At 45.8% G+C, this 45,654-nt stretch carries 36 protein-coding genes (1 of these 36 running past the window's edge); 24 read left to right on the forward strand and 12 right to left on the reverse strand.

Annotated elements, in window-relative coordinates; translation table 11 throughout:
* Both argH and AC4BAP_RS10590 read left to right on the forward strand, forming a co-directional pair.
* Positions 1-763: the 3' portion of an argininosuccinate lyase gene (gene argH, locus AC4BAP_RS10585; RefSeq protein ID WP_490582615.1), read on the forward strand. 569 nt of this gene lie to the left of the window's left edge; the window shows 763 of its 1,332 coding nt (coding positions 570-1,332); the start codon falls outside the window, past its left edge; the stop codon is at positions 761-763.
* A 207-nt stretch (positions 764-970) separates the two neighbouring features.
* Positions 971-1,504 (forward strand): hypothetical protein, encoded by a 534-nt coding sequence (locus tag AC4BAP_RS10590; RefSeq protein ID WP_490582616.1) that lies wholly within the window; start codon positions 971-973, stop codon positions 1,502-1,504.
* A gap of 84 nt (positions 1,505-1,588) precedes the next feature.
* Here AC4BAP_RS10590 and AC4BAP_RS10595 read toward each other — a convergent pair whose 3' ends face one another.
* On the reverse strand, positions 1,589-1,945 hold the full coding sequence (locus AC4BAP_RS10595; protein WP_490582617.1) for a hypothetical protein: 357 nt from the start codon (positions 1,943-1,945) through the stop codon (positions 1,589-1,591).
* A 329-nt stretch (positions 1,946-2,274) separates the two neighbouring features.
* Between AC4BAP_RS10595 and ispG the strand changes: the two genes are divergently transcribed.
* The 5 genes from ispG to AC4BAP_RS10620 all read left to right on the forward strand — a co-directional run bounded on the left by ispG (position 2,275) and on the right by AC4BAP_RS10620 (position 6,486).
* Positions 2,275-4,251 (forward strand): (E)-4-hydroxy-3-methylbut-2-enyl-diphosphate synthase, encoded by a 1,977-nt coding sequence (gene ispG, locus AC4BAP_RS10600; RefSeq protein ID WP_490582618.1) that lies wholly within the window; start codon positions 2,275-2,277, stop codon positions 4,249-4,251.
* A gap of 97 nt (positions 4,252-4,348) precedes the next feature.
* The gene (locus tag AC4BAP_RS10605) at positions 4,349-4,513 is read left to right on the forward strand and encodes a DUF6728 family protein (protein ID WP_490582619.1); all 165 of its coding nucleotides are present in this window, start codon (positions 4,349-4,351) and stop codon (positions 4,511-4,513) included.
* Positions 4,514-4,617: 104 nt separating this feature from the next.
* Positions 4,618-5,118, forward strand: a complete 501-nt coding sequence (locus AC4BAP_RS10610) for a hypothetical protein (protein WP_490582620.1) — start codon at positions 4,618-4,620, stop codon at positions 5,116-5,118.
* A gap of 9 nt (positions 5,119-5,127) precedes the next feature.
* Positions 5,128-5,487: an MmcQ/YjbR family DNA-binding protein gene (locus AC4BAP_RS10615; protein ID WP_490582621.1), complete on the forward strand. Its 360-nt coding sequence runs from the start codon at positions 5,128-5,130 to the stop codon at positions 5,485-5,487.
* Between the two features lie 495 nt (positions 5,488-5,982).
* Positions 5,983-6,486, forward strand: coding sequence for a MarR family winged helix-turn-helix transcriptional regulator (locus AC4BAP_RS10620; RefSeq protein WP_490582622.1), 504 nt, complete (start codon positions 5,983-5,985; stop codon positions 6,484-6,486).
* A gap of 80 nt (positions 6,487-6,566) precedes the next feature.
* Here AC4BAP_RS10620 and AC4BAP_RS10625 read toward each other — a convergent pair whose 3' ends face one another.
* The 3 genes from AC4BAP_RS10625 to leuS all read right to left on the reverse strand — a co-directional run bounded on the left by AC4BAP_RS10625 (position 6,567) and on the right by leuS (position 11,975).
* Positions 6,567-8,222 (reverse strand): cation:proton antiporter, encoded by a 1,656-nt coding sequence (locus AC4BAP_RS10625; RefSeq protein WP_490582623.1) that lies wholly within the window; start codon positions 8,220-8,222, stop codon positions 6,567-6,569.
* 3 nt (positions 8,223-8,225) lie between these two features.
* Entirely contained in the window at positions 8,226-9,080 is an 855-nt protein-coding gene (locus AC4BAP_RS10630) for a universal stress protein (protein WP_490582624.1), read from the reverse strand.
* A 129-nt stretch (positions 9,081-9,209) separates the two neighbouring features.
* Complete coding sequence (gene leuS, locus AC4BAP_RS10635; protein ID WP_490582625.1) at positions 9,210-11,975, reverse strand: leucine--tRNA ligase; 2,766 nt, start codon at positions 11,973-11,975, stop codon at positions 9,210-9,212.
* Between the two features lie 814 nt (positions 11,976-12,789).
* Between leuS and AC4BAP_RS10640 the strand changes: the two genes are divergently transcribed.
* From AC4BAP_RS10640 to AC4BAP_RS10650, 3 genes are all read left to right on the forward strand, one after another.
* Positions 12,790-13,464 carry a DsbA family protein gene (locus tag AC4BAP_RS10640; RefSeq protein ID WP_490582626.1) on the forward strand — a complete coding sequence of 225 codons (675 nt, stop codon included), beginning with the start codon at positions 12,790-12,792 and terminating at the stop codon, positions 13,462-13,464.
* A gap of 110 nt (positions 13,465-13,574) precedes the next feature.
* On the forward strand, positions 13,575-14,282 hold the full coding sequence (locus AC4BAP_RS10645) for a DUF1003 domain-containing protein (RefSeq protein WP_490582627.1): 708 nt from the start codon (positions 13,575-13,577) through the stop codon (positions 14,280-14,282).
* Positions 14,283-14,345: 63 nt separating this feature from the next.
* Positions 14,346-14,957: a LysE family translocator gene (locus AC4BAP_RS10650; RefSeq protein WP_490582628.1), complete on the forward strand. Its 612-nt coding sequence runs from the start codon at positions 14,346-14,348 to the stop codon at positions 14,955-14,957.
* Positions 14,958-15,149: 192 nt separating this feature from the next.
* Here the strand turns inward: AC4BAP_RS10650 and AC4BAP_RS10655 are convergent, their stop codons facing one another.
* Positions 15,150-15,887 (reverse strand): DUF3291 domain-containing protein, encoded by a 738-nt coding sequence (locus tag AC4BAP_RS10655; RefSeq protein WP_490582629.1) that lies wholly within the window; start codon positions 15,885-15,887, stop codon positions 15,150-15,152.
* Positions 15,888-15,999: 112 nt separating this feature from the next.
* Positions 16,000-16,503 (reverse strand): pyridoxamine 5'-phosphate oxidase family protein, encoded by a 504-nt coding sequence (locus tag AC4BAP_RS10660; protein WP_490582630.1) that lies wholly within the window; start codon positions 16,501-16,503, stop codon positions 16,000-16,002.
* A gap of 138 nt (positions 16,504-16,641) precedes the next feature.
* Here AC4BAP_RS10660 and AC4BAP_RS10665 point away from each other — a divergent pair, with 138 nt between their 5' ends.
* From AC4BAP_RS10665 to AC4BAP_RS10685, 5 genes are all read left to right on the forward strand, one after another.
* The gene (locus AC4BAP_RS10665; RefSeq protein WP_490582631.1) at positions 16,642-17,226 is read left to right on the forward strand and encodes an acyl carrier protein phosphodiesterase; all 585 of its coding nucleotides are present in this window, start codon (positions 16,642-16,644) and stop codon (positions 17,224-17,226) included.
* A gap of 262 nt (positions 17,227-17,488) precedes the next feature.
* Complete coding sequence (locus tag AC4BAP_RS10670) at positions 17,489-17,851, forward strand: hypothetical protein (protein WP_490582632.1); 363 nt, start codon at positions 17,489-17,491, stop codon at positions 17,849-17,851.
* 159 nt (positions 17,852-18,010) lie between these two features.
* The gene (locus AC4BAP_RS10675; protein ID WP_490582633.1) at positions 18,011-19,099 is read left to right on the forward strand and encodes an efflux RND transporter periplasmic adaptor subunit; all 1,089 of its coding nucleotides are present in this window, start codon (positions 18,011-18,013) and stop codon (positions 19,097-19,099) included.
* A gap of 23 nt (positions 19,100-19,122) precedes the next feature.
* Positions 19,123-22,287, forward strand: coding sequence for an efflux RND transporter permease subunit (locus tag AC4BAP_RS10680; protein ID WP_490582634.1), 3,165 nt, complete (start codon positions 19,123-19,125; stop codon positions 22,285-22,287).
* Positions 22,280-23,719 (forward strand): TolC family protein, encoded by a 1,440-nt coding sequence (locus AC4BAP_RS10685; protein WP_490582635.1) that lies wholly within the window; start codon positions 22,280-22,282, stop codon positions 23,717-23,719. Before AC4BAP_RS10680 ends, AC4BAP_RS10685 begins: the two co-directional genes overlap by 8 nt.
* A 98-nt stretch (positions 23,720-23,817) precedes the next feature.
* On the opposite strand, the gene AC4BAP_RS10690 is transcribed toward AC4BAP_RS10685, so the two are convergent.
* The 5 genes from AC4BAP_RS10690 to AC4BAP_RS10710 all read right to left on the reverse strand — a co-directional run bounded on the left by AC4BAP_RS10690 (position 23,818) and on the right by AC4BAP_RS10710 (position 30,605).
* Positions 23,818-24,777 (reverse strand): quinone oxidoreductase family protein, encoded by a 960-nt coding sequence (locus tag AC4BAP_RS10690; protein WP_490582636.1) that lies wholly within the window; start codon positions 24,775-24,777, stop codon positions 23,818-23,820.
* 229 nt (positions 24,778-25,006) lie between these two features.
* On the reverse strand, positions 25,007-25,519 hold the full coding sequence (locus AC4BAP_RS10695) for an FKBP-type peptidyl-prolyl cis-trans isomerase (RefSeq protein ID WP_490582637.1): 513 nt from the start codon (positions 25,517-25,519) through the stop codon (positions 25,007-25,009).
* Between the two features lie 90 nt (positions 25,520-25,609).
* Complete coding sequence (locus AC4BAP_RS10700; RefSeq protein ID WP_490582638.1) at positions 25,610-27,553, reverse strand: AAA domain-containing protein; 1,944 nt, start codon at positions 27,551-27,553, stop codon at positions 25,610-25,612.
* A 131-nt stretch (positions 27,554-27,684) separates the two neighbouring features.
* Positions 27,685-28,287, reverse strand: a complete 603-nt coding sequence (locus tag AC4BAP_RS10705) for a hypothetical protein (RefSeq protein ID WP_490582639.1) — start codon at positions 28,285-28,287, stop codon at positions 27,685-27,687.
* Between the two features lie 53 nt (positions 28,288-28,340).
* The gene (locus AC4BAP_RS10710; protein ID WP_490582640.1) at positions 28,341-30,605 is read right to left on the reverse strand and encodes an efflux RND transporter permease subunit; all 2,265 of its coding nucleotides are present in this window, start codon (positions 30,603-30,605) and stop codon (positions 28,341-28,343) included.
* Between the two features lie 61 nt (positions 30,606-30,666).
* On the opposite strand from AC4BAP_RS10710, the gene AC4BAP_RS10715 reads away from it, so the two are divergent.
* The 8 genes from AC4BAP_RS10715 to AC4BAP_RS10750 all read left to right on the forward strand — a co-directional run bounded on the left by AC4BAP_RS10715 (position 30,667) and on the right by AC4BAP_RS10750 (position 38,566).
* The gene (locus AC4BAP_RS10715; protein ID WP_490582641.1) at positions 30,667-30,984 is read left to right on the forward strand and encodes a hypothetical protein; all 318 of its coding nucleotides are present in this window, start codon (positions 30,667-30,669) and stop codon (positions 30,982-30,984) included.
* A 592-nt stretch (positions 30,985-31,576) separates the two neighbouring features.
* Positions 31,577-32,371 (forward strand): thymidylate synthase, encoded by a 795-nt coding sequence (locus AC4BAP_RS10720; protein WP_490582642.1) that lies wholly within the window; start codon positions 31,577-31,579, stop codon positions 32,369-32,371.
* A gap of 276 nt (positions 32,372-32,647) precedes the next feature.
* Positions 32,648-32,902, forward strand: a complete 255-nt coding sequence (locus tag AC4BAP_RS10725; protein ID WP_490582643.1) for a hypothetical protein — start codon at positions 32,648-32,650, stop codon at positions 32,900-32,902.
* A gap of 89 nt (positions 32,903-32,991) precedes the next feature.
* Positions 32,992-34,047 (forward strand): hypothetical protein, encoded by a 1,056-nt coding sequence (locus AC4BAP_RS10730; protein WP_490582644.1) that lies wholly within the window; start codon positions 32,992-32,994, stop codon positions 34,045-34,047.
* Positions 34,048-34,129: 82 nt separating this feature from the next.
* Positions 34,130-34,630, forward strand: a complete 501-nt coding sequence (locus AC4BAP_RS10735; protein ID WP_490582645.1) for a tetratricopeptide repeat protein — start codon at positions 34,130-34,132, stop codon at positions 34,628-34,630.
* A 127-nt stretch (positions 34,631-34,757) separates the two neighbouring features.
* Positions 34,758-35,543, forward strand: a complete 786-nt coding sequence (locus tag AC4BAP_RS10740; RefSeq protein WP_490582646.1) for an MBL fold metallo-hydrolase — start codon at positions 34,758-34,760, stop codon at positions 35,541-35,543.
* A 127-nt stretch (positions 35,544-35,670) separates the two neighbouring features.
* Entirely contained in the window at positions 35,671-37,266 is a 1,596-nt protein-coding gene (locus AC4BAP_RS10745) for an ArnT family glycosyltransferase (RefSeq protein ID WP_490582647.1), read from the forward strand.
* The gene (locus AC4BAP_RS10750; RefSeq protein WP_490582648.1) at positions 37,253-38,566 is read left to right on the forward strand and encodes an ArnT family glycosyltransferase; all 1,314 of its coding nucleotides are present in this window, start codon (positions 37,253-37,255) and stop codon (positions 38,564-38,566) included. Before AC4BAP_RS10745 ends, AC4BAP_RS10750 begins: the two co-directional genes overlap by 14 nt.
* Before the next feature lie 337 nt (positions 38,567-38,903).
* Here the strand turns inward: AC4BAP_RS10750 and AC4BAP_RS10755 are convergent, their stop codons facing one another.
* On the reverse strand, positions 38,904-42,008 hold the full coding sequence (locus tag AC4BAP_RS10755; protein ID WP_490582649.1) for a M4 family metallopeptidase: 3,105 nt from the start codon (positions 42,006-42,008) through the stop codon (positions 38,904-38,906).
* Between the two features lie 779 nt (positions 42,009-42,787).
* Here AC4BAP_RS10755 and AC4BAP_RS10760 point away from each other — a divergent pair.
* Positions 42,788-45,379 carry a SusC/RagA family TonB-linked outer membrane protein gene (locus AC4BAP_RS10760; RefSeq protein WP_490582654.1) on the forward strand — a complete coding sequence of 864 codons (2,592 nt, stop codon included), beginning with the start codon at positions 42,788-42,790 and terminating at the stop codon, positions 45,377-45,379.
* Positions 45,380-45,654 lie beyond the last annotated feature (275 nt).

Genomic DNA, 45,654 nt, shown 5'->3' on the forward strand with positions numbered 1-45,654 from the left:
CAAAAACCCACTTGGCTCTGCTGCAGGCTATGGCTCGTCTTTCCCGCTTAACCGCCAGATGACGACCGAATTGCTTGGCTTTGAAAGTATGAACTATAATGTGGTATATGCCCAGATGGGGCGTGGCAAGTCGGAGAAGATTGTGGCTACGGCTATGGCCTCGGTAGCGGCTACGCTTGCCAAAATGAGCATGGACCTGTGCCTGTACATGAGCCAGAACTTCGGGTTTATAACGCTACCAGCCCACCTCACGACTGGCTCCAGCATTATGCCGCATAAAAAGAACCCCGATGTGTTTGAGTTGCTGCGTGGCAAATGTAACAAACTGCAGGCGCTGCCAACGGAGATCTCCATGCTGCTCATCAACCTGCCATCTGGTTACCACCGCGACCTGCAGTTGCTGAAGGAAAACCTCTTCCCGGCATTTTCTGAGCTGAAAAGCTGTCTGCAGATGATGGCCTATATGATGCAGGATGTACAAGTAAAAGATGACATTCTTACCGACGACAAGTATAAATACCTGTTCAGCGTGGATGCCGTTAATGCCCTGGTTCTGGAAGGAATGCCTTTCCGGGATGCTTACAAAGTGGTTGGCGAAAGTATAGAAGCCGGCAATTTCTCAGCCCCGGCAGCCGTAACCCATACACATGAAGGTAGCATCGGTAACCTGTGCAACGCCGAAATAGCTAAGGAAATGCAGCTCATTTTGCAGCAGTTTAATTTCGGAAAAGTAAAGCAGGCTTACGACGAACTGTTGAAGTAAGTGTTTTACTGAAATAAGCTAAAGGGAGGAAGCAATTTCTCCCTTTTTTCTTTATTGGCAATTAGGAGAAAAGAAGTACATTAGCTAAGTGCTATGGTAGTATTGGATGGTAGTAGGGTATTTTTCTCTATAATCAGTTCAACTCCATACATAGTGCAGATAGTAGGAGTAGGTACTCCTGCTAGCGGATAGTTACCAGTAACTGAAATGAAAAAAGTCTTTGCCCTTATAGTTATCTTCACCTTATGTCATACTGCTTTCTCACAATCAGTAGTAGAGGCAATGAAGCGGAAAAAGGGTTTAAAAAAAGACAAAGAGCTAATACTTGAAGCACAAGAGCTATTCAAAGCTATAAATGACAGCTTAGGAATAGATTTAAGTGTGGCAGACACTCTTTATTATATCAGGGGAGTAGACGTGCAAGACAGAATAGGCTACGGAATCGTCTGGAATGATGATATAGCTATTTCTTATAGTGATAGTAGAATTTGGGAAAACAACAGGATTGTGGGGTCAAATCCCAAATTCATCATTGAACCTGATGTAGACTCTATTCAGGACTTCGGTCCAATTATTAGTGCAATAGAAGAAGGTGACAAAGGCAATGTTTTGAAATATGTAGAAGAAAGCTCTAAAGTATTTAGTGGCATCGGATACTGGAACATTATGACCTTCATCAAAAAGTCAGGGAGATATACAGTAGAACACTTTACGGTTAGAGACTTTGCCAGACTTAAATAGTAAAACATCTTCTGGTAACCCTGCACAGGCTCTATACTTCGGCTGCGCCTCGTCCACAGCCTGTACTAACCGTTAACCTAAACCCTACTTCTTCACACTCCTCATTGCCTCGCCAGCCACAGTGGCCAGTATAAGCGGCACCAGCACAATGGCTATCCCGACGGCAATAAAGCGCCGCAGGCCCAGGCGCATCATGAGTGTAGTCACTACTTTTCCGCGAAGTTCGTTGTAAAAAAACTTTCCGGCCTTGGTCATGGGTTTGCCTTTGAGCACGTCCAGCACTTCTTTCCAGTGGCCTTTCTCCAGTTGCCGCTTCAGAAAACCCAACACGCAGTCTTTGGTAATTTTAATTGCTTCGGCCAACTGTTCCTGTTGCAGGTTAGAGCAGCGTTTTAGCTGTTGCAGTTTTAACGGAGAAAGCGAAGGAAAGAAATTGCGCATAGGAATCATATGTGCCCGATAATAAGTTACAGTTCAAAAAACATCATATGGAAGTCCCGATAAAAGTACGGTGCCCGGAAAAGAAAGTAATGCTATTGTTTACGATTTCCTCAAAATTTAGGGTATAAGTAGTACCCGATTGTTAGAAAATTGCAACTACCCAAGTATAACTGGCGCAAACTATACTTTCAAAATCCTAAAAATTTATAATGCACAGCCTTATACTTGTGCCGGTTTAAAATATTGATGCTAATTTTACGTAATGTACCCGTTGAACAAAGCCAGCGGAACTTTAGTTATCCATTCGAGCAGAAGACGCATAACATACCATGAATAAATCGTATTGCCCTAGCCTTACATCCTACAAGCGCAGAAAAACACGTGTCGTAAACATTGGCGGCGTCCCCATGGGAGGGGATAACCCGATCAGGGTGCAGTCCATGACCACCGTTGACACCATGGACACGATGGGCTCTGTGGAGCAGTGCATCCGTATGATCGAGGCCGGTTGTGAGTATATTCGCATTACAGCGCCAAGTATAAAAGAGGCCGAAAACCTGCAGAATATACGCGAAGAGCTGCGTAAGCGCGGCTATAACGTACCGCTGGTGGCCGATATCCATTTCACGCCAAATGCTGCGGAAGTAGCGGCGCGTATAGTAGAGAAAGTGCGTGTGAACCCAGGCAATTACGCCGATAAAAAGAAGTTTCAGGTAATCGAGTACGACGATGCCTCTTACCAGGCAGAGCTTGACCGTATCCGGGAACGCTTTGTGCCGCTGGTGCGCATCTGCAAAGAGCACGGCACTGCCATGCGTATCGGTACCAACCATGGTTCTTTATCCGACAGAATTCTGAGCCGCTATGGCGATACGCCGCTTGGCATGGTAGAGAGCGCCCTGGAGTTTATCCGCATCTGCGAGGACGAAGGCTATTACGACATCGTGATCTCGATGAAAGCCTCTAACACACAGGTAATGGTGCAGGCCTATCGTTTGCTGGTACAGAAACTGGAAGAGGAGGGTTTGCAGCCTTACCCGCTGCATTTGGGCGTAACCGAGGCCGGCGAGGCTGAGGATGGCCGCATTAAATCGGCTGTTGGCATTGGTACCTTGCTGGAAGATGGCCTGGGAGATACCGTGCGCGTGTCGCTTACCGAAGCCCCGGAGGCAGAGGCTCCCGTGGCGCAGGCTCTGATAGACCGCTACCTTAACCGGGCCGAAAAAGCTGCCCCTATCGAGGAAATAAATGAAGTACCGATAGACCCGTTCCAGTATCACCGCCGCGAAACCAGCGAAGTGGAGAACATCGGGGGGATAAACGTACCGCGTGTAGTAGCCGACCTCAGCCGCGTAGAAGACATCAAGTATGCCGACTTGAAATGTGTGGGCCACCTGTACTCGATGTTGCTGGATAAGTTTAACATGAATGACCTGGGAGCAGACTACATTTATACCGGCAACAACCCGATAACCTTTATGCTGCCAAACGGCCTCAAGGAGATCGTGAACTACGAAGCCTGGCTAAGCGCAGAGCAACGCAAAGACCGCCACCCATTGATCCCTGCAGAAGTATACCTGGGCAACCCGGACCGCCACTCGAAACTGAATTTTATACTTGTCACCATCCACGACATCACACCAGAGTTAATGGACAAGTTAAAGCAGGATGCCACGGCTGTACTTATGCTGCAAACAAGCAACGCGCATGCCATGCCTGAGCTGCGCAGGGCTTTCTTTAAACTGATAAACAACGGCGTTAAAAATCCGTGCATCATCAAACGTGAGTATGAAGGTGAACTAACTGCCGACCAGGTGCAATTGTATGCCGCCACTGACGTAGGTGGCCTGCTGATTGATGGCCTCGGAGATGGCGTGATGCTGAGCACCGAGTTACTGCCTGAGCAGGAAAAACCTGAATTGCTGGCCACCATAGACAAGCTGAATAACCTGAGTTTCGGTATTTTGCAGGCTGCCCGTACGCGCATGAGCAAGACCGAGTACATCAGTTGCCCAAGCTGTGGCCGTACTTTATTTGACCTACAGGAAACCACCGCCATGATCCGCAAACGCACCGACCACCTGAAAGGCGTGAAGATCGGTATCATGGGTTGCATTGTAAATGGCCCCGGCGAGATGGCAGATGCCGACTACGGTTACGTAGGCGTGGGCAAAGACAAGATTGCGCTGTACCGTGGCCAAACCGTCATCAAAAAATCAGTGCCAGCCGACAGGGCCGTGGACGAACTGATTGAGCTGATACGCGAAGACAACAAGTGGATTGAGCCAGTGATTATGGAAGAGTAGCAAATAAGAGCTGCTGTAAATCATTCTATAGATTTGATTGTTACAAGTATAGCGGACAATTCTGTTTCCTGTTAAATGCTTACTGATAACTGAAAATATGAAAGGACTATTCGATTTTAAGGAGGTGGCGACCTATTTCTTCCGGAAGGAGGACCCAAACCGCAAAACCAACTTCAACTTGCGTACCATGCACACCATCAATAAAATTTCAATTCTGATGTTTTTGGCTGGCGCAATTTATTTTATATTTAAGCACCTGTAAGACTAATGATCCTGGGAGTCAGGCAGTAGTCATAAATGATATAGGGGAGGATCTAAGGGTTCTCCTTTTTATGTATAAAGTAATGTCCAAGTCTGCATCCTGCTATGATAAAAAGAAAAAGTAGCTTTATACTTTCCTGCCTGTTTATACTTTGCCTGATGTCCTGTGGGCAACAAAAGATAGACGAGGCAGATATGGTGGTGATGGAACTGCCGCATTGGAGCTTGAGCACCCTGGAAAAGGAGTCATTCAAGAACAGGTATGCATTCGATACACGCATCAACCCGTTTTATCTGAACGTGGACGTGAACGGAGATAAAAACCTGGATCTAGCCGCTGTGGTTGTCGAAAAAGCCTCGGGTAGGAGAGGCATGATCGTTCTGGAGCAAGCTACTGACTCCCTGCATATTTTTGGTGCTGGTAATCAAAACAGCTTGGGCGGCGCCAACTGGAACTGGCTGATAGGCTGGAAAGCCGAGGATAGGTTAACGGCTGGCTCGGGAGTTGCGAAAAACGTTGGCACTGCCTTTATACTTTTCACTGACAAGAACACTGCAAACTGGCTGTACTGGGATGGGCACGAGTGGGAGTGGATCACACAATAGTTATTACAAATGCACATAGAAGCTTTTAGAGAATACTGCCTTGCCAAGACCGGCGTTACCGAGGAACTGCCATTCGATGAGGATACGCTGGTTTTCAAAGTAGGAGGCAAGATGTTTGCCCTTTGCAGCCTGTCGGAGTATGAGAAGGGGATTGCCCTGAAATGCCTGCCCGAAAAAGCAATTGAACTACGGGAGCAATATCCAGATAAGGTGTTTCCGGGTTACCACATGAGCAAGACGCACTGGAACACCGTGTTGCCAGAGGCAGGTCTGCAAGATCAACTTATTAAAGACTGGATCGATGATTCATACTTTCTAGTGGCATCAAAATTGACGAAGGCCGTTAAAGCAAGTTTAGGTCTGCTTTAACGTAGAAGCTGTTTAGAGTTTTAGATAAGAAGTATGACCTCGCCATTGTTGGTGTTTTTAACCAACAATTAAAAGACGTTGGCTATATACTTGTTGCTGAAAACACGCAGCAAGGGCTGGCAGAGTAAATTTTAATGAACTCTAAACAGGCTCAACGATTAACTCAAGTTGCGATATATGATAAACCAGGCAGGTGTAAACACACCCCTGCACCCCTCTCAAGAGGGGATTTACATGCACGAGTAAAATTCCCCTCCACGGAGTTAATTTTGTTGGGAAAAACAATCAGTTATTTTCTTTAATTAAACACTGCTGCAACTTAACTTAATTACGGCCTTATCTTGTCCGCTACCTGTACTTATTAATGTTCCTTATACTTGATTATGTGCAATTATTAATACTTTTTATGATTACAGCAAAAAAAGTTTAATGATTCTGTTAAAAATTAAATATTTATTTTTAATATTGATTAGCACTTACACCACTTTATAGAAGATGAATCTAGAGCAAGAAGTTGGCTACAAATACTTCCGGAACGAATGGCAAAAGGCCAGCATGAGTATTTTGTATACCCAGGGTATACTTTACAATACTTATGAAAACTTTTTTAAACAATTTGGCCTGACTTTTCAGCAGTACAATGCCCTGCGTATTCTGCGCGATCAGTACCCAAAACCTGTCTCAACTTCTTTCTTAAGAGAGAAACTGTTGGATAAAATGTCTGATGCCTCCAGGCTTGTAAGCCGGTTAAGTGCAAAAGAGCTTGTTACAGTTACCCAAAACGCGTCTGATAAAAGGCTGGTAAATATACTTGTATCGGATAAAGGCTTTAAAGTGCTCGAGGGTATCGATAGTTCACTGCCTGACCTGGATGAGAAGCTTTTTGGAATCTCGGAAGAGGAAGCCACGACGATAGCTAAACTTTTAGTAAAACTTAGGTCTTCCCTTAAACTAGACCCACAACCAGAACAAATTAATACACCTACTCAAGATAAATAGTATTCTATCTAAACTTTACTAACCAAACCTTATTGGGCGGGAGTACCAGCAGGCAACAGCTAACTGGTACTCCCGCTTTTTTATATGGCATCCAGTTCTTCTGTTCTTTTAAACAGCTTGTATGCAATAGAATCTGCTGCATCGGCAAAAGGCAGCAACACAATTACATTTTCTTCTTTTTGTAGCGTTAAGGCGTCCGGAGCACGGTGTGCGGTAACGGCTATTTTTCCTTTGTAGTCGGTATATTTCAGTAAGCGGATCAGGCCAAGGTTTAACTGCACGTCCGCAAGGCTACTGATAACCACATTCGTTTTGTTTAGTGGCAGCTGTTCCGGCAGGTCCGGGTCCTCTATGTCGCCGTACTTCGCCAATATCCCCTGCGCTCTCCAGAATTTAACCTGTTTCGGATCAAAGTCTATTGCCAGTATGTGGTAGCCGTCTTTTTGAAGCGCAAGCGCAATGTTGCCACCAAATCTGCCCAGGCCAAACAATATGGCATCCGGCGACTTAACTTGATCAAGTTGCAGGTTATCTTCTCTGTAAGGGATCTTCTTCTCAAAAATACCCAGTACAGGTGACAGCCGGTCGAACAACTGGTGTGAGTAGATGATCATGTAGGTAGAAAGGCCAATGGTAATCATACCTACCAAGGTAACCAAGCCTATGGTTTCTTCGGTGATATGTCCCAAAGTATAACCCAGTGAGGCAAAGATCAGGGAGAACTCACTTATCTGGGCTACGGTAAGCCCGGCCAGGAAGCTGGTGCGTTTACGATACCCCATCAAACCCATAATCACCATCACGATCAGCGGGTTACCCACCAACACGAACACAGAGAGCAGCAATGCCTCCGGTACCTGGTCACCGATCAGGTCAAGGTTGAGGTTAAGCCCCAGGTGTATAAAGAAGAACAACAAAAGAAAATCGCGCAGGCTGACCATACGCCCTGAAATAATACTGCGAAAAGGGGAGGATGCCAGCGAAACCCCAGCCAGAAATGCCCCGACCTCCCTGCTAAAGCCCAGCAGGTCGCTGGCTGTTGCTGCAGTTAATGCCCATGCAATAGAGAAAAGTATGAGCAGCTCCTGGGACCTGGCAAGGTATTGTACAAGCCTTGGTATAACAAAGGCGGTAAGTATGGCAAACACGGAAAGCACTACCACGCCGCGTCCAAACATTTTTAGAATGTTGTAGATGATTTGGCCTTCCGTGCTTCTGTCAAGTGCAGTCAGGCCGATCATTAGAAACACCACCACAAGGTCCTGCACGATCAGGAAACCTATGGCGATCTGGCCATGCAGTGAGTCAATCTCTTTTTTGTCGGAAAGCAGTTTTACGATAATGATGGTGCTGGAAAAAGTTAAGGCAATAGCTACATACAGCGAGGTGGCATAACTATAACCTAGCAGGACACAGATGACAAAGCCAAAAACGGATGTGAAAATTACTTGGCCCAAGCCTGTGGTGATGGCTACTTTACCCATCGAGCGGATCAGGTTAAGGTCCAGTTTAAGGCCGACCAGAAACAAAAGTATGGCAATGCCCAACTCAGATAGCAGGTTGATCTTATCCGGGGAGGTTATCAGGTCCAGCGCGGAGGGGCCTACTAAAATGCCCAGCGCCAGGAATACTACGATGAGCGGTTGCTTTAACAATTGGCCGATAAAACCGAACAGGGCAGCCAGAATAAGAATTATGGCAAACTCATAAAACGGTACCACCCCGAAGCCACCCATAGCTTAGGAAATTTCCTTATGGTCTTCCGGAGGGATAACAAGTATAGGCAACTGATGCTCCGACAGCACTTCTTCTACCAGGTCCTCTGTGTAGGAATCGGACCAGAAACCCCTTTTGCGGGGTAACCAAACAAAAAGGTCTGCCTGTGGCTGATGTATGTAGTTCTGTATCAATTCATCCTTTTGCACGCCCTTTACTTCGTGGCTTAAGGCCCGAAACTCTTCTGTAAGCGCTTCGGCTCCAATAATGTCGGAAAGGTGAGGCAGCGGGTCCTGTGCCTTCTGTACAACCAGGAAGCTTACTGTAGCCCCGAAATTGCGTGTAAACCGTGCCAGCAAGCGCAACCCATCCCGGTAACCAAGGTCTTTGTTCCGAACTATTGTAAAGATCTGCCTGAAGCCCTTAAACTCATGTGCCTCGGGTACTACAAGCAAAGGAACAGGAGTGAGGTTCATTAGCTGAAGGGTATTACTGCCAAATAACAGGTTTTTCATGCTATTTAAGCCTCCGGCTCCCATTACCACCAAGTCTATACTCTGGCTTGCAGTAACTTGAAGTATGGTTTCGGGTATCGGGGCCGTCATAACCAGTACTTGCTTTTGTACTTCACTGGGTCTGAGTGCTACCTCTTCGTATAGTTTCTGGCAAGTGCTGCGTAGTTTCTCGTGTAATTCACGGCGGTCGTTCTCAAACATGCTGCTGTATACTTCCTCAGGAGAGGTTGCCGGCACCATTGGCTTCGACATGGCGTGCATAAATACTACCTCGGCACCAAAGCTTTTGGCCAGCAAAAGTCCAGTGCGCATGGCTGTCATGGCATTCTTTGAGAAGTCCGTGGGTATAAGTATCCGTAGCATATGGAGAAAGCTTATACTTTCTGTACGAAAAAATGCAGGGCACGGACCTGAACAGGACTAAAAGCAAAGAGCCGCCAAGTTTTCAGCTTGTGCGGCTCTTTAAAAGTTAATTGGTAAGATGGAGTAACCTTATACTACCACGTTAATGATTTTGTTCGGAACGATAATCATTTTTTTGACAGGCTTGCCCTCCATGAAGCGCTGCACCTGTTCATCGGCCAATACGGCTTTCTCCATTTCGTCTTTCGGAGCATCCAGGGCAAATGTCATTTTAGTACGAGTTTTGCCGTTTATCGAAACCGGGTATTCAAATGTGTTCTCCACCAGGTACTCTTCTTTCCATTCCGGGAAAGCGGCATGGCTTATACTTTCGGTGTGGCCCAGTTTCTCCCAAAGCTCCTCGGTAATGTGTGGCGCATAAGGCGAAAGTATAACCGTAAGCGGCTCCAGTATAGCGCGCTTGTTGGTTTTCAGCTGGGTTAGTTCGTTCACACAGATCATAAAGGTAGAAACCGACGTGTTGAACGAGAAACGCTCAATGTCTTCCTCTACTTTCTTGATGGTCTTGTGCAACGTCTTCAGCTCGGCTGCGGTAGGGGCATCATCTGATACAGCGAAGTTTCCGTCGTTGTCGTGGAATAGCCTCCAGAACTTACGCAGGAACTTGTTTACACCGTCCATGCCGTTGGTGTTCCAAGGCTTGAACTGCTCCAGCGGGCCCAGAAACATCTCGTACATACGAAGCGTGTCAGCGCCCTGGCGCTCTACAATGTCGTCCGGGTTTACCACGTTATACTTCGACTTCGACATCTTCTCGATCTCAACGCCGACGTTATACTTACCATCTTCCAGTATAAACTCCGCATTGGCATTCTCTGGTCTCCAGGTTTTAAAGGCTTCCAGGTCCAGCACATCGTTCTCAACAATGTTCACGTCTACGTGCAGCTGCGATGTTTCATACTGATCTTTCAGGCCAAAAGAGACATACTTATTTGTGCCATTGATGCGGTACACAAAGTTAGAGCGGCCCTGTATCATGCCCTGGTTGATCAGCTTCTTGAATGGCTCGTGCTCCACTACCAACCCCAGGTCGAACATGAATTTGTTCCAGAAGCGTGAGTATAGCAAGTGACCCGTAGCATGCTCAGAACCACCAATGTATAAATCCACGTTGCGCCAGTAGGTTATCTTATCTTTGTCAGCGAAAGACTCGTTGTTTTGTGGGTCCATGTAGCGGTACCAGTACCAGCTGCTACCCGCCCAACCCGGCATCGTGCTCAGTTCATACTCATACTGCCCGTCATACTTCCAGTCCACGGCGCGGCCAAGTGGCGGCTCTCCGGTTTCGGTTGGCAGGTAAGCGTCGATCTTTGGCAACTCCAATGGCAGTTCTTTGTCCTCTAAAAGGTGCGGAACACCATCTTTGAAGTATACCGGAACCGGCTCGCCCCAATAACGCTGGCGGCTGAAAACGGCATCGCGCATACGGAACTGTACTTTACCTTTACCTACGCCAAGCTCTTCGGCTTTGGCAATTCCGGCTTTGATGGCTTCTTTCACTTCAAGGCCGTTCAGGAAGCCAGAGTTGATGATCTTGCCTTCTTTGGCTGCGTAGGCTTCTTCCTCAATGTTGCCACCCTCCACAACTTGCCTGATAGGCAGGTTAAAGTGCTTGGCAAAAGCATAGTCGCGGCTATCGTGACCCGGAACGGCCATAACGGCACCTGTACCATAGCCTGCCAGCACGTAGTCGGCAATCCAGATTGGCACACGTTCCTCAGAAATTGGGTTGATGGCATAGGCGCCTGTAAACACACCGCTCACGGTTTTCACGTCCGTCATACGCTCACGCTCCGAACGGTTTTTGGCCACGTTTACATACGCCTCTACCTGCTCACGCTGTTCTGGTGTGGTTATCTGTGCTACCAGTTCATGCTCTGGGGCCAGTACCACGAAAGTGGCCCCAAAAATAGTGTCAATTCTGGTTGTAAATACTTTTATATGACCATCACCTTCAATGGCAAAGTCCAGCTCGGCACCCACCGATTTACCGATCCAGTTGCGCTGCATTTCCTTTACAGGCTCTGGCCAGTCGATCTCTTCCAGTCCCTGCAGTAAACGCTCGGCATAGGCTGTGATGCGCATCATCCACTGGCGCATTTTCTTGCGCTCTACCGGGTAACCGCCACGCTCCGAAACGCCCCCAACAACCTCGTCATTGGCTAGTACCGTACCCAGGGCAGGACACCAGTTTACTACGGCCTCGGCTACATAGGTTAATCTATACTTTAACAGCATTTCAGACTGCTGCTGCTCATTCATGGCTTTCCAGTCTTCGGCTGTAAAAGCTGGCGTATCATCGTCACAGGCTGCGTTTACGTTTGCGTTACCGTTTGCCTCAAATTCCGCTATTAGCTTGTCTATGCCTTCGGCCTTATCCGAAGTATAATTGTAGTAGCTGTTGAACAGCTGCATAAAGATCCACTGCGTCCATTTGTAATAGCTTGGGTCGGAAGTGCGTATCTCACGTTCCCAATCAAAAGAGAAACCGATGTTCTTCAGCTGCTCTACGTAGCGGGCAATGTTCTGCTCGGTGGTAATGGCAGGGTGCTGGCCCGTCTGGATGGCGTACTGCTCGGCTGGCAAACCAAACGAGTCGAAGCCCATCGGGTGCAACACATTAAAACCTTTCAGACGCTTGTAGCGGCTCACGATGTCAGAGGCAATGTAGCCCAGCGGGTGGCCTACGTGCAGACCTGCACCCGACGGATACGGGAACATATCCAATGCGTAGTACTTTGGTTTATCGCTGGTGGCTTTGGCTTTAAACGTCTGGTTCTCTTCCCAGTAACGCTGCCATTTCTTCTCAATCTGGTTGAAATTATACTCTGACATCTCTTATTCTGAATTCGCTTGTTCTTTGTTAAACCGCTAAGTTAATTGTTAATTGTTAATTGTTGGATTGTTTGACCACTGATTAAGGTGATTTTAATGATTAAAATGATTACTGGCTGATATTTTTTTGATGCTTTAGCCATTTCATTCATTAGTTCTTTCAAGTTGCGATATCCAGTTTTCAACCATACTGCTTAACCCATCCTTAAAGAGCTACACTCTCTAGCTCAAATTTCTCATTTTGGCTAGTACAGAGGAGGGGAATTTTGCTCGTGCATGATTCCCCTCTTGAGAGGGGCAGGGGTGTGTAATCGTTCGTAGATTTATACCGCGCCGTTTGGTAAACCTTTAATATAGTAATACAACGATTCCCCCTTGAGGACAAGTGAAAACGGAAGTTTGAAAATTGCGACTATAGGTCATAGAGGGCCGTTTACTCATTGCAAAAGGTGTTCTCAACTGGCTTTACACCCAGTTGGTAGTATAGGCTTAACCTCCCTTCTCACAAGTTTCTTTACAGAATGACAGACGTTTTTTCTCTTTTTTATTAGCATGAAACGCCCCTGCCTTCAAGGGGACAATTACCGTTAAAACTAAATGGCCTTACCTCCTCAGAGGGGCTAGGGGTGTGTTAACCACCTTTGCTTAAAGTATACTTTACAAAAAAGTAATCTTTCATTGACACAAACCAGACGAATCCTTCAATTTACAATCAATGTTATTTCCATATACAATCATTAAAATCTCCTTAATCACCGGTTAATCCCTTTAATCACCGGTCCGATTAGACTACCTTTGCGTAAAATATAATAGGATGGAAAAGCAGAAAGAAGACTTACTGGATATACTTCACCTGATTTACGTGATGGACCCGATGTGCTCGTGGTGCTACGGGTTTGCGCCTGTTATCCGGAAAACGATAGAAGAAACGCAGGGCAACCTGCAGTTTAAGCTGGTAATGGGCGGCCTGAGACCCGGAACCGAGAAGCCACTGGAAGAGCCGATGAAAAAGAGCATCATGCAGCATTGGAACGATGTGGACCAGGTTACCGGACAGCCCTTTGACTATACTTTTTTTGAGCGCGATGACTTTGTGTACGACACCGAGCCTGCATGCCGTGCCATAGTAACCATGCGCTACGAGAAGCCAGAAATGGAACTGGAAATGGTCGAGGCGGTGCAGCGTGCCTTTTATGCCAATAACAACGACGTAACCAACCCCGAGGTGCTGGCAAGTATAGCTTCTCAGTTTGATGTGCAGGAAGATACTTTTTTAGAGCGTTTCAACTCAGAGGAGATGATTGAAAAGACCAAGCAGGACTTCGTGATCGCTAAGCATTTGCAGGCAACCGCTTTCCCGAGCCTGTTTATCCTGAACGGAACTAACATCCATTTGGTAAGCCGGGGTTACAGACCCTACGATGGCCTGGCAGCGCATTTAAAACGCGTGGTGCAGGAAATAGCCCCCGACCAGAACCCGATGAACTAGCAATTGAAGCCGCAGCCAAACCTGCGGCTTTTTATTTGTTGTGCATGGCACTTACGCAAGTATAAACTTAGAGCAGAACTCGTATTTATAGTAGGTGCTTGTTGCTGCTTATGAAAAACCATCGGAACACGGGTTATTGCTTTATCACAAAGAAACACCTGCCTTTACAGCAGTTGGTGGCTGGTACCAGTATCCGTAAAAGCATTCTGGAGCTGATTAAGGAGGACCACCCAGATTTTGAGGATAAGCATTATATCTCCCTGAAGGTGCTGAACGCATACCGGAAGAAATACCTGGAGCAGCTGCTTAAACGCGAGATGGGGGAGATCTCGGATCTGGAGGAGGAGGTGATCCAAAGTATAAACAAGCACGAGCTGCTCTCTTCCAACATCGAGGATGAACTGACGGTGAAGCTTACCTTCGGGGAGAGGCTTTCGGACAAGATCGCTTCTTTTGGCGGCAGCTGGACCTTTATCATGATCTTCTTCTTTTTCCTGTTCCTCTGGATCGCCATAAATTTATACTTTGTCGCCTCACGCCCTTTCGACCCTTACCCGTTTATACTTCTAAACCTGATACTTTCCTGCCTGGCTGCTATTCAGGCACCCATCATCATGATGAGCCAGAACCGGAAGGATGCCAAAGACCGGCAGCGCTCCCAATACGACTACCAGGTAAACCTGAAAGCAGAGCTGGAGATACGCCTGCTGCACGAGAAAATAGACCACCTCATTATTCAGCAGAACCAACGTTTATTGGAAATTCAGCAGATACAGGTAGATTTACTGGAAGACATCATGCAACGGATGAAAAAATGAAATGCATTGCTGCGTCCCTTTTACGTTGTGCCCGTCTTCAGTAAAAGCTTAAAAGTATAAATCATGATAAAAGCATTTGTATTTGGGTTAACGATAGCCATTGCCATTGGCCCGATCGCTATCCTGATCATAAACCGAGGCCTAAGTGCCGGGCTTAAAAGTGGTGTGATGAGCGGCGCCGGTGCTGCCCTGGCTGATTTTACTTATGGGATCATCGCTTTCTCTGTTGGTACACTCATCGTGGGGTTTCTGCAGGTTAATCATTTATACTTTGAGGTGCTGGCTGCCATCGTATTACTGCTTTTTGGGCTCTGGATGATGCGGGGAAGTATAAGAGGGTTTAACCTGAAACCAAGCGAAGCACAGACTACTCCCGAAAGTGGTATTAAATATCTTGCGTCTACCTACCTGCTTACTATAGTCAATCCGCTTACGGTGGTGATGTTTATGGGATTTTCGGGGCAGTTGGTTACGCCGGTTACCGGATTTACAGATGTGGTGCTGCTGGCGGCTGCCATTTTTGCGGGTAGCCTGCTGGTACAGTTGGCCTTGGCCTGCTTTGGGGCAACTCTGGGCAAGCTTGTGAAAGACCCACGGGTTATCAAACTCTTAAATGTAGCTAGCAGCCTTGCTATAGTGCTTTTTGGGTTGGCGGGTTTAATTCATGCCTTATAAACCAACTGGGTTATTTCATCTGGTGAAATCTATACTTCGGTTCTAAGGAGTCTAGCTGCCAGCGTGCAATTTGGCTCTCCGAGCCAGTTGAGGAAGCCAGTCCCGGGCGGAGTCCCGGGAAGACTCAACCTTACTTATTAGTCACGAATCTGGAGATTCGCGCCAGAATGAAGTATTTTGACAAACCCGAATTTAAGCTAAGGACTTCAAAACATTTGCCAGTGGGTCTACACCATTCCAGGTGCCCTGGCTGGCGATAGGCTTGAAGCGTGCAAAAAGCTCTTCGCTGTACCAGTTCTCGGCTCTTGTACGCCGCATCACCTCTTTATGGAACGGGTGCTTGTAAGCATATTGGCGCATGGCTTCCATACTTTCCCAGACACTGAAGGTAGCCTGACGCACAAAAGGTAATTCCCCCAGGCCAATAGAGCAGATCAACCCTTCGGCATTATCTAAAGCCTTGCTGGTTTGGGGAACAAAACGCCAGAAATTCGGCAAGGCCAGCCAGTTTATACTTGCCCTGGTAAGTATGGCAATCGGCCCGGAAGTATAATTACTCGCTAAAATAGGGGAGAAGGGTTCCTGTTTGTCCCATTGCCCATGCGTTTGGTACGTGTGCAGCTTTACCGTCCAGGATTCAAATGTATGGCAGCTATATTCCTGCAACATGGGAGAAGAGTTCAAGAAGTCATCCGCGGCCTCCTCGCTTTGCCAGGTACACAGCATGCCGTATCGCCGGAAATTTGGCTTGATGCTAAACCCTTTGCCATGCCCGCTGCCTAACAGTTTGTAAAAGAGTAAGCCCGGCACTTTATCTAATCGAGGACCAGAAGTGCCCATTTGGGAAAGCCCCCATCTCAGGTGACCGTCTTTTACACCGAATAAGGTAAGGGTAGTCAGGCGTGGTGCTGTCGTGCTGTCGTGCTGCAAAGGGTAAGGGTTTAGATTATACCTAAATATAAAGATTTGGCTTAACATGAAAACACCTGCCAGACACAAATGTTTGGCAGGTGCGCTTTCAAGCTATAGGTATTTTTTATACTTACATGTTTATCTTTTCGTTGTCGCCGGGTCTGGTTTTCTCGCCGGTTATGGCTGCTTTTGCCATACCATACAAATGCACCAGGGTACTGTTTGGAGCGTCCCAGTATTCGGCTTTGTCAATGGTTACTTTAATAAGTCCCACATTCGGGTCGTCTTTGCCGTTTGGGAACCAGGCCTTGAGTGTAGGGTTCCAGAGCTCGTCTATCTTCTGCTTGTCCTTGCTAAGCGTGGCCTTACCCGATACCGATACATACAGTTCGTCATCCGGGTCTGAGTAACTCAGGTTTACGTGCGCGTTGTTGTCCTTAATCTCATGCGATTTGCCAGACTCGTAGCCTGTGAAAAACCACAGTACGCCATCTTCATTAATTTTCTGGGTACGCATGGGGCGGCTTCTCAGGCTGCCGTCATCGTCCACGGTGGTCATCATGGCAATGTCCACGTCTTTGATCATATCTATAAGTTTGCGCAGGTTTTCCTGTTTGTTCTGGTTGTTTTCCATAGATTTATACTTTGTGCTAGTGTGTTTTGATTACGGGGCTAAACTGATAAGGGTTTATCCGCGTGTTATACTTAGTACAGCTTGTTAAACAGGCTCTAGCCCTTATTGTTTTAAGCAACCTCTAACGCAACTATCGATTTGAACTTTCTGGCCCATGCTTTCTTATCCGGAGACAACCCCGAACTGCTGCTCGGCAACTTTATAGCCGATACCGTGAAAGGCAGGCAAGTGGAGTTATACACACCAGAGGTTGCCAAAGGTATAAAGCTGCACCGCCTGATAGACACCTACACCGACAGCCACGAGATCGTAGCCGCAACCAAAGCCCGCCTACGGCCACAGTACCGTAAGTTTGCCCCCGTTATCGCCGACATTTTCTACGACCATTTTCTGGCCAGCCAATTCGAGCACTATGCCTCTGAGCCACTGGCCGACTACACCGACAAAGTATACAGTATCGTGCGTGAATCTTTGCACCTGCTGCCTGAGCGCATGAAGTATACGTTCGAGCACATGCAACGCCATAACTGGCTGCTAAGCTATGCCGAACTGGAAGGAGTGGGCAGGGCTTTAACAGGCATGAGCCGCCGCGCCTCCTTTGCATCGGGCATGGAGACTGCTGTACATGAACTGGAGCAGAATTATACGTTGTACGCCACTGAATTCGAAGCCTTTTTCCCGGAGTTGATGGGGTATGTGGAGGAGGTAAAGTATAACTTGTGAAGTACTTTAAATATCGATGTTGCTGCTAGCTGTTAAAGCTTACAACCAAAAATAAAGCTTGCAGACATTGTTATTGAACCTATTCGCCTTATCATTCATTTGTGATGTAGCAATATGCATGAAAGCCGATCAATGTTTAAAAAGTAATCCGTAAAACATTGCCTTCTATTGATCTTCATGTAATTTTGTGCCACAGATGATAAAGGCAGTCCTTAAATATCTTCTTATTCTTAGTATCCTCTTATTAAGCGGATACAGCTTGATGTCTGCACAGACCAGGGAGATATCTGCTTCTACAACCCCAAAAGTATCAGCTGTAATTCAGGATATTGCAGGGCATGAGGCCTCTCTTTCCACTGACTTGTTTTATTTCAGGCCCGCTGTGCCCAGTACAACAGATCAGGATCCTGCCACTTTTGTTTTTACCAAATTTGAGATAGAAGAAGATGAGTTGGTAGCTTTTAACAAGCTTTTAAAGAACATTCAACTTTTTTCTTCCATTATATGTGCCTTCATAGTCGGATTTTTGTTCCACTATGTTCAGAAGGGCACAACCTTATCTGATCTTTTATATCAGCTCTCTTCTTACAGAAAGCATATCCTACTCCAGGTTTTCCGGATTTGATGTAATTATCAAAACAGGCATCCCACAAAGGCCTGTTTAGCTATTCCATTCTTTTTTGCCCATGATTCCATTGCCAACGCCATGGTAAGTGTGCATGTGTATACCTATACACCTCCCATATTCATTTTTTCAATTTAAAGATTTTTCATTTTCATCATCATGAAGAAAATTCTCATGCTCGCAGGCGTGTGCGCCCTTGCGTTTCAAACCAGCTGTACCTCATCCAAAGGAGAAGATAACAAAGAACATGAGGTAAGCTACCTGGTAACCAGTCCGATCAGAACGGATACCACCCTTACCGAAAATTATGTAAGCCAGATAAGCTCTATTCGCCATATTGAGGTAAGAGCGCAGGAAAGAGGTTACTTACAGAAAATATTTGTAGACGAAGGGCAAATGGTTAAAAAAGGACAATTGCTTTTCCAGATCATGCCTAACCTGTACGAGGCCGAACTGCAAAAAGCGCAGGCCGAAGCCAATTTTGCCAAGATCGAATACCAGAACACGAAAACCCTCGCTGACCGCAACATTGTGTCTCCTAATGAACTGGCCATGGCTAAAGCTAAAATGGACAAGGCTAACGCTGAGTTAGCACTGGCGCGCGTTCACCTGCAATTCACGGAGATCAGAGCCCCTTTTGATGGCATCGTTGACCGCTTCCTGGTAAGGCAGGGAAGCTTGGTGGAAGAAGGCGATCTGCTCACGAACCTGTCTGATAACAGTAAAATGTGGGTTTACTACAACGTTCCGGAAGCCGAGTACCTTGAATACAAGACGAAGGCAAAGAAAGACAGCACCATGAAAGTGCAGCTTCTTATGGCCAATAACAAGCTGTTCGATTACCCGGGTGTGGTGGAAACCATTGAAGCTGATTTCAATAACGAAACCGGTAATATTTCATTCAGAGCCACTTTCCCTAATCCTGATGGTTTGTTGAGGCACGGCGAAACTGGTAATATTCAGATGGGGGTGCCCTTTAAGAATGCATTGCTCATACCTCAGAAAGCGACTTTCGAGGTAATGGACAAAAAGTTTGTGTTCGTGGTAGACAAGGATAATATAGTCAGATCCAGAGAGATAACTGTTGCAGCCGAAATGCCCCACATTTATGTAGTACAGAAAGGTTTAAAGGAGACTGACAAGATTTTGCTTGAGGGCTTGCGCCTGGTACGTGAGAAAGACAAGATCAAGTATAAGTACCAGAATCCTGCCACCGTGTTGGCAAAGCTAGACTTGTATGCTGAATAGAAATCCCCATTAAAAGCACAGAAATGTTTAATAAATTCATACACAGACCCGTATTCGCAATTGTAATATCGGTCATGATTGTGTTTGTAGGAACCCTCGCTATCAAAAAGCTGCCTATTTCGCAGTTTCCCGAGATCGCCCCAACCACAGTCAACATATTCATAGCTTACCCCGGTGCCAGTGCGGATGTGCTGGTAAAATCGACGCTGATAACCCTTGAAAACGCCATAAACGGTGTGCAGGACATGCGTTACATTGCCACGGATGCCACAAGTGCCGGAGAGGCCACGCTCAGAGTAATTTTTGAACCAGGCACCGACCCTAACGACGCCGTCATAAGAGTAAAGACCAGGGTAGACCAGGTAATGCCGCTTTTACCTGAACTGGTGCAGCGGGAAGGCGTGGTAATAACCCCGATTCAGCCGAGTATGTTGATGTACGTCAACCTCTATTCCACGAAGAAGAGCATGGACGAGAAGTTCCTCTTCAACTATGCCACTGTGAAGATGATACCGGAGATACAGCGTATCAGAGGGGTGGCCAGGGCACAGATACTGGGTAGCCGCCGATATGCCATGCGTGTATGGCTTAACCCTGACCGCATGCGCGCCTACAATATTTCTGTAGAAGAAGTAATGGAGGCTTTAGGCGAACAAAGTATTATCGGTCGTCCGGGGCGCTTAGGACAAAGCTCAGGTATAGCGGCACAGTCACTGGAGTATGTGCTTACCTACAAAGGCAGGTACAACAAGCCGGAAGAGTATGAGGGCATCATCATCCGGGCAAACGCGAACGGTGAAAGTATAACCCTGAGCGATATAGCCACAGTTGAGCTTGGAAGTGAGTTTTTTGATATCTACTCCAACCTGGATGGGCAGGCTTCTGCGGCCATTGTATTAAAGCAAAACTATGGCAGTAATGCCAGCGACGTAATTGAAGAAGTAAAGGCGCAGCTCGAGGAAATGAAAGCCACTTTCCCTCCGGGCATGGAATACAAGATCAGCTATGACGTTTCCCAGTTCCTGGATGCTTCCATTGAGCAGGTGATCCATACTTTACGGGACGCATTTATACTTGTGGCCCTGGTGGTGTTTATTTTCCTGGGCGACTGGCGTTCAACGCTTATTCCCATCCTGGCTGTTCCGGTATCGTTGATAGGGGCGTTTTTTGTACTGCAGTTCTTTGGCTTGTCCATAAACCTGGTTACGCTTTTTGCACTGGTACTTGCCATCGGTATTGTGGTAGATGATGCAATTGTGGTGGTAGAGGCCGTCCATGCCAAGCTGGAAGAGGAACCACATCTTACGCCTTATGCTGCAGTTAAAAAAGTGTTAGGAGAGATCAGCGGGGCGATTATCGCGATCACAGCGGTAATGGTGGCTGTGTTTATGCCCATATCGTTCATGACAGGGCCTGTAGGTACTTTTTACAGGCAGTTCTCTATTACCATGGCCAGTTCCATTGTTATCTCGGCCATCATAGCCTTAACACTTACCCCTGTGCTTTGCGCCATGCTACTGAAAAACAACCATGGCAAGCAAAGAAAGAAAAACCTGCTTACCAGATCGCTGGATAGTTTTAACAGCGGATTTGTCAAGCTTACTGGCAAATACGTTGGCTTGTTAAAGTCAATCGTGAACCGTCGTTGGCTTACGTTTGGTATCCTGCTGGCATTTGGTGCCGGTATCTTCTATGAGAACCAAGTACTACCTGCAGGGTTTATTCCGAACGAAGACCAGGGAACGATCTATGCTATTATCCAGACGCCTCCGGGATCCACGCTTGAAAAAACCAACCAGGTTTCTCAAATGCTGCAGAAAGTATGCGAGGAAGTGGAAGGAGTAGAGTCTGTATCTTCGCTGGCTGGCTACGAGATCATGACAGAGGGGCGTGGCTCCAATGCAGGTACATGCCTTATCAACTTAAAGCCCTGGTCGGAGCGCAAGCACAATGTTAAGGAGATCATGGAGGAACTGGAGGAGAAATCGAAAGGGCTTGGTGCCATTGTAGAGTTCTTCGAGCCGCCTGCAATTCCGGGTTTTGGTACCTCAGGTGGTTTTTCGCTGCGCCTGCTTGACAAAACCACTGATACCGACTACCAGGAATTTGATAAGATCAATCAGGAGTTCATGGACAACCTGCGCAAGCGAAAAGAACTGTCGGGTCTGTTCACGTTTTTTGCTGCCAATTATCCGCAGTATGAGCTTGAGATCGATAACAAGCTTGCCATGCAAAAGGGGGTATCTATTGGCAAGGCCATGGAAAACCTCAACATACTCATCGGTAGCACCTATGAGCAGGGCTTCATCAAGTTCGGACAATTCTTTAAAGTATACGTTCAATCCGACCCTCAGTACCGCAGGCTGCCCTCTGATGTTCTGAAGCTTTATGTGAAGAACGACCAGGGTGAAATGGTGCCATACTCTGCCTTTATGAAGCTGAAGAAAACGCAGGGGCCAAACGAGGTTACACGCTTTAACATGTACAACTCAGCAGCTATACAGGGCCTTCCTGCAAAGGGCTATACCACAGCCGATGCCATTCAGGCAGTGCAGGAGGTAGCCAGGGAAACCCTGCCACAAGGGTACGACATAGCATGGGAAGGCCTTTCTTACGACGAATCAACAAGAGGCAATGAGTCGCTTTATGTGTTTATCATCGTGGTGCTGTTTGTGTACCTGGTGCTGGCGGCACAATACGAGAGTTTTATCATTCCTTTGGCAGTGGTATTCTCGTTACCGGTGGGCGTGTTCGGCTCATTTTTATTGCTGAAACTGATGGGGCTGGAGAACAACATTTATGCCCAGATCGGTCTGATCATGCTGGTTGGTTTGCTTGGGAAAAACGCGGTGCTTATCGTGGAGTTTGCCGTTCAAAAGCGCCAACAGGGAGCCACTATACTTGATGCAGCTATTGAGGGCGCCAAAGTGCGCTTCAGACCGATCCTGATGACCTCCTTTGCTTTTATTGCCGGCCTTATTCCGTTGATCATTGCTTCGGGTGCAGGGGCTATCGGTAACCGTACTATCGGTGCCTCTGCGCTGGGAGGTATGTTATTCGGAACTGTGTTCGGGGTAGTCATTGTGCCGGGTCTATACTACATATTTGCCCACCTGGCAGATGGACGCAAGCTGATCAAAGACGAAGATGAAATTCCTTTAACAGAAGAGATCTATCACCATGCTTAAAAAAATAATATATACATGCTTTGGGGTAGCCAGTGCAGCGGTGGTTTTTTCATCCTGCACCACCCCGGCATTGGTTCAAAAATCAGTAAACACGGAGGTACCGGCGAGTTTTAACAACTCGCTGGATACCACCAATGTAGCAAAGGTAAAGTGGCAGAATTATTTTACAGATCCGCATCTTGCTGCCCTGATCAACACGGCACTTGAGAATAACCAGGAGCTGAACATTACCTTACAGGAAATCCGGATTGCCCAGAGTGAGGTGATGGCGAAAAAAGGAGAATACCTGCCGAGTGTGGGCCTAAAAGGTGCGGCAGGGGTTGACAAGGTAGCACGCTATACCAACATTGGGGCCATGGAGGCCAACACCAATATTGATGGCGATAAGAAAATGCCTGAGCCTTTGCAAGATTACCTGGCAGGCGCTTTTGCAAGCTGGGAAGTTGATATCTGGCACAAGCTGCGCGATGCAAAGCAGGCAGCTGTTCTCAGGTACCTGGCCTCCGTAGAGGGTAAAAACTTTATGGTAACCAACCTGGTCTCAGAGATCGCCAATTCATACTACGAGTTGCTGGCTTTGGATAATCAGCTTGCAATCATCAGGCAGAATATCGATATCCAGACCAATGCGCTGGAGATCGTAAAAATGCAGAAGGAGGCAACACGGGTAAACGAACTGGCAGTGCGCAGGTTTGAAGCACAGATGCTTCGCACTAAAAGCCTGCAGTATGCCATTCAGCAGAAGATAACTGAAACAGAGAACAGGCTAAATTTTCTTGTAGGCAGATACCCACAGCCAGTTGCCAGAAACGCTGATGGCTTTAATGATTTTGTGCCGCAAAGTATAAAAGCCGGAATTCCGTCTCAGTTACTGGAGAACCGCCCGGACATTAAACAGGCTGAGCTGGAACTGGCTGCTGCCAAACTGGATGTGCAGGTGGCCAGGGCTAACTTCTATCCGTCTCTGAGCATTACAGCAGGTTTAGGCTTCCAGGCATTTAACCCGTCCTATTTGTTAAAATCACCAGAGTCTTTGCTATATACATTGGCCGGTGACCTGACTGCCCCGCTCATCAATAAAAATGCGATAAAGGCTACCTACTTCAGTGCCAACGCCAAGCAGATACAGGCTGTTTATAACTATGAGCGTACCGTGTTAAACGCCTATGTTGAGGTTGTAAACCAGTTAACAAAAATTGATAACCTGGAAAAAAGCTACGACCTGAAAGAGAAGGAAGTACAGGCACTTACGCAGTCCATTAATATCTCCAACGAACTCTTTAAGTATGCAAGGGCAGATTACATGGAGGTCCTGATGACGCAGCGTGACGCATTGGAGGCAAAGTTCGAACTTATCGAGACCCGGATGCAACAGGTTAATGCCTGGGTTAAAACATACCAGGCATTAGGCGGCGGCTGGAAACAGGAATAAACAAGTATTCTAAGAGGCTGTAAAAAACAAAGAGCCACTTTACTTAACCGTGAAGTGGCTCTTTGGCTTCTTATTATTTCCAAATTGCAGCTCGTTACTTATGGTATCAACAGGATCTTACTGGAGCTTTTGCCGCTTTCTAAAAACTCATGTGCTTTTTTACCATCCGATAGTTTAAATGTGACCGGCTCTTTTATAGTAACCTCCCCATTTTTAGCCAGATCGAATAGCATTTTTGCCCTGTTTCTTCTTTCACTTTCACTTGTTAAGTAACTCCACAGGTCACCACCCGTCAACGTTTTACTGGTATCCATTAGCATGCGTGGGTCTACAGGTTTAGGGTCCCCGCCGCTCATGCCATAAAACACCACATGGCCACAGTCTTTTGTCACGTCAAAGCTATCCATAAGCGTAGAGCCTACACTGTCGTACACAACATCAACCCCCCTTGATCCGGTCAATTCCATTACTTTATTTTTCCAATCAGAATTCAGTTCAACTGCATGGTCAGCCTTAGCATCCAGTATTGTCTGCAGCTTATCTATACTTCTTGACAGGCCGATAACAGTGGCACCTTTTGATTTACAAAGCTGCGTTAGTATTTGCCCGACACCGCCTGCTGCAGCATGGACCAGCACCGTGTCGCCCTGCTTCACCTTGTAGCTATCGTTGCATAAATACTGAGCCGTCAGCCCTTGCAGAAGTATGGACGCAGCCAACGAGAAGTCAACGTCATCCGGAATAGGAATAGCGTGAGTTTCCGGTACGGAGATATATTCTGCATTTGCAAAAGGAACGTCGGTATACGCGACTCTGTCGCCAACTTTATACTTATCAGATTTAGACTCGACCACAACACCGGCGCCTTCGTAGCTGGCTATGAAGGGAGGACTTCCTTTTAAATGGTAGTTGCCTCTTCTTCTGTATATATCTGCAAAGTTTAGCCCAATGGCCTTATTCTCCAGGAGTAGTTCTTTTTCTTTAAGTTGAGGCTTTTGAACTTCTGTATACTCCAGAACATCAGCAGTACCAAACTTAGAGAAGGTTAATGCTTTCATGCAGATTTTTTAAAGATGTAGTTTAGGTTACAAGCCAAATATTAAATCCAGCTCACTCAGCCAATGTTAATATCAGCGAATGCGCATGATCCCGGAACTTGCGTCAGGCAGGTTGTGATCTGAGCCAGGATAGTAGAAAAAAAGCACAGGCCAAACGCCTGTGCTCTATATTTATAAATGATCAAAGGAGAATCATTTAAATCAATTTAATCCCCTTAATCACCGGTCCTTAGTGATGCACGCCGCCTTCGCCGTGCACGTGGCCGTGGTCCAGCTCGTCAGCTGTAGCCTCACGCACCTTCTCCACTTTGCCTTTAAAGTATAACTCTTTGCCAGCAAGCGGGTGGTTAAAGTCCATGGTAACGGCATCAGCTTTAACCTCTCTCACGCGGCCCTGCAACTGGTTGCCTTCGCTGTCGGTCATAGGTATAAAGTTGCCAACTTCCAGCATGTTATCCGGAATGCTGCCTTCCACTTCAAATACATTCTTAGGCAGGTCTACCACTGCATCAGGGTTAACCTCTCCATAACCTCCTTCAGAGTCCAGTTTAAAGTCAAAGCTATCGCCTTCGCTCAAACCAGCCAGGCTATCTTCAAACTGGTCTGGCAAACCGCTCATGCCATATATAAATACCATCGGGTGCTCCTGGTCTGCTGTCTCTACAAGGCTCTGCTCTCCGTTCTCGTCTAAAATGCGTAGCTCGTAGGTGAGCGTAACCACTTTGTTTTTCTCTATTTTCATGTTTTAGAGGTTATGTTTCTGAATTTTTGAAAGGTACTAAAATTATAGCCCTTACTCTAATTTATACTTCTGTTTTGGGTAAACGATGCCTCAGGGCATTAGTTCAGACAACTCCCATGCACTGCGGTAAGCATGTATACTTTCTGCATAGCTCAAGAAGGCTGCATAGAAAGGGTGTTGGCTAAGGGTAGCGCTGTCGCCTACGATCACCAGCTTTTTCTTGGCACGCGTCATGGCTACGTTCATGCGCCGGATGTCTGCCAGAAAACCGATCTCACCCTGCTCGTTGCTGCGCGTCATGCTGATGTAGATGATGTCACGTTCCTGCCCCTGAAAGCTGTCTACGGTACCAACCGACAAATGGCGTTGCTGCCGCAGTTCATGCAGGTGCGGGATGTGCTCTATCTTATCTTCCAGGTAATTGATCTGTGCCCGGTACGGTGCGATAACCCCGATGCGCAGGTGCTCTACTTCCTCGTCGGCGTGGGTGTAGTCTTTTAACAGGTGTACCAGGTGGTTTAACAACAAGTCTGCCTCATCAGGGTTAGCAGAGCTTTGTGCCTCTGGGTTTACTACCTCATTATAACCACAACCGGCTGTATCCACAAACTCAACGGCCAGACCAGGGGCAAAGTGGGCATTGAACTCGTGCAGGTCGCTGCTGTGCACGCTCTCGTGGGCCATCAGTTCACTGTGGTAAAACTGCTGGTTCGAGAACTCCATGATGTGGTGGTGCATGCGGTACTGCGTTTTCAGCATCACGGCTACATCAGTCTGCCGCTCAATGCACTTCTCGAAAAGCGTTTTACCCAGGCCTTTTTTCTCCGCATCAAACGATTTTACAGTAGGAGGCAACTGGCAGTGGTCGCCAGCCAGCACTACCCGTTTTGCACGCGTTATTGGTATCCAGCAAGCGGGTTCTAAAGCCTGGGCTGCCTCGTCTATAAACACCGTGTCGTATTCTAAATTCCGGATGGCTTTGTTTGCAGCGCCTACCAGCGTACAGGTGATCACCTGCACATTGTTCAGCAGGTCTTCAGTGATGTATTCTTCAATGCGATCTGCTTCGACCAGCAAGCGGTGGCTTTCGGCCTTAAAGAACTGTCGCTGTGCCCTTTCCTCAGGGCCAAATTTGCGCTTGTACTGGTAAGCCAATCGCTTATACTCTTCGGCAGTTTTACGGTAGTCTTTCAGGTTTTTGTAAGAGCGGTGGTTCATGATCTGGGCATCCAGGGTATGCTCCAGCAATACATCAGAAACCCTCGATGGATTACCGATCCGGATCACGTTTACATCTTCGTTGGCCAGTTTCTCTGTAAGCAGATCCACGGCAGTGTTAGAGGGGGCCGTTACCAGCAGGCGCTTTTGTGTTTCCAGGGTTTTAAGTATGGCCTGCACCAGCGTGGTGGTTTTACCCGTGCCCGGCGGACCATGAATAATCGCCACATCCTTTGCCTGCACAATTTTCTGCACAGCCTCGTTCTGCGACGGATTAAGTACTGGTATAGGTTTGATCGTCTCATCTGTAAAGCGGGCTGGCAAATCGCCTAAAAGTATGTCGCGCAGCTCTGCCAAACGGCTTTTATAAGCATCGATCACTTTTTTCATGGCTATCTCCATTTCCCGATAGCTCATTTCGTCAAAGGTCAGGTCAACGCCCAGGCGGCCATCATCCACCCAATCGGGGAGGTCTTCGCGGTTGGTGGCAAGTATAACCTTGTTGCGTTTGATGCCGGTAATTACTCCGTTCAGCGATTGCCTGTCGCCGTAGTTACTGAATAGCGCAGCCGTTTTACCCACCTGGAACAGGTGCAGTTGGTCGCGGTCCTTGGTGCGCTCAAGCTCGATAACTACCTTGCTTCCAAAGCCTATCTCCTCTTTGGTAATGGTTACAGGATACCAGCAAAACCCCATTTCCTTGCGTTCGGCAATAGTGCTTTTCAGGCTTTTGATCTTGTACTGCTGCCTGTCTTCTTCCTGCTCAATTTTAAGCAGTTCCTGTACTTGCCTCAGCTCTAATAAAATCTCACTCATAGTCTCAATAAAAAAGGCTGGTATGGTTATGCCAGCCTCCTTTGGTTTATACTTTGGTTATGCAACACCGGCATTACATCATTACGCAATACCTGGCATTAAAGACGCCATACGGCAAGTATGCATCCAGTTTATACTTTCTTACGCGTTCTTGGTTTGGCAGAAGGTATAGCTTTTAAGCGGTTTAACCTTACCTGCAAAAACACTGCATAAAGTAAAAGTATAAAGCACACCACGGCGATAATCGAAATCACTTTGTCTTTACCATAACGCAGGTCTGCAGAGGCCTTCACCTGGTCCTCCAGCTCCTTGATGGTGCGTTCTCGTTTTTTAACTTCCGATTGCAAGGTTTTTACCTGACTCTGCAAATTACTGAAACGGGCATCGATGATGCGCTGGTCTTCGCGTACGATTTTACCCTCACGCTGTAGCTCTACGGTGCTTTCAGCTATCTTTTTCAGGCTGGCCTCTTTTACGGCAGCAATCAGTTCAGTGTCTTTGTTAATGATCTTTTTAAGGGTTCCGATGATATTGAGCAGGTCGTTCTTAGACTTTTTACCCCAGAAATTACTGTTCTGCTGGTTATAGAACTGGTATTCCATCACCAATTGCTCCCGCTCTTCCATCAGGCGGGTAAGTTTGTCCTGCTGTTGCTGGTTTGTTTCCTGCTGCTGTGCCTGAGCGCCGATAATGCTAAGGCAGAAGAAAATTGCTACAAATAGTTGCTTCATCATACAATCCATACTTTTACTCACTATTTACACGCAAATATGGCCATCTTATTGGATTAACGCTTCATTTTTTTAGCAGGATTGTAAAAATACAGGATTAGCACAGGCAGTAGGTAAAGGTCAGCCACTACAGCACAAAATAAGGTCAAGCTTACAAAAAGGCCCACATAAAAAGTGGCGTCAAAGGTAGAAAAGATCAGTGTCATGAAGCCGCCCATAAGTATGCAGGAGGTAATGATGATCGCTTTACCCGCTGAGATAAATGTGCGTTTTATAGCATAAGGCATGGATTTCCCGGCGGAAAGCTCTAGCTTCAGTTTACTTAAAAAGTGAATGGTATCATCCACGGCGATACCGAAGGCAATGGTAAACACAATGGACACCGATACGGTAAGGTTGATCTTCATAAACCCGATAATACCCCCGATGATCAGAAGCGGGATGATGTTTGGCACCAGGGAAATAAGTACCATGCGCCACGACCTGAATATTAGGCCAACAATAACCGCGATTACGGCAAAGGCGATAAGCAGCCCCTGCATCATGTTCATGGTTACGTACTCGTTGTTTTTGTCCAGCATCAGGGCGCTACCTGTAAGCTTGGTTTGCAGATATTTTGGATTGATGTTTTGTGCGATAAAAGTTCTGAGTGAGTCGTTGAGAACGGTAGCCTGCGCACTGCCAATATCAGACATCTTTCCGGACAGCCTGCCTTCCAGGGCATCGCTGGTAACCATGCTGCGCAATTCGCTTCGGTTCTTAAAAGCTTGCAAGCGGCGTTTTATACTTTGCAACTGCTGTTCACTCTGAGGTAAAGTATAATAATCATTCAGGCCGCCGCTCTGGGCTCTGTTTATGGTTTTAATGAGCGTGGCCGGAGAGGTAATAAAATTAAGGCCATAGGTATCGTACAGGTAGTTCTCGAGTTTGTCAATCTCCTGCAGCACTTCGAGGTCGTACAAAGTATAGCCTGGAGCTGCCATCAGGTGCATCTCGAAAGGGCGTACCCCAGAGAATTTCTCTTCAAAGTATTTAAAATCAAGTATGATCGGGTCTTCGTCGCCTAAATCCTCCAGCAAGGTGGTGTCCACTTTTATCATACTGATGCCTACTAAACTTACTAATGTTACCAGCGTGCTTACCGAAAGTATAACTGCAGGCTTACGGAAGACAAAGCGCAGCATATTACGCAGCAACACTGGCCACGACAAATTGATGTTGCGCACCTTTACAGGGTTTGGCTTTTTGAGCAGCACAAGTATAGCAGGCAGCACCGAAAACGCCAGCACATAAGCCAGGCCAATAGAAATAGCCGTGAACAAGCCAAAATTGCGGATGGGTACAATAGCCGTTGTAAGCAGGGTTAGGAAGCCTACCGATGTTGTTACGGAGGTGAGCAACGTGGCAAGCCCGACTTCTTTGAATGTAACCTTAAGCGCCTGCATTTTTCCGGCACCGTGGCTTATCTCGGTCATGTACCGCGACAGGATATGAATTACATCCGACATGCCCACCACAAACATGATCGTGGGCAGCAGCACCGTCATCAGGTCGATGGGTTTGTTGAACATGCCCATCACCCCAAGACCCCAAAGCACAGATAAGAGTACCACTACCAAAGGCACCAGCACGCCCCACAGCGTCCGGAAGGTGATCCAGAGGAAAAGTATAACCAGCACGATGGAAGCCGACATGAAAATGGCCAGTTCGATCTTCATCTTCTCCACAAAAACGGACTGTGCCAGTGCCTTGCCGGCAATATGGTAATTTGTTAGCTGGAGCTGTTCCAGTTTCTGTTCCAGTGCATTAATCAGTGTATCGCTGGCTGGTTTGGAGAGATTATCAGTGGTTTGCACGAACAGCGATACAGCGGTAGCGTCTTCTGAGAAAAGTGTACCCACCAGTTCTCTGGTAGCATATACGTTCAGGGAATCCTGCTGGTAACGCTCCGGTTCCGCTACGTGCAGGTAGGGTATCTCGAAATAGCCAAAGGCTTCGATAACGGGGCTTTTTACCGTAGTAGGAGAGAGCACCGATTCCACGTTTGGCTGTTTCTGCAGGAAGGTTGTCAGGCTGTCTACTTTGGTCAGGAACGCCTGGTCGAACAGGCTTTTGTCGTTATCAAGCCCTATCAGCAGGTAGTCGTTGTCATTACCAAACTTGTCGCGGTAGTCCAGGTAGTAGGCCAGTTCCGGGTCGCCTTTCGGGAAGAAATTGTCGAAGTTGTAGTCGAAGCGCAGGGTAGAGGCAAAGTATACAGCCACCCCCGAAAGTATGGCTACCACCAGCAGCACCAGGTATGAAATTATGCGGTAGTTCAAGGTAATTCCTAACTGATATTTATCATTTGGCGTAATGCACTAAGTTTGTACATTTACGGAAGTGAAACTAAAAGTAATTGGTTTTGTTCAAAGCTTATTAATCCATGTACGTATGAAGAAAATTATTTTAGCAATGGCTGTTATTGGTATGCTGGGCGCTGCAGCCCCTGCCATGGCTTGCAAAGATGGCAAATGCTCAATGGAGCATGCCGATAAGGACGGTGGCAAAAAGAAAAAAGGCAAAAAAGCCGCCGCTAAAGAAGAAAGCTGCCACATGACTTCTGAAGCCCCTAAAATGGATGGCGCCACAAAGTCTTGCTGCGCAAAGCCTGAGGCTGGTAAGGTTGAAGGTGCTAAAGAAGAAACGAAAGCACAGTAGTAATTAATTAGTGCGTTTTGGAGAAGCCTTTTGCTGTTTGCAAGAGGCTTTTTGCTTTTTTATCGAATTGCTTTCTTCCTCAGTCTTACTTGCTGATCGTTTCACATTGGGCTTTGGTGCCCTCAAGGCCGGGAGGCCTCGTCCTTGGCCATCGCGCTGTCTATCTTTCCTGCCCTCGTGCCTCGGGCTGCCTCACTAACGCTCGTCACCGGAAACCTAGAAGGCGCTCAGTCCAAGGACTGGGATGGACACTTCTTGGCTAGCGGCTTTCGCAATTGGAAGCAAAGTATAAATCTAAATTGTAGGGACAGGTCGCGACCTGTCCGTCGATTGGCGGTGGCAATAAAACTTAATCCTCTGTTAAGCAACAACAGGGATTCCCCTCTTGAGAGGGGTAGGGGTGTGTTAATCGCCTTCAGAAATCCCCCTCCTGTTGTTAGGAGGGGCTATGGGAGGTGAACAAACCGAGCACCCTATCACATCAAAAACCAACTCCAACGATTCTCAAAAGAAATCACCCTACCCATCTTTCATTCCTGCGAATACTACTCTATCTTTAACCACTCACAATTCTTACTAATACAAAACCACCATGAAGCAATATTTAGACTTAATGCAGCACATTCTGGATAATGGCGTGAAGAAGGAAGACAGAACCGGAACAGGTACACTGAGCGTGTTTGGCTACCAGATGCGTTTTAACCTGGCCGATGGTTTCCCGCTTGTTACTACCAAAAAGGTGCACCTCAAGTCTATCATACATGAGTTGCTTTGGTTTTTGAAGGGCGATACCAATATTTCATACTTAAAAGAGAACGGGGTTAGCATCTGGGACGAGTGGGCGGATGAAAACGGAAACCTTGGACCGGTATACGGCTCGCAGTGGCGCAGCTGGCCAACATCCGACGGCCGCCACATCGACCAGATCTCACAGGTTGTAAACCAGTTAATGCACAATCCGGACTCTCGTCGCATTATTGTTAGCGCCTGGAACGTGGCTGAGATCGAGAACATGAAGCTGCCACCTTGCCATGCCTTTTACCAGTTCTATGTCGCCGAGGGTAAACTGTCGTGCCAATTGTACCAGCGTTCAGCGGATGTTTTCCTGGGAGTGCCGTTTAACATTGCTTCTTATGCTTTGCTTGTATTGATGATGGCACAGGTTACCGGACTGGAGCCAGGTGAGTTTATATGGACAGGCGGCGATACGCATTTATACTTAAATCACCTGGAGCAGGCACAACTTCAACTCACGCGTGAGCCCCGTGCCTTACCAAGCATGCTTATTAACCCGGAGGTAAAAGACATCTTTGATTTCAAGTATGAGGATTTTGAGCTGGTAAACTATAATCCACACCCTGCCATTAAAGCGCCTGTGGCGGTGTAGATTTTTATGTTCTTGAAAAAAGCGCCATACATAATGCAGATAGTGGGAGCAAGTACTCCTGCAAGCTGGTAGTTAGCCAAAACTGTAATCATGAAAAACTGGAAGTCCATCAAAGAAGAAATCTACTACGAAGACGGTTCTTTGAGAGACATCTATGTCTTTGGTACTAATAAAGAAAATTGGAAGGCTTGGAGTAATTTGATAAACGAGAAGTATAGAGTAGAATTTTACAACGGTCGAACACGGTAAACTGAAGACAGAATAGATGTAGAAGAATTGCTCAAATACTTCACAGCCCCCATAGATTTCAAAGATGTAAACAAGGCATACATCAAATTGGGAGGGGTTACAATCATTTGTCAGCTACACTATGAAAGCGCAATGGAAAGTGACATCGACCCAAAAGAAGTCAAGACGGAAGAAGACCATCAAGCCATACTCGAGTACCTGAAAGCAGTAGCTTCAAAAATAAAAAAGAAAGTAATAGTAACTTCAGAGATGACACCTGAAGACGTACTGTTAGAAGTATAAAAACAGGATTGGCTAACTAGATATATAAGCCATACTTCGGCTATGCCTCGTTCGCCTTTTATACTAGCCGTTACCTGTAATATATATTAATGAATAAAAACTGCATCTTCTGCGGACTCTCTCCCGAAAAAAAGAATAAGGAACATGTTTTGCCTAAATGGCTTTTAGAACTGACTGGTGATCCAAAAAGAACAGTTAAAATAGGTTTCAATTGGTCTTCAGGAAAAGACATATCTTTTTCATACGACTCTTTAGTATTTCCTTCTTGTAAAAGTTGTAATGACAGGTATTCGTTACTAGAAGAAAAAGCTAAAATAATCATCAATAAAGTCTTGCAATATGACTACCTGGACACCTATGATATAACAGTACTATTAGATTGGTTTGATAAAGTAAGAACAGGACTTTGGATTGGCTACCAACATCTAAGTAAAAATGCATTAGGTGTTGAACCCAATTTTCATATTGACCAACGAATTCGCCAAAAAGATCGGCTGCTTGTAATTAATGACTTCAATAACAATAATGTTGGTTTAACCCTAATAGGTGTAAACTCCCCGTTTTTTCATTGGTATCCAACATGCTTTGGAATGATTATCAATAATAAAATATTCACAAATGCATCAACGGATTTTTTAGTATCACATAATTTGGGTCTTCCATACCCAAAAAATGGGTATGTATATAGAGAACACAATATGACTGAATTTGAGTTGCTAAAAGGAAAGCATAAATTAAAGGATAGAATATTTAGGTTCAATTTTCTACGACCATACGCTATCCTCGGGCAGGCAATTGCGCTACCTGAATTTATTGAATCTAGGAGTGACTTATACTCAAATGATTATGTTGAAAGTAGCTGGCAGGGAGAAAAGCAAGGGCAAGGTAAAATCTTCTGTGAAGTCGATAACAAGTTGGAATGGCTTGAAGAAGATGACGAGATTCAAATTGATTTAAGGCTTCTTATAAAAGTTGGCAGGCTTCGAGTAGATATTCAAACCTTAGAATTTCAAAACTTCATTTTCGATAACTTTAATACTTCTGGCGAGAAACTCATTGCAGAGCACCAGGAGAATTATAAAGAATTGGGTAAGCTATTAAAAGGCTTCAATAACAAAGCAATAGCAAATCTAAAATTAAAATAATAAATCTGGCAACAAGGTATACAAGTCATACTTCGGCTTCGCCTCTTTCGCCTTTTATACGAGCCGTCAAAAACAAACTCAAATGAAAACTGCATTAGCGCTATTTATACTTTCCTTCGTCACAATCTCAAATTCGTTCAGTCAGAACTCTAACTTTGAAGAAGGGTTAAAAGCATTTGATGCTAAAGATTTTAATAAAGCCTTCAACTTATTAAAGCCTTACGCAGACAATGGAAACTGCACGGCACAATTCGTTATTGGATATGCTTATCAATTTGGACTGTCTGTTGAGCAAAACGATACGCTAGCTATAAATTGGCTAAAGAAGTCTGCTGAGCAAAAACAACCGGCAGCCATGGGACCATTAGCCGCTGTTTTATTCGGGAATGCAGGTGATAACAGAGAGAACCTGGTTCATGCTTATATGTGGGCCATGCTTGCTGCTGAGTATCTAGAAAGCCAAAGATACAAGGCTACCAGATATGTAATAAAAGGCTATCTAAAAGAGAATGAATTAGTAACAGCTAATAAGCTGATCGAGCGTTACAAGACCAACTGGAAAACCAAAGAAGACTGCCTCTAACCTGATTAGAAATCAATTTCACACAGCCGTATCTAAACACTCCATCAGCACTGCCTTTCCTTTAAAATATACTTCAAAACTTTACGCCTGAATAAGAGTTTAAGAGTTTGAACCATACTTATTCACGATGAAGTATAAAGCTATTTTCACATGGATGCTGCTTTTAGCCGTGTTACAGGTAAGTGCGCAGCAAGCACAGCAGCAAATGAAACCCAAGCCTGACCAGATCAAAACAGACAAAGGCGCACTAATTGTACAGCCCATCACGCATGGTTCTGTTGTGCTGAAATGGAACGGTAAGACCATTTATGTAGACCCATACGGTGGTGCTGAGATGTACAAAGGCATCAGTAAGCCCGACCTTATACTTATCACCGACATTCACGGCGACCACCTGGACCCTAAAACGCTGGATGCCATTGAGACAGCCGGTATAAAAATGGTAGTGCCGCAGGCCGTAGCCGACAAGTTGCCCGAAAAGTATAAAAATCAGGCAGTCATTATCAGCAACGGGGAAACTACTATCCAACTCGATATCCCGATAAAGGCCATACCAATGTACAACCTGCCCGAAACTGAAGACTCACGGCATGTAAAAGGCAGAGGCAATGGCTACATACTTACGCTAGGGGGCAAGCAGGTGTATATTTCCGGCGATACAGAAGATATTAAGGAAATGCGCGACCTTAGAGGCATTGACGTGGCGTTTGTAAGTATGAACCTGCCTTATACCATGGACATTAACCAGGCGGCCAGCGCCGTGCTGGAGTTTAAGCCCAAGATCATTTACCCGTACCATTACCGTGGCACCGATGGCCTGAGCGATGTGGCGGCCTTCAAACGAATGGTAAATGAAAAGGACAAAAGTATAGATGTCAGGTTAAGAGACTGGTACCCGCAGCAGAAGAAGTAATAACTAGAACATTAAATGGTAAAGGCACTGAAAATATCAGTGCCTTTTTAGTTTTACCTGCATCTTTAGGTAAGGCTAAAATCTAAAATTTACTTACCTTGGAAGCTGTTTTGCCAATTCTGTCTAAGTGAAAATTCAAAAGTATACAGACCATACTTTAACAACATGCCTTGTATTGCTCGGATTGTGGCTTGTTGCCACAGGGCTTAACCTGTTTAAGCCTTTCCACATCGACGATACATTTCATCTGGAAGCAGCAAAATGGATCGAGCGTAACCCATTCAGGCCAATGTCGGGAATTATTACCTGGAACAATGATGCTGAGTATATCTACCAATACAACCAGCCACCGCTATACTTTTACCTGATTGCTGCTGTTGGCCATTTTTTTGGCTATGGCGAGTTGCAGCTCCACTTGTTTCAGTCAGTTTTTACCGGCCTGGCAATTTTTGTGTTCTTCAAGCTGGCAAACCTTTTTATTTCTCCTCGAAAAGCGCTTTTGCTTACGGTATTGTTTGCAATAAACCCGGCCTTCCTTATCAATCAAAATATAATGGTGGATGTGCCACTTCTAAGCCTGCACTTGCTCTTCGTTTATATTTTGCTGAGGCCTGGTATTTCAAATGAAATTGTGCGCTACTCGCTGGCGGCATTCATTCTAAGTATAGCCTTGCTAATCAAGTATACTTCTTTGCCTTTGCTGATCTTGCTCCTGCTGGTTCCAATTTTAAAAGGCCAGTTAAAATATGCATGGTTTATACTTTTACCTGTTTGTATCCTGGCCGGCTGGTCATTGTTTAACTACATGGAGTATGGCGGCATACACATCCTGAACAGAAAAGTACATGAAAACACCTTTAGAGACCTTATCAGACAGCCGTTGGTGTTTACCTTGTGCCTTGGCAGTATTTCTACTTTTGTGCTGGCTTTGGTGCCGGGCAAAAAGAAAACTGAAATCATAAGTATAGCAGGTTCCGCAGCCATACTTATACTGGCTATTGTTGCAGGTTTAGTTACCGGAAAACAACTGGTGGTACAGTGGTCCCTGTGGTTGTTGTTTGGCCTGAACGGTTTTATGATTTTAGTTTTTACATTCAGAAAATTAACCTTGGCATCCGCTCAGTATTACTTAAAACGAGAAGGCCTGAATGAATTTATACTTGTGCTGTGGTTTTTGGTATTGGCTGGCTTTATCGTGTTTTTCGCACCTTTTATGGCTACCAGACATGTGCTGCTTTGCCTGCCACCGCTCATGCTTTTGTGTGCAGAAAACCTTAAGCGTATCCGCCTTTCCGCTGTTGCGTTAACTTTCTTTATTGGTATTTCCTTAGCTGTATCAGATGTAGCTTATGCAAAGGTATACCAGACCCAGGCCGCTGCGCTGCGAAAACAGCTTCCTGCAAAAGCTAAGGTATGGACTGCAGGTAATTGGGGCTGGCAATGGTACAGTAAAAAGGCCGGCATGAAACAGTTAGACTCATTATCGCAGCCAGAACTAAAAGCCGGTGACTATTACGTTGTACCGTCTAATATTTCGAGGCAGCAGGTAGCGCCAAAGTTAAAACTAATAGAAGTGCATCAGCAGGTTGTGCCTGGTAGTATGGCTACCTATTTTTACACCGCGAATTACGCCAGTATGTATATCAGCAATTTCAGAAAAACTCCCTGGACCTTGTCAGATGCCCCAATCGATACATTCACAATCTACCGTGTACAACCATAACATAACCGGTGCCTATTCGGGTAGCAATAATTTCGTCAACCGTCAGACGTTGCCTTTTTTCTTGTTCTTTACCTTACTTATACTTTGGGTAAGGAACAACGGCTTTTTCTGGGATAGTATCGTGGTAGGCTCCGGCTATGCGCATTGGTATTATGCTACAAACTTCAGTCAATTGTTCGTGCCGGAGAACCTGGCTGGCTACCCGCCGCTTTTTGGTATGTACCTGGCTTTTGGCTGGAAGCTTTTTGGAAAAAGCCTGTTGGTTAGCCATGCGCTTATGCTGCCTTTCTTGTTCGGGATTGTAGTGCAGGTACAGCAGCTTGTAAAACGATTTGTCCAACCTTACTTTGGCTTTTGGGCATTGCTACTTGTTCTGGCAGAGCCAACCTTTCTGGCGCAGGCCGCGCAGATCTCACCCGATATTATACTTGTTTTCCTGTACCTGCTCTGCCTGAATAGTATACTAAAGGGCAGGAGGACATTGCTGGCTGTTGCACTTATTTTTTTAAGTATGCTTAGCCCAAGAGGATTGATCATGGTAATAGCAGTTTTTGTCTCCGATTTGATAATTGCCTGGTTTGACACCGAGGGAAATTTTGATTGGAAGAAAGCGGTTAAAAGTATCTATGCCTATTTACCTGCTTTTTTGGTTACCTGCACGTGGTTGATACTGCATTACCAGCACTACGGATGGATTTTCTATAACAAGGATTCGGATTGGGGTCAAGGGGCTGAGCTGGTTGGTTTTAGCGGTTTCGTAAAAAATGTAGCTGTTATTGGCTGGCGGTTTTTAGACTTCGGAAAAGTTGTTCCGCTTGTTTTACTTGCCATACTGCTGCTGTTTGTTTTTAGAAAGCGCAAAGCAAACGCAGATACCAAACTGTTGCTTGCCCTGGCCATACTACCTGCGCTTATGCTTAGCGGTATAATAGTTTTTTACCAGAACCCGATTACCCACAGGTATTATATTGTGCCTTTCATGTTGCTGCTGCTTTTGCTCGGGCATTTGTTGCAGTATTATGCCAAACCCGAACGTTTTATACTTTACTGTTTTACACTGGCATCTATAGTGATCGGTCATTTTACGGTTGCGCTTTATCCGGACTGGCTCTCTAAGGGTTGGGACGGTACCCTGGCACACTTGCCATACTATAAACTAAGAAGTGAGATGATAGCATACCTGGATGAGCAGGAAATTAAGGTTGATGCTGTTGGATCGGCTTACCCAAACCTGCGCTCTTTTGAGCTCACAGACCTGAACCATAGTCCTGTAAAGTTTGCTCCCAAAGACCTGAAATAGCAAACCTATGTGCTTTATTCCAATGTCTTCAACGATTTCACGGATGAAGAATTACTGGAGCTAGAACAGCACTGGCAAATTCAAAAGGAGATAAAGGAAGGGGCGGTATACTTTAGGTTATACAAAAAACAGCCATCGCAATAAGGTTATTATGCAAGCTGTAAGCTTGCCCTCATGTATAACCTCAAGTTGAAATTTGCGGCAGGGGTAGGAAAAGAAAAAATTGTATTTCAGTGGAAAATATTGAACAAAATAAGTCTTAACTCATCCTGTAAGCCACAAAAAAATCCCCGACTTACATGCCGGGGATTTTTTGTTTATAGCTCTAAAAATCAACTTATTGCTTTACAATGCGCTGGTGGGTCTCTTTTTGTCCGTCATGCACACTGATCAGGTATACACCTGATGGGAGAGAGGACACATCAAGTTGCTGCTCACCTTTTACATCGGCCCGCATTAATTCAATACCAGTTAGACTCATCACCTTCACAACAGCTTGCGCCGCTTTGGTAGATACGCGGATAGTTGAACTTGTCGGATTCGGGTACACCACTACCTGCTCTTCATGGTCGAAGCCCAGGGAAGTCGCTTTAACACTACTGTTATTTGTAGCCATCAAAGCATTCACGATGTTTACAGTATAGTCCTCAACCTCGCCGTAGCTGAAAGTCTCGCAGGAGGTTTGGGCTGCGTTATACTTCATGGATACACGCATACGCGTTGTGCCGAGCAAGGCTGTGGCAGGCACGGTAACGGTGGCGCTAAGCGTGCCGCTGCTGGACGAAGACCCGCTAACTACCAGTTCACCGCTGTCATCAAAGTCACCGTCCTGGTTAAAGTCGATCCATACTTTCCAGTATTCGGTGTAGGCTGTGCTGGCAAAACCCGCGCTAATGTAGATGGTGCTGCTGCTACCACGTGTCGCCGTGCCTACCAGCGAGGTATTGTCTTTGTAGCCGCCATCGTTGCCAGATGTTTTATTGATGCCACCAAATTGTACCAGGTCGATCCACTCATACGAAGAGTTGCTTCCCTTTGAGGTACAATAGGATACTGTGGCCGCAGTAGTGGTAAAAGTAGAAGAGGCAGAATACGCAGAACTACCGCTTGCACATACACTGTTTACCTGATACTCGTAAGTTGTATTAGCCGTTAGGCCGGTGGCGTTGGCAGATGTGCCGGTTACGCTACCTGTGGTCCAGGTGCTGGTGCCTGTTGGCCTGAAGCGAACATTATAGCTTGTGGCGCCTGTAACAGCACCCCATGACAGCGTAGCTGAAGTAGTGGCTACATTTGAGGCAGACAAGCCGGCAGGTACGGCACAGGTCTGTGCAGCACCAAAGCTGATTGTATAATCCTCAACCTCTCCGTAACCAAAAGACTCGCATGATGTCTGGGCTCCGTTATACTTCATGGAAACACGCATTCTGGTAGAGCCAGTGGCTGTTGAGGCGATGGTGATATTACCTGTAACCGCCGATTTGCTCAGCGCGCCAGCATTAAACACCAGTTCCCCTGCATCGTCGAAGTCACCGTCTTTGTTATAGTCTATCCAGATTTTCCAGTACTCATTGTATGCTGTACTGGCAAAGCCAGGTGTAAGAGTTACAGCGTATGTGCTGCCTGCATTCACATTCACGGTGGTGCCAGTAAAGTCGGAGTAGCCGGCCGCAGCCGATGTTTTTGTAAAGCTGCCGATCTTAACACTTGCAATCCACTCGTAAGTAGCATTGTTGCCTTGTGAGGTGCAGTAAGAAATCTCGCCATACTTGCCGCCTATACCTACTGCATGCCAGGCATTTGTTGTCTGGATCACCTGCGTAGAGCCAGCGCCATACAAGTCGATGGCAGCCTGAATAGAGTAGGTGCGGGCATCCGCGTAAACAGAGCTGGAGGTAAGGTATACGGTTTCTGTACGGTAGGCAATTCTGGCGGCTGCATCAATCCCTATACCGGTTACGCTGTAGCTATTTCCGATGTCGTTAGTGCCTGATTTACCAACGGACAAAATATAAAACCAATGGTTAAGTACGCCACTATTATAGTGCACACCACCGTTGTCGCCGGTGCCGCTGTACCAGTAGTCGCCTTTGTAAGTGTCCGGCTGACCTTCGGCATTCGGATCGCTCATAGAGCGCAACGAAGGACGCTGCTTGTCAATATCTTCGCCAATGAGCCAGATTGATTTCTCAGGGGCGGCATAGTATTCTACGGCAGCTCCCCAAATGTCAGAAAAACCTTCGTTCATAGCACCAGACTCATTCTGATAAACCAGGTTCGCACTGTTAGAGCAAACAGCGTGTCCAATTTCATGTGCTCCTACGTCAAGGCTGGTTAAGGCATCGAAACGTGTTGCGCCGTCGCCGTAAGTCATTACAGACCCGTTCCAGAAAGCATTTTCATAGTTTACATCGTAATGCACATAGCTTTTGATCTTAGCACCGGCATTATCATAGCTATTTCGGTTATGCTTGTTCTTAAAATAATCGTAGGTCATCTGGGCAGCCCAATGCGCATCCAGTGCAGCATTATCTTTGGTCGTGTTGTTAAACTCACCGGAAGTCCAGCTGTTGTCATTGTCGGTAAAGTCTACAGCCGTGCTATAGTTGGTGCCCGTTCTGCAGTTATACGTCTCGATACCGTTGCCACGTGTAAACTCACGCAATCGGAATGAACCATTGTAGCTGTCTGTGGTAACGGACCTCGAGCCACTGTAGCGCGTAGCTGCGGTTCCTGTTGCGGTGGCATGCTTTATAATCGCATCTTTAAATACCACTTCGCCGGTCTGTGCATTTACGTACACATAGTTTCTGCTAACAGGCTTGTGCGCATAAATATCGAACTTGTAGGCAAGCACATGTTTCCCGTTATTCTCCTTGGTAGTGGCAAAGTCATTTTTAATGATAACCAGCTCACCCTTCGGGTAAAAAGTAGCTTTAGGGTCATTTTTTAACTGCTTGGCCCATTGTTCCTGCGCCGGCACCTCCCACATATACTTTTCAGCATTGATGTGTCTTAAAGCGTTGGCTAAGGCTGCTTTCTCAGAAATGGTTGGCTGTGTGCTAACCTCGTCTAACTTTCTGAAATCTCCGTTGATAGACTGTACCACGCCGTTCTTGCTGTGTACAAGGTAAGCGGCATGTTCAACTTTTATACCCTTGTAAAATTGCTCATAACGCTGGTGTGTAAAGCCAACGTCATCCTTCTCTGTTTTTGCGGCACGCATTTCATCTGCTGCCGAAAGGTTCAGGTATTTTTTCAGGACTTCAGTAGCCTGGTCTGAGCGGTGTGCGGCTCCTTTGGTATCAAAGGCTATAAAAGCAGGGGAGCCGTTGGCTGCTTCTATTTTTTGTTTGATTTTAGCCTGCTGTTGTGCCAAAGCATCCTGACCGGTTAACAAACTGCCAAGCAACAGCGAAGCATACACGTAAAAGTGTTTCATTTAAATTTATTTAAAGTTAGACATATTCCGGTAACCCTATCAAGTGATTGAGAATTAGCGGAATGTAATCTTAGTTTAAATTAATGTTTGAACATAGGAAAGTTTATGCTTTAAAGTAACATGGGATAAACGGCCTGAAAGTATAGCTTGTGTTATATTTAGAGGTGGTACGTTAGCAAAGCCTGTCCAATAAAATGTATGCTAAGGTGCTATTGAGGTATATTTAGCTACTACCTAATTTTAATATAGTAATATTTATGTTGGACGATTTGTAGACCAAAAATTGTAAAAGGTAACATTTGCCTTTTTGGTAATTTTTGACAATTAAGTTAGAATTCAGCGAATTATTGGGACGGTTGAGTTGGTATTGCCCGGAAAGGCCATGACTTAGTGTATCAAAATTCAGATCCCTCGCGGGTGCTCGGGATGACGAAATCGAAAGCTTAATATAGTATGGCTTATCAGTAGGACTAGGGAAGTAATTTCCTAAGAGATCCTTTACAAGAGATTATCTTCATTGTTAACCTTCGGAGGTAAAAATAAGCTGTAGTTCACTATTGATTTCAGAATGTGGGGTAAGTATATAACGCCAAAAACAAGGAGAGTTAACAAATGGAGTAGTTAATTTCAGTTTGTATGTCAAAAAGCCAAGTCATAACATAGCCTAAAAATATACATCTTGCATATATAAATATTTCTGAATTAGAGTAAATTTGACTCTACTATTCATCTAACTACTTATTGCTTTGAAACAAACTTTACTGCAAAATACAATTGTATTGCGCTCATTAGGCCTGTTCTGTGGCTTAGCCCTTTTATCTAATACGACTCAGGCTCAAGAGCAACCATCCGACACAATTCAGACTAGTTATGGGTACAGGAGTGTCTCAAGTATAACAGAAAAGCTAACCACCCTTAATACAACCGATTTTAACAAAGGTCTAATTACAACTCCTGAACAGCTGATTACGGGAAAAGTAGCCGGCTTAAGAGTAGTGCAAAGAGGGGGTGCTCCTGGGCAAGGGGCGGCTCTGACTTTGCGTGCAGGAACTGCTTTGTTTAATAGTAATGCCCCTTTAATTGTGCTCGATGGTGTGCCGTTGCCAGAAATAAAAATATCTGAGCACAGCGATATTCTGAATTTCATTAACCCCAATGATATTGCTTCTGTAACTGTGCTTAAGGATGCCGCCTACGCTGCTGTTTATGGCGGCAGGGCAGCCAACGGTCTATTGCTTATCACTACCAAGCAGCCTGCTAAGGGGGCACCTACCCGGGTAGATTTTTCATCAACTGGAGCTGTATCTAGTTTGGTAAAAAAAGCTAATGTACTTTCAGCTGATCAGTTCAGAACATTTATCAATAGGGAGTTGCCTGATCAGGCAACGTTGCTTGGAACACACAACACAGACTGGCAGGATGTGATCTACCGAAAAGCCTTTAGCCACGACCAGCAGTTAAGTGTAAGCGGCTCCTTGTTAGATGCTGTGCCTTATCGTGTGTCGGCAGGGCATTTGAACCAAAACGGTATACTGAAAACTTCGCAGAGAAAGCAAAACTCGCTGGCTGTTTCGCTAAGCCCCAGTTTACTAAATGACCACCTGCGCTTAAATGTGCGCACACGCTATGTAGACCAGCAGATTCGGGTAGCTGACAAGTTTGCTATAAGCCATGCCTTAGCTTTCGATCCTACGCAACCTGTATATACAGATAACAGGTATGGGGGATATTTCTCCTACCTGGATAACGAAGGCAAACCATATAACTATGGACTGTTTAACCCTTTAAGCATGCTGGAGCAGCGCGAAGATGTTGATGCGATCAGAACGTTGCACGCGCAGGCACACTTGCAGTATAAGTTCCATTTCTATCCTGCTCTGAGTTTACACGCAAGGTATGCCTTACAAAACCAGAAAAACGATTACTCCAGCTTTAGCCCTGCTGATATGGCTGCTGTAGCCTGGACTAAAGGCCGAGAATATACTTACAACAGAGCTGCCGACTGGAACCTGCAAGAAGGGTTTCTGGAACTGAACCAGCCACTTGGTTTTATGCAAAGCCAGTTGCACTTTGTGGCCGGTGCATCATTGAGAAAGCTTATGGTTGAGAGTAATACATATCCTGTTCATAATGCACAAGGAGAGATTATTTCAAACGCTTATTCTTTCAGTAGAAACCAGTCAAGTGAAGCTTCTTTATTTGCACAAATGGCATTTACAGCAATGAACCGTTACGCTTTTGAGGCTGCCTTTACCAGCGATAAGAGCTCTTCGTACTCTCCATTGCAAAAGGCTGGTCGGTCTTTAGGGCTAGGGGCAAATTGGAATCTATCTAAAGAGAGTTTCCTGAAAGATAACAAAACGTTTTCGGATTTAAGTTGGTTTGTAAATTATACACAACTCCATCTTCTTAATTCTCTCAGAGTAAATTTTGATAAGTCAGCCAATGCTGCTATTCCTTCCATCAAGTATGAAGAGGTAAATAAATTTTCTACTGGAATTGCCTGGGCTATTTTAGAAAACAGGATTTATGGTGACTTTAGGCACTTTACCACTAGTGGTTCAGACCTTTTACTGGCACACGCATTTTCTACTGGTGGCGGAACTAGCTGGATGGCGGTTAATGCTGGCAAATACAAGACAAATGGTGTTGAGACTAGCTTACGAATCCAAGTCTTGGATAAATCAGTTTTCTCATGGGTAGTTGGCACTAATATTAGCTATTCTAAATCTGAAGTAACCAGCTTGGGGCAAAATACAACAGTTTATGTATTAGGCGGCGATAGAAGCGGCCTGGTGCTGGCTACTGGCAAACCAATTAATTCTTTCATGGTATTTGAGCAGTTGTATGACAACAACGGCAGACCGGTTGAGAAGGGTTATAAAAAAGATAACAGGGGCTATTCAGAAAAACAGCTGCAATATGCCGCTGATCCTACATTACTTTTTGGGGTTACTTCTGATATCAAGTATAAAAACTTAAGTATTGGTTTACTGCTTCGCGGTAATGCTGGCAATTATACCTACAATTATGCTGATGCTTACCGTAGTGCTCTACAGATGGCTTATGGGTATAGAAGCCTGGAGAATGTCTCTGCAAGTTATCTGCAAAGTGGTTTTAAAACACCACATACACAATCAGATTACTTCCTTGAAAATGCCTCATTTGCCCGACTGGAATACCTGCAGTTCGGGTATGATTTTGGAAGAATTTGGAAAGAGCGAACAAGTATAAAACTTACTGCCACCGCACAAAATGCATTCGTGATCACAAGGTATAGCGGCCAGGACCCAGAGGTACTGAATGGTTATGACAGAGAACAACAACCGCAGCCACGTACTTTTTCGCTGGGTCTGCAGTTGAATATATAATTCAAGTTGCGACAAATGATAAACCAAGTAGGTGTCAACACACCCCTGCGCCCCTCTTAAGAGGGGAATTTTGTATTCTCCAGCAGTCCATTTTATTAAGGGTTGTTTACAAAAATAGGAATTAAGAAATCGTTATCGAATGTCCCCCTTTGAGCATGAGTCATCCCGAACTTTGTAATGGGATGAAAAAGGGAAGCCTCCTGTTTTAGGGATATAGCTATATGTATCACCTAAAGACAGGAGGCTTCTATGTGTTCTGCTTCTAAAAACGCCGG

Source organism: Pontibacter sp. GD7 (assembly GCF_058216375.1).

Bases quoted from the DNA above. Each gene is read 5' to 3' on its own strand.
- AC4BAP_RS10610 (WP_490582620.1), top strand. From the start codon at position 4,618: ATGATAAAAAGAAAAAGTAGCTTTATACTTTCCTGCCTGTTTATACTT.
- AC4BAP_RS10590 (WP_490582616.1), top strand. From the start codon at position 971: ATGAAAAAAGTCTTTGCCCTTATAGTTATCTTCACCTTATGTCATACT.
- AC4BAP_RS10620 (WP_490582622.1), top strand. From the start codon at position 5,983: ATGAATCTAGAGCAAGAAGTTGGCTACAAATACTTCCGGAACGAATGG.
- AC4BAP_RS10605 (WP_490582619.1), top strand. From the start codon at position 4,349: ATGAAAGGACTATTCGATTTTAAGGAGGTGGCGACCTATTTCTTCCGG.
- AC4BAP_RS10730 (WP_490582644.1), top strand. From the start codon at position 32,992: ATGAATAAAAACTGCATCTTCTGCGGACTCTCTCCCGAAAAAAAGAAT.
- AC4BAP_RS10595 (WP_490582617.1), bottom strand. From the start codon at position 1,945: ATGCGCAATTTCTTTCCTTCGCTTTCTCCGTTAAAACTGCAACAGCTA.
- AC4BAP_RS10695 (WP_490582637.1), bottom strand. From the start codon at position 25,519: ATGAAAATAGAGAAAAACAAAGTGGTTACGCTCACCTACGAGCTACGC.
- AC4BAP_RS10630 (WP_490582624.1), bottom strand. From the start codon at position 9,080: ATGCTACGGATACTTATACCCACGGACTTCTCAAAGAATGCCATGACA.
- AC4BAP_RS10675 (WP_490582633.1), top strand. From the start codon at position 18,011: ATGAAGAAAATTCTCATGCTCGCAGGCGTGTGCGCCCTTGCGTTTCAA.
- AC4BAP_RS10615 (WP_490582621.1), top strand. From the start codon at position 5,128: ATGCACATAGAAGCTTTTAGAGAATACTGCCTTGCCAAGACCGGCGTT.
- leuS (WP_490582625.1), bottom strand. From the start codon at position 11,975: ATGTCAGAGTATAATTTCAACCAGATTGAGAAGAAATGGCAGCGTTAC.
- ispG (WP_490582618.1), top strand. From the start codon at position 2,275: ATGAATAAATCGTATTGCCCTAGCCTTACATCCTACAAGCGCAGAAAA.
- AC4BAP_RS10740 (WP_490582646.1), top strand. From the start codon at position 34,758: ATGAAGTATAAAGCTATTTTCACATGGATGCTGCTTTTAGCCGTGTTA.
- AC4BAP_RS10685 (WP_490582635.1), top strand. From the start codon at position 22,280: ATGCTTAAAAAAATAATATATACATGCTTTGGGGTAGCCAGTGCAGCG.
- AC4BAP_RS10720 (WP_490582642.1), top strand. From the start codon at position 31,577: ATGAAGCAATATTTAGACTTAATGCAGCACATTCTGGATAATGGCGTG.
- AC4BAP_RS10625 (WP_490582623.1), bottom strand. From the start codon at position 8,222: ATGGGTGGCTTCGGGGTGGTACCGTTTTATGAGTTTGCCATAATTCTT.
- AC4BAP_RS10680 (WP_490582634.1), top strand. From the start codon at position 19,123: ATGTTTAATAAATTCATACACAGACCCGTATTCGCAATTGTAATATCG.
- AC4BAP_RS10640 (WP_490582626.1), top strand. From the start codon at position 12,790: ATGGAAAAGCAGAAAGAAGACTTACTGGATATACTTCACCTGATTTAC.
- AC4BAP_RS10670 (WP_490582632.1), top strand. From the start codon at position 17,489: ATGTCTGCACAGACCAGGGAGATATCTGCTTCTACAACCCCAAAAGTA.
- AC4BAP_RS10700 (WP_490582638.1), bottom strand. From the start codon at position 27,553: ATGAGTGAGATTTTATTAGAGCTGAGGCAAGTACAGGAACTGCTTAAA.
- AC4BAP_RS10705 (WP_490582639.1), bottom strand. From the start codon at position 28,287: ATGATGAAGCAACTATTTGTAGCAATTTTCTTCTGCCTTAGCATTATC.
- AC4BAP_RS10650 (WP_490582628.1), top strand. From the start codon at position 14,346: ATGATAAAAGCATTTGTATTTGGGTTAACGATAGCCATTGCCATTGGC.
- AC4BAP_RS10755 (WP_490582649.1), bottom strand. From the start codon at position 42,008: ATGAAACACTTTTACGTGTATGCTTCGCTGTTGCTTGGCAGTTTGTTA.
- AC4BAP_RS10660 (WP_490582630.1), bottom strand. From the start codon at position 16,503: ATGGAAAACAACCAGAACAAACAGGAAAACCTGCGCAAACTTATAGAT.
- AC4BAP_RS10735 (WP_490582645.1), top strand. From the start codon at position 34,130: ATGAAAACTGCATTAGCGCTATTTATACTTTCCTTCGTCACAATCTCA.
- AC4BAP_RS10645 (WP_490582627.1), top strand. From the start codon at position 13,575: ATGAAAAACCATCGGAACACGGGTTATTGCTTTATCACAAAGAAACAC.
- AC4BAP_RS10690 (WP_490582636.1), bottom strand. From the start codon at position 24,777: ATGAAAGCATTAACCTTCTCTAAGTTTGGTACTGCTGATGTTCTGGAG.